This window comes from Chitinophaga pinensis, from assembly GCF_007896845.1.
Classification (GTDB): domain Bacteria; phylum Bacteroidota; class Bacteroidia; order Chitinophagales; family Chitinophagaceae; genus Chitinophaga; species Chitinophaga pinensis_C.
Genome location: NZ_VOHS01000007.1, coordinates 115,344 through 173,014, shown reverse-complemented (window position 1 = coordinate 173,014; position 57,671 = coordinate 115,344). Strand labels below are relative to the sequence as shown.

General features: G+C 45.8%; 45 protein-coding genes (1 of these 45 only partly in view). 11 read left to right on the top strand and 34 right to left on the bottom strand.

Annotated elements, in window-relative coordinates; translation table 11 throughout:
- Positions 1-3,111: the 3' portion of an efflux RND transporter permease subunit gene (locus FEF09_RS09730; RefSeq protein ID WP_146304928.1), read on the top strand. Its footprint begins 45 nt before the window's first position; 3,111 of the gene's 3,156 nt are visible here — the last part of the coding sequence; its start codon lies off the left edge, out of view; its stop codon occupies positions 3,109-3,111.
- 82 nt (positions 3,112-3,193) lie between these two features.
- On the opposite strand, the gene FEF09_RS09725 is transcribed toward FEF09_RS09730, so the two are convergent.
- From FEF09_RS09725 to FEF09_RS09700, 6 genes are all read right to left on the bottom strand, one after another.
- Positions 3,194-4,009 (bottom strand): hypothetical protein, encoded by an 816-nt coding sequence (locus FEF09_RS09725; RefSeq protein WP_146304927.1) that lies wholly within the window; start codon positions 4,007-4,009, stop codon positions 3,194-3,196.
- A gap of 76 nt (positions 4,010-4,085) precedes the next feature.
- Positions 4,086-8,585 carry a CheR family methyltransferase gene (locus FEF09_RS09720; protein ID WP_146304926.1) on the bottom strand — a complete coding sequence of 1,500 codons (4,500 nt, stop codon included), beginning with the start codon at positions 8,583-8,585 and terminating at the stop codon, positions 4,086-4,088.
- A 52-nt stretch (positions 8,586-8,637) separates the two neighbouring features.
- On the bottom strand, positions 8,638-10,161 hold the full coding sequence (locus tag FEF09_RS09715) for a GAF domain-containing protein (protein WP_146304925.1): 1,524 nt from the start codon (positions 10,159-10,161) through the stop codon (positions 8,638-8,640).
- Positions 10,162-10,193: 32 nt separating this feature from the next.
- Positions 10,194-10,769, bottom strand: coding sequence for a biliverdin-producing heme oxygenase (locus tag FEF09_RS09710; protein ID WP_146304924.1), 576 nt, complete (start codon positions 10,767-10,769; stop codon positions 10,194-10,196).
- Between the two features lie 78 nt (positions 10,770-10,847).
- The gene (locus FEF09_RS09705; RefSeq protein WP_089811941.1) at positions 10,848-11,297 is read right to left on the bottom strand and encodes a response regulator; all 450 of its coding nucleotides are present in this window, start codon (positions 11,295-11,297) and stop codon (positions 10,848-10,850) included.
- A gap of 271 nt (positions 11,298-11,568) precedes the next feature.
- Complete coding sequence (locus FEF09_RS09700; RefSeq protein WP_146304923.1) at positions 11,569-13,056, bottom strand: S41 family peptidase; 1,488 nt, start codon at positions 13,054-13,056, stop codon at positions 11,569-11,571.
- A 345-nt stretch (positions 13,057-13,401) separates the two neighbouring features.
- Here FEF09_RS09700 and FEF09_RS09695 point away from each other — a divergent pair, with 345 nt between their 5' ends.
- Positions 13,402-14,406: a glutamine synthetase beta-grasp domain-containing protein gene (locus tag FEF09_RS09695; protein ID WP_146304922.1), complete on the top strand. Its 1,005-nt coding sequence runs from the start codon at positions 13,402-13,404 to the stop codon at positions 14,404-14,406.
- 103 nt (positions 14,407-14,509) lie between these two features.
- Here the strand turns inward: FEF09_RS09695 and FEF09_RS09690 are convergent, their stop codons facing one another.
- The 14 genes from FEF09_RS09690 to FEF09_RS09625 form a co-directional block, all read right to left on the bottom strand.
- Positions 14,510-15,268, bottom strand: coding sequence for a hypothetical protein (locus tag FEF09_RS09690; RefSeq protein ID WP_146304921.1), 759 nt, complete (start codon positions 15,266-15,268; stop codon positions 14,510-14,512).
- A gap of 118 nt (positions 15,269-15,386) precedes the next feature.
- Positions 15,387-16,349, bottom strand: coding sequence for a hypothetical protein (locus FEF09_RS09685; RefSeq protein WP_146304920.1), 963 nt, complete (start codon positions 16,347-16,349; stop codon positions 15,387-15,389).
- A gap of 34 nt (positions 16,350-16,383) precedes the next feature.
- Positions 16,384-17,103 carry a hypothetical protein gene (locus tag FEF09_RS09680; protein ID WP_146304919.1) on the bottom strand — a complete coding sequence of 240 codons (720 nt, stop codon included), beginning with the start codon at positions 17,101-17,103 and terminating at the stop codon, positions 16,384-16,386.
- Between the two features lie 22 nt (positions 17,104-17,125).
- Positions 17,126-17,914, bottom strand: coding sequence for an HmuY family protein (locus FEF09_RS09675; RefSeq protein ID WP_146304918.1), 789 nt, complete (start codon positions 17,912-17,914; stop codon positions 17,126-17,128).
- A gap of 32 nt (positions 17,915-17,946) precedes the next feature.
- A complete protein-coding gene (locus FEF09_RS09670) occupies positions 17,947-18,642 on the bottom strand; it encodes an HmuY family protein (protein ID WP_146304917.1) in 696 nt (231 codons plus the stop codon).
- A gap of 8 nt (positions 18,643-18,650) precedes the next feature.
- On the bottom strand, positions 18,651-19,403 hold the full coding sequence (locus FEF09_RS09665) for a TonB-dependent receptor domain-containing protein (RefSeq protein ID WP_146304916.1): 753 nt from the start codon (positions 19,401-19,403) through the stop codon (positions 18,651-18,653).
- 26 nt (positions 19,404-19,429) lie between these two features.
- On the bottom strand, positions 19,430-20,728 hold the full coding sequence (locus tag FEF09_RS09660) for a TonB-dependent receptor plug domain-containing protein (protein ID WP_186774262.1): 1,299 nt from the start codon (positions 20,726-20,728) through the stop codon (positions 19,430-19,432).
- A 290-nt stretch (positions 20,729-21,018) separates the two neighbouring features.
- The gene (locus FEF09_RS09655) at positions 21,019-22,038 is read right to left on the bottom strand and encodes an HmuY family protein (RefSeq protein ID WP_186774261.1); all 1,020 of its coding nucleotides are present in this window, start codon (positions 22,036-22,038) and stop codon (positions 21,019-21,021) included.
- 37 nt (positions 22,039-22,075) lie between these two features.
- On the bottom strand, positions 22,076-24,157 hold the full coding sequence (locus tag FEF09_RS09650) for a TonB-dependent receptor plug domain-containing protein (protein ID WP_261387399.1): 2,082 nt from the start codon (positions 24,155-24,157) through the stop codon (positions 22,076-22,078).
- Between the two features lie 260 nt (positions 24,158-24,417).
- A complete protein-coding gene (locus FEF09_RS09645) occupies positions 24,418-24,735 on the bottom strand; it encodes a DUF6686 family protein (protein ID WP_012794783.1) in 318 nt (105 codons plus the stop codon).
- A 315-nt stretch (positions 24,736-25,050) separates the two neighbouring features.
- On the bottom strand, positions 25,051-26,085 hold the full coding sequence (locus FEF09_RS09640) for a hemin-degrading factor (RefSeq protein WP_146304912.1): 1,035 nt from the start codon (positions 26,083-26,085) through the stop codon (positions 25,051-25,053).
- 4 nt (positions 26,086-26,089) lie between these two features.
- Positions 26,090-26,938, bottom strand: a complete 849-nt coding sequence (locus tag FEF09_RS09635) for a heme ABC transporter ATP-binding protein (protein ID WP_146304911.1) — start codon at positions 26,936-26,938, stop codon at positions 26,090-26,092.
- A complete protein-coding gene (locus FEF09_RS09630; protein ID WP_146304910.1) occupies positions 26,935-27,990 on the bottom strand; it encodes a FecCD family ABC transporter permease in 1,056 nt (351 codons plus the stop codon). The genes FEF09_RS09635 and FEF09_RS09630 overlap by 4 nt, the downstream gene beginning before the upstream one ends.
- A 5-nt stretch (positions 27,991-27,995) precedes the next feature.
- The gene (locus FEF09_RS09625) at positions 27,996-28,829 is read right to left on the bottom strand and encodes a hemin ABC transporter substrate-binding protein (protein ID WP_261387398.1); all 834 of its coding nucleotides are present in this window, start codon (positions 28,827-28,829) and stop codon (positions 27,996-27,998) included.
- Positions 28,830-29,328: 499 nt separating this feature from the next.
- Between FEF09_RS09625 and FEF09_RS09620 the strand changes: the two genes are divergently transcribed.
- Entirely contained in the window at positions 29,329-29,580 is a 252-nt protein-coding gene (locus FEF09_RS09620; RefSeq protein WP_012794788.1) for a hypothetical protein, read from the top strand.
- A gap of 5 nt (positions 29,581-29,585) precedes the next feature.
- On the opposite strand, the gene FEF09_RS09615 is transcribed toward FEF09_RS09620, so the two are convergent.
- The 4 genes from FEF09_RS09615 to FEF09_RS09600 all read right to left on the bottom strand — a co-directional run bounded on the left by FEF09_RS09615 (position 29,586) and on the right by FEF09_RS09600 (position 34,744).
- Positions 29,586-30,464, bottom strand: coding sequence for a DUF4249 domain-containing protein (locus FEF09_RS09615; RefSeq protein ID WP_146304909.1), 879 nt, complete (start codon positions 30,462-30,464; stop codon positions 29,586-29,588).
- Positions 30,465-33,095: a TonB-dependent receptor gene (locus FEF09_RS09610; RefSeq protein WP_146304908.1), complete on the bottom strand. Its 2,631-nt coding sequence runs from the start codon at positions 33,093-33,095 to the stop codon at positions 30,465-30,467. It abuts the gene before it with no gap.
- Positions 33,096-33,115: 20 nt separating this feature from the next.
- The gene (locus FEF09_RS09605; RefSeq protein WP_146304907.1) at positions 33,116-34,066 is read right to left on the bottom strand and encodes a FecR domain-containing protein; all 951 of its coding nucleotides are present in this window, start codon (positions 34,064-34,066) and stop codon (positions 33,116-33,118) included.
- Positions 34,067-34,228: 162 nt separating this feature from the next.
- The gene (locus tag FEF09_RS09600; protein WP_146304906.1) at positions 34,229-34,744 is read right to left on the bottom strand and encodes an RNA polymerase sigma-70 factor; all 516 of its coding nucleotides are present in this window, start codon (positions 34,742-34,744) and stop codon (positions 34,229-34,231) included.
- Between the two features lie 150 nt (positions 34,745-34,894).
- Between FEF09_RS09600 and FEF09_RS09595 the strand changes: the two genes are divergently transcribed.
- The gene (locus FEF09_RS09595) at positions 34,895-35,917 is read left to right on the top strand and encodes a quinone-dependent dihydroorotate dehydrogenase (RefSeq protein ID WP_146304905.1); all 1,023 of its coding nucleotides are present in this window, start codon (positions 34,895-34,897) and stop codon (positions 35,915-35,917) included.
- A gap of 165 nt (positions 35,918-36,082) precedes the next feature.
- Positions 36,083-36,532: an ester cyclase gene (locus tag FEF09_RS09590; RefSeq protein ID WP_146304904.1), complete on the top strand. Its 450-nt coding sequence runs from the start codon at positions 36,083-36,085 to the stop codon at positions 36,530-36,532.
- A 67-nt stretch (positions 36,533-36,599) separates the two neighbouring features.
- Here the strand turns inward: FEF09_RS09590 and FEF09_RS34700 are convergent, their stop codons facing one another.
- The 10 genes from FEF09_RS34700 to dnaB form a co-directional block, all read right to left on the bottom strand.
- Positions 36,600-36,992, bottom strand: coding sequence for a hypothetical protein (locus FEF09_RS34700; protein WP_409994850.1), 393 nt, complete (start codon positions 36,990-36,992; stop codon positions 36,600-36,602).
- The gene (locus tag FEF09_RS09585; RefSeq protein WP_409994849.1) at positions 36,971-38,599 is read right to left on the bottom strand and encodes a glycoside hydrolase family 127 protein; all 1,629 of its coding nucleotides are present in this window, start codon (positions 38,597-38,599) and stop codon (positions 36,971-36,973) included. The genes FEF09_RS34700 and FEF09_RS09585 overlap by 22 nt, the downstream gene beginning before the upstream one ends.
- Positions 38,600-38,610: 11 nt before the next feature.
- On the bottom strand, positions 38,611-40,227 hold the full coding sequence (locus tag FEF09_RS09580) for a RagB/SusD family nutrient uptake outer membrane protein (RefSeq protein ID WP_146304903.1): 1,617 nt from the start codon (positions 40,225-40,227) through the stop codon (positions 38,611-38,613).
- Between the two features lie 18 nt (positions 40,228-40,245).
- Entirely contained in the window at positions 40,246-43,605 is a 3,360-nt protein-coding gene (locus tag FEF09_RS09575; RefSeq protein WP_146304902.1) for a SusC/RagA family TonB-linked outer membrane protein, read from the bottom strand.
- A gap of 189 nt (positions 43,606-43,794) precedes the next feature.
- Positions 43,795-44,631, bottom strand: coding sequence for a FecR family protein (locus FEF09_RS09570; RefSeq protein ID WP_146304901.1), 837 nt, complete (start codon positions 44,629-44,631; stop codon positions 43,795-43,797).
- Between the two features lie 85 nt (positions 44,632-44,716).
- Complete coding sequence (locus FEF09_RS09565) at positions 44,717-45,244, bottom strand: sigma-70 family RNA polymerase sigma factor (protein WP_186774259.1); 528 nt, start codon at positions 45,242-45,244, stop codon at positions 44,717-44,719.
- Between the two features lie 215 nt (positions 45,245-45,459).
- Positions 45,460-46,023, bottom strand: a complete 564-nt coding sequence (locus FEF09_RS09560) for a hypothetical protein (RefSeq protein WP_146304899.1) — start codon at positions 46,021-46,023, stop codon at positions 45,460-45,462.
- Between the two features lie 52 nt (positions 46,024-46,075).
- Entirely contained in the window at positions 46,076-46,780 is a 705-nt protein-coding gene (locus FEF09_RS09555; RefSeq protein ID WP_146304898.1) for an RsmE family RNA methyltransferase, read from the bottom strand.
- 116 nt (positions 46,781-46,896) lie between these two features.
- Complete coding sequence (locus FEF09_RS09550) at positions 46,897-48,249, bottom strand: MATE family efflux transporter (protein WP_146304897.1); 1,353 nt, start codon at positions 48,247-48,249, stop codon at positions 46,897-46,899.
- 78 nt (positions 48,250-48,327) lie between these two features.
- Complete coding sequence (gene dnaB, locus FEF09_RS09545; protein WP_146304896.1) at positions 48,328-49,902, bottom strand: replicative DNA helicase; 1,575 nt, start codon at positions 49,900-49,902, stop codon at positions 48,328-48,330.
- Positions 49,903-50,683: 781 nt separating this feature from the next.
- Here dnaB and pheT point away from each other — a divergent pair.
- The 6 genes from pheT to FEF09_RS09515 all read left to right on the top strand — a co-directional run bounded on the left by pheT (position 50,684) and on the right by FEF09_RS09515 (position 57,517).
- Positions 50,684-53,116: a phenylalanine--tRNA ligase subunit beta gene (gene pheT, locus FEF09_RS09540; protein WP_146304895.1), complete on the top strand. Its 2,433-nt coding sequence runs from the start codon at positions 50,684-50,686 to the stop codon at positions 53,114-53,116.
- Between the two features lie 170 nt (positions 53,117-53,286).
- Positions 53,287-53,550, top strand: coding sequence for a hypothetical protein (locus FEF09_RS09535; RefSeq protein ID WP_146304894.1), 264 nt, complete (start codon positions 53,287-53,289; stop codon positions 53,548-53,550).
- 17 nt (positions 53,551-53,567) lie between these two features.
- Positions 53,568-53,861 carry a cell division protein ZapA gene (locus FEF09_RS09530; RefSeq protein WP_012794805.1) on the top strand — a complete coding sequence of 98 codons (294 nt, stop codon included), beginning with the start codon at positions 53,568-53,570 and terminating at the stop codon, positions 53,859-53,861.
- A 356-nt stretch (positions 53,862-54,217) separates the two neighbouring features.
- Complete coding sequence (gene rny, locus FEF09_RS09525) at positions 54,218-55,783, top strand: ribonuclease Y (protein WP_146304893.1); 1,566 nt, start codon at positions 54,218-54,220, stop codon at positions 55,781-55,783.
- A gap of 170 nt (positions 55,784-55,953) precedes the next feature.
- Positions 55,954-56,550, top strand: a complete 597-nt coding sequence (locus tag FEF09_RS09520; RefSeq protein WP_146304892.1) for a DUF1080 domain-containing protein — start codon at positions 55,954-55,956, stop codon at positions 56,548-56,550.
- A 154-nt stretch (positions 56,551-56,704) separates the two neighbouring features.
- A complete protein-coding gene (locus tag FEF09_RS09515) occupies positions 56,705-57,517 on the top strand; it encodes a purine-nucleoside phosphorylase (RefSeq protein ID WP_146304891.1) in 813 nt (270 codons plus the stop codon).
- The last annotated feature ends 154 nt before the right edge of the window (positions 57,518-57,671 follow it).

The following is a 57,671-nucleotide window of genomic DNA, read 5'->3' as shown; positions in this document are numbered from 1 at the left end:
ATCATCCTGATGGGACTGGGCCTGATGGGCATCGGTTACTGGTGTTTTACCCAACTGAAAATAGAAGCCTATCCAGACATTGCTGATACCAATGTTATCATCGTGGCACAATATCCGGGTCGTGCAGCAGAAGAAGTGGAACAGCAGGTGACCATCCCGATAGAAAGGGCATTACAAAATACGCCCAATGTCATGGATCGCAGAAGCCGTACTATCTTCGGTCTGAGCGTGGTACAGCTGACCTTTACAGACGGAACAGACGATTACTTCGCACGACAGCAGGTAAACGAACGATTGGCTACTGCCGGACTACCAGATGGAGTAGCACCAGAACTGGCACCTTTGACAACAGCAGTAGGTGAGATCTTACGCTATGTAGTGGAAGCTCCACCCCAATATACACCGACAGAAATACGCGACCTGCAGGACTGGGTCATCAAACCTAATCTATTGCAGGTACCGGGTATTGCGGATATCACCACTTTCGGCGGACCACTAAAGCAATTTCATATTCTCACAGCACCCGATAAACTGCGCAAGTTTGATCTGACCATGCAGGACGTTATAGATGCGGTGCAGAAAAACAACCAGAACACGGGTGGTAACATTATCAATCGTGGTGAACAAGGGTTTGCTGTACGTGGTTTAGGTGCTGTAAAAACAGAACAGGACATTCAGAATATCGTACTGAAAGCGGCGAACGGTATGCCTGTTTATCTGCGTGACGTAGCGACGGTAGAAGTTGCACCACCCCCACCCAGTGGGGTGATGGGTTATACCATCAACGCCACCAAAACCAATGTGAGCAATGGCGTGGAAGGCATTATTCTGCTGCGCAGATATGAGAATCCCAGCGAGGTATTAAAAGCACTGAAAGCACGCATGCAGGATCTGGAGCAAAATGAACTACCCAAAGGTGTACACCTGCGTACATTGTATGATCGTAGTTTCCTGATCGATCACTCGCTGGAAACCGTAGGACATACTTTGCTGGAAGGGGTATCTATTGTGGTGATTATCCTGATATTCTTTTTGGGTAGTCTGCGCAGTGCGCTGGTTGTGGCGCTGACCATCCCATTCTCCTTACTGTTTGCCTTTATACTGATGCGGCTTACCGGTATTCCGGCCAATCTGCTATCGCTCGGCGCCATAGACTTCGGGATCATTGTAGACGGTGCCTGTGTCATGGCAGAACACCTGATACGCACCTACCGCACCGCCTCACCAGAAGAAAAGAAGAAAGGCATTATTGCGCTTACCCTGCGTTCTTCACAGGAAGTGGGTCGTGAGATATTCTTCTCTGTCACAATCATCATACTGGCTTATATGCCGATCCTGCTGATGACAAGAGTAGAAGGTAAACTCTTCTCTCCGATGGCACTGACACTGGCATTCGCAGTAATCGGCTCCATGCTGGCGGCACTGACGCTGATACCTGTACTGATCTCTTTCGCCTTTAAAAAAGCATTCAGCAATACAGAAAAGCCGATGAAGGCACATAGGAACGTGGTACTTGACTTTCTATCCGATAAATACGCCCGTGTACTGGCACGCGTCATGAAATGGCCTAAAGCGACCGTTATAGGCGGCTTTACGGTCGTGATACTGCTGGTCATGCTGGGTGGTAGTCTGGGCTCGGAATTCCTGCCGGAATTGGACGAAGGATCCATCTTCCTGCGCGGCAACTTCCCGGCAGGTATCACCATTCAGGAAAATGCAAAGTATTCTCCTAAGATCAGGGAAGTGATTGCGAAGTATCCACAGATCTCTTTTGTGATCACACAGGCAGGGCGTAATGATGATGGTACGGATCCATTCCCATCCAATCGTAACGAGATACTGGTAGGGCTGAAGGACTATAAACTATGGAGTGATACGATTTCCAAAAAGACACTGGTGACTAACATCCGGCATGATCTGGAAAAAGCCATGCCTTCAGTGAAATTCTCTTCCGGTCAACCGATCATTGATCAGGTAATGGAGATTGTAACAGGTAGTGCGGCTGATCTGGCTATATCAATAGTAGGTGATGACCTTACCATGATGCGGGCAAAAGCAGATACGATTGCCAATCTGGTGAAGAACATGAAAGGATCGGAATCAGTGAATATTGAACAGGAAGGACCTTCAGAGCAGATTGCCATTAATATCAACAGGGAAAATGCGGCACGTTTTGGTATCAATGTCGCGGATATACAAAGTATGATCGAAGCCGCTATTGGCGGTAAGGCCATCTCTACCCTCTACGATGGCACCAAACGCTATGATGTGGTGATCCGTTATTTACCCGGAGAACGCAATACGATAGAATCTGTCAAGACATTACAGGTGCCTTCTGCTACAGGCGCATTGATCCCGATGAATGAGCTGGCGGATATTTCTTATGTACAGGGACAGACCAATATCTACCGGTACAATAACAAACGTATGGTAACAGTGCGTACCAATATCCGCGGTCGTGATCAGGGTGGCTTTGTGAAAGAGATCGGAGACAAGATCAATCAGCAATTGTTTATTCCTAAAGGCTATTCTATCGTTTACGGCGGACAATACGAGAATCTGGAACGTGCCGGTAAACAGTTGTCACTCACTATCCCGATGACCATCATCATGGTCTTCCTCGTACTGTTTATCCTCTTCAGAAATATGCCGCAGACCTTCGTAACAGTCAGCTGTATACTCTTTGCGCTGGCAGGAGGTATCGTGGCACTGTTCATCAGGGGATATCACTTCAACGTATCGGCGGGTGTAGGTTTTGTAAGCATATTTGGCATTTCTGTGATGGCGGGCGTACTGCTTGTATCTGCCTTTAACCGGCTGCGGATAAAGCCGGAACAGACATTACAGCAAAGTGTTTTACTGGGTGCCAGAGAGCAGCTGAGTGCACTGCTGTCGATCCTGATCGTAGCGATTGCAGGTCTTATACCGGCGGCAACATCTTCAGGTATCGGGTCAGATGTACAGCGGCCACTGGCCACGGTGATCATAGGCGGATTGACAAGTACATTGCTTTTTGCCCCTTTATTGATACCTCCGTTGTATTGGTGGGTTGAGCGGAACAGGGCGGTAAAACAGGTGGTAAAAGAAGATATCGGAGATTTATCAGAATAGGGAACAACGATAAGCAACGGTCAACAAAAAAGGGCTGCAGATCTATGATCTCGCAGCCCTTTGTATTTTTATACGAATCTGATTATTCGTTTACAATTTCACATTTGATCTTTGCACCCGCTTCTACTTTCTTTGCAATATCAGCACCACCCTCTTTTACCAGACAAACAGAGAAGTTTTCATCTTCCACTTTTGCTACGGCAATTTTACCAAGGGTTTTCTTTCTGTGCATTTTTTTACCATCTACGGTGAGGTCGGTGATTTCGTATACACGGAATTCATCGTGTTCTTTCAGACCAGCGAGGCTACCTGCTACGATCAATACACGGATAGCTTCACCAATGCTGTTTTTTTCCTCTATCTGTGCAATAGAAACTGCATTCTTCAGGTTTTCACGAATGAATTTATCGATACCGGGCGTCAGTTCTTTCATGGCATCCTCAAAGGCGCGTTTGCCTTTGGTAGCGGCTGTAAATCTGGTGGAAGCCACTTCCTCACCACTATTGACGTCTACAACAGCGACATCAAATAACAGTTCAGCGGTAGTTGTATTGGTAATTCCCAGCGGGAGATCGGATGGCTTTGTTTCTACGTTGGCTTTCAATATGTTACCGGTTACAATGTATTGAGCACCCAGTGATTTCGCCTGTGCAATGGCGCCTGCATCCTGATCTGCCTGTCCTACTCCTGTCTTAATTTGCTCCAGCTTGTCTTTTCCCATCAAAGAAAAACCTCTCACTTTCAACGTAGCATCGTATACAGCATCCTGTATAGCCGTTACGTATTCAGTCCTTCCACTACTTTTGAAAGATGCTACACCTACAAGGTTCTTGTTTTGAGCGAAAGCAGATGAGAAAGCAACAATGCCGCATAATACGGATAATACTCTTTTTGTCATGGCTAGGTATTAGTTTGAAATAGCCGCCCAATTTACGACTATTCCTTTTATATATATTTTTTTATGATAAATGTCCCTAACCGGCTCGCTGGTCTTGTTTCACAGGCAGGATAATGCTAAACGTAGCGCCTTCTTTTTCACGGCTATGTGCGGTGATCAGGCCATTATGCTTATCAATGATCTTGCGGGTGACGGCCAGTCCGATACCGGTCCCTTCATATTTGTCTTTCGTATGCAAACGCTGAAAGAGCACAAATATTTTGTCAAGGTATTTTTCATCAAACCCTATCCCATTGTCTGTGATAGAGATACATACAAAAGGTCCGTCTGTTTCCTGCGGACTATCAAACTTTTTCTCTTTAATACGGGTCGCCGTGATGTTGATAACCGGCTGAATATCTTTGCGGGAGAATTTAAAGGCATTGCTCAACAGGTTCTGGAACACCTGACGTAACTGGCCGGGTACTGCTTCTATCACCGGCATAGCCGATACCGTTACGCGGGCATTCTTTTCCTGTATAAGTATCTCAAGATCAGATAGTATCTCGTTAATGATGACTTTCAGATCGGCCTGTTCGAAGAAGCTGGCCTGTGACAAACGGGAGAAGCGCAGCAGGTCATCTATCAGGCTGGCCATACGTGCGGAAGAGCCGATAATGCGGCTCAGATAGTCGCGTGCTTTATCTTCCATACTTGCCTGATACCTGTCTTTCAACATGTTACCAAACATATGGATCTTCCGGAGTGGTTCTTTCAGGTCATGAGAGGCGACAAAAGCATACTGTTGTAGTTCAGCGTTGCTGGATTCCAGATCTTCGTTAGCGCGTTTTAAGGCGAGCGTGCGTTCTTCAATACGCTGTTCCATGATCTCCGCTGCCATTTTCTGCTCATGAATATCCGTACTGGTGCCTACAAGGGCAGTCGATCTGCCGTCGGCATCCTTTTGCACACGGGTACGATGCAGGAACCAGTGGAAATTCCCTTCCTGATTGCTGAGACGTATTTCCATGGAAAAGTCTTCTTTCATTTTAACTGCACGCTCCAGCGCATTCTTCCATGCTTTTATTTCGTCTTTATGAATCACACTCTCCCATCCCTGCTGCTGTAGTTCCTGCAGAGACTTACCGGTATAAGTGCTAAACTGTTCATTGACAAAATTTACAACACCATCTGGTTCCGCTGTCCAGAGTATTAATGGAATAGATTCCGCGATGAAGAGTTTTTCCTGCTTGTTAGCCAGTGCCTGTCGCTCAGCCTGTCGCAGGTTGGTCACATCCATCAATGAGCCCAGCATACGGTAAGGCGTGGCATATTCGTCTACTAACAGGTAACCGCGGTCCAGTACAAAGGCATAGGTACCGTTTTCACGGCGCATTCTGTAACCTTCCGTCCACTGACTCTGTTTCGTATTGATAGCCCGGGAAATACTGTTTTTTACGCGTTCACGGTCTTCAGGATGAATGTTCTCCTGCCAGAATGTACGATTGTTAGTCCCTTCTTTCTGATAACCATATGCGGAATAAAAGTTATCGCTCCACCATACGGTATTGTTGGTCAGATTCCAATCCCATACCGTATCATTGGTCGCTTTTGATACCAACCGGAAACGCTCTTCACTCATTGTGAGTTCACGTGTTCTTTCCAGTACTTTATATTCCAGCTCGGAGTTCAGGTTACGCAGACTTTCTCTGGCCTGTACCAGTTCATTATAGTTTCTGCGTAAGCGGTCTTCCGCGTCTTTCTTTTCAGTCACATCGGAACAGGTGATCACCATGTTGCCATCCTGTGTTTTTACACCTGACATCTCATACCAATAGTCCTGTTGTTTGCGTTCCAGATGGAATTCAGCGTGCAGGACGGCTCCGTGGTCTACAACCTGTATATACTTTTCAAACAATCCGTGGTCCAGCAATAATGACATGGTCTGCTTCATGGATGGATGTTTCTGTGAAGTCACATCTTTACCAAGGAAACGTAACCCTTCACTGTTTGCTGCCACCAACCGGAAGTCTGTAACGACACCCACATCATTCCTTACCGGTTTAAATGCGAGAATGACGTTTGTACTGGCATTGAATACGCCTTTCAGCAGCATATCCAATTCCTTGATCATTGTAATATCCACAAAAGTGATCACTACACCATCCGTCTGTTTATCCTGACGGATATAGGGTAATATCTTCATCAGGTGCATATTGCCATTGCTCAGCACCATCTCTTTCTCTACAATGCGCTTGGTCCGGATCACCAGATGAATATCATCTATCATACTATCCTGCTGGATATTGGTAGAGATATGATTGATCGGACGTCCTACATCAGAAGGAATCAGGTTGATCATTTTTATGGCCGCCTGATTGAATTTACGGATACGCATATTCCCATCTACGAACACCTGTCCGATGTCCGTACTACGGAAGTAGTTATCCATGTCGTCATTCAGTTCTACCAGTTCCTTGATCTTAAGCTGATGTTCGGTATTGAGGGTATGCAGTTCTTCGTTGAGTGATTGCAGCTCCTCATTACTGGATTGCAATTCCTCATTGGCAGAGAGCAGTTCTTCGTTACTGGATTGTAATTCCTCATTAGAGGTCTCCAATCCTTCTATTGCCATCTGGAGGTTGGTGCGGGTTTCGCCCAGTTCCGCCTCCAAAGACATAATATGTTCTTTTATATCTGCTGGCTGTGCATGCGTATCAGGTGTTTCTCCGGTAATATTGGCTCTTTCCACATCTTCATTGAACACCACCATGGTGTACTGCATGTTACCTGTACCGGGCTTGATCATGATGTTCACCACCCGCACGCCTTCCGGCGTAGTGACTTTTACCCCTTTCACCATCGACTTCTTCTCGGTGGTCCATGCCTGTCTCAAAGCGATATTCAGCGCCATAGAAAGGTCGCCGGGCACCATCTTCAGCAGGTTCAGATTCAGTCGTTTTTCCGGCAGGGAGAGAAACTTTTTATAATTCCCCAGAGCCTCATGGATCTCGTATGCCTTATCGATATACACGGCGGCATAGCCGAAATCTTCTGCCATCACTTCGCGGAAATCTTCCAGCAGATTGGTGCTTTTCTTATCCGCTGTGACGCGACTATTTCCAATTGCGCGTACTTCGCGGGTCTGCCGGATGTATTCCAGCGGACTATAAAGATTCTCCGGTAAAGGAGAGCGGGAGCTGTCTGTTTTGCGGTAAATTTTCCATTTCTGGCTTAGTTCTTCCAGTCCGCCGCGGATCAGGGAAGCTGATTCACTCGGTCCCAGAAAGAGAATGCCCCCTGTATTCAGGGCGAAATGTAAAGAGGACAGTACCTGTCTTTGTAACACATTTTCCATGTAAATGAGCATGTTGCGACAGGTAACGAGGTCATTCTTTATAAAAGGAGGATCCTTTAAAATATTATGACGTGCAAACACGATCTGCTTACGCAGGCGTGGTGCGATCTGGTATTTCTTATCTTCTTTTATGAAGTATTTTTTGAGCAGCAATGGCTCTACTTCTTTTACCACTGAAGAAGGATATACTCCTTTGGCAGCAAATTCGACAGCATTACTGTCAATATCTGTGGCGAAGATTTTTACGTCCAGCCATTTATTCTTTTCCTGCAGGCATTGGTCCAGCAACATAGCCAGCGAATACGCTTCTTCTCCGGTACTACAGGCGGTCACCCATATTTTCAGAATAGCCCCTTCTTCTTTCTCGTCTATCAGTTTGCTGATCACCTGTTCTTTCAATATATCGAAAGCGGATTTATCTCTGAAAAAGCGGGTAACACCAATCAGGAAATCTTTAGCGAGTGCCTTACTTTCCTCTTCGCTGGAGCGTAGTAACTGCAGATACTCTTCAAGTGATTTTATATTGAACTGCGCCATTCGCTTTGCGATACGGCGCGTAATAGTAGGCGGTTTGTAATGATGAAAATCCTGTCCGCTATGTTCTCTTACCAGCTGAAATACCTCTGTCAGCAGTTCCTCATCGATCTTACCATTGAAGACCTGTACCGGCATGTCCTGAATATAATTATAGATCTCTCCCGGCATAAATTCAGGGGCCAGAATATAATCCATGTTTTCAGAACCGATCACACTACGGGGCATTCCGTCAAACTTGGCGGTTTCCGGATCCTGTACCATGACCATACCACCGGCCTTTTTTACAGCGGCGGCACCTTTGGTACCATCTGTGCCTGTGCCGGAGAGGATGATGCAGATAGCCTGACGGCCTTTATCTTTTGCAAGGGAAAAAAGAAAGGTATCAATAGCAGTATTGGGGGCTTTCTCAGTTGGCTTTTGTACCAATCTGAGACGTCCCTGCTCAACGATGATCTCTTTGTTGTTGGGAATGACGTATACGCAGTCACTCTCCACGCCCATATCTTCTTCCACCTCTCTCACTTTCATGTTAGTGTGCTTGGAAACCAGTTCCACCAGCAGACTTTTATAATCAGGAGACAGGTGCTGAATAATAACAAATGACAGATTGCCGTATTCCGGCATGTTATCAAAGAATTCATGGATGGCTTCCAGTCCACCTGCAGAGGCTCCTATAGCTACTATGTAGTTCGCTTTCTTCATTCAATATTTACGAAATAACCATTTTCATACCAATTCATGCGTCGGGGTACACTTAATCCAGGCTTCTTACAATAAATTCAAGGATAAAGTTCCGGAGCAGTCCTGCCATCTGCATCTCGGTTTGTTTCCACGAGAGGGCGGTATTGCGGACTGTCTGCTGCCAGATACTAAACGAGTTCCGGGGATGGTATTGTATATTATCTCTTTCGAAGCGTACTGCTTCATTGGGGTTTCCACCCCAGTTCACTTCCTGAATCACCTCCGGGCGGAAAGCCACAAGGTATTCTCCTTTATTGGGTTGAACGGGAATCACCAGTATACCGCTGGCAATTTCTGCATATTGTATAGCAGGTTCGTAGGTCCCCGGCAGATTCAGTTCCTGAAACACCTGACCGGAGGAAGTACTTTGCAGCCAGAGAAACAGGTCTTTCAGTTCATTTTTGCCGGGCACTTTACCAATCGTTTCCAACCGTCTGTTATGCATCAGAGCTGCGCCGGAAGCGTTGAGCAGTTGCAGGACATTCGTTTCCCGGCCCAGCAGACCCTGTGTCAGATCGCTGCCGGTAAACACCTGTTCTACGAGACGGGTATGTACTTCATGTAGTTTCGTATATTCGTCACTTTGCTCTTTATAATACAGTGACTGTATACGTGCGGCGATAATATCTGACAACAGTTCAAACAGTGCTCTGCCTTCATAAGGTAACTGATAGGCAGTACGGTGGTGACAGGAGAACAGTCCCCATAACTGTCCGTCTTTAAGGATACGGCAGGACATGGAGGTCATAATTTCCATGTTCTTCATGTATTCCAGGTGTACGGCGGGTACGCTGCGCAGGTTACATCCGGAGAGATCTGTAAAAGCGTTGGTCAGAGGGTTGATAACCGGATAAAGGCTGACGGGCACATATTCCCTGTTAGGGATCATGCGGTAAGGATTATCCAGATACATCGCTCTTGCCTGACGAGGAATGTCAGATGCGGGGAAGGTGAGGCCCAGATAAGATTCCATACCGGGTTCCTGTTCTTCAGCAATGACAGTACCGTTCCAGTCTTTGTCAAACTGGTATACCATTACCTTGTCGTATCCGGACAAGGCTTTCAGCTGTCTGGCAGCTGTTTCACAGGCAGCCTGAACAGACGGCGCCGCATTGATGGCGGCCATCGCATATTTCAGCTGCTGATAAATATTGATGAAAGAATTTTCCTCGCCTGTTGGGCTGAGTTCTTCTATTTCGAGTATCAAAGCTTCCCCTGAGAGGTGGGTGATGGCCAGATAGTCTTTAGGGCCATCTGTACCTGTAAAGGTCAGGGTAAAAGGTAATTTGTTCACCAGCCCTTCATCCAGTTTGCGCTGCAACTCTTTCATCTGGCTGGCGGGAATATAATCTGACAACAGTGTATCCACTATTTCCGGCGCCTGCCGGCCAACGGCTACGGTGATATTTTCACTGACCTGCACGATCTTATAGTCTGCCTGCCGGATTACCAGCAGCATACCATAGGGTTGTATCAGGTTAATCTGATGAAGGGGTACACTTCCACAAAAAGTAGAATCAAAATTCCTTTTTTGCATATCTCGGGTCTGAGTGGGTTAATGATTGATTGTTACTGTCCTTGTTGTTGAAGCGCCCACAATTTAAACTGCTCAAAGGTGGCTGCTGCTGCCTCCAGCATTCTTTGCTGCTGTGCTTCATCACCGTGGTATCCCTGCAAATAGTGTACGAAGGTATCCCAGTAGGATTGGGTGTCAGGGCCGTAACCATTAAAGAAAGAGAGAGCTTTAGGCAATTCCGGAGCGGCCAGATTCCGCATGAGTATCTGACAGATGACCTGTCCTCCCAGAGTAGACCCTTCAAGTACATACATGGCGCCGAGCGCCTGTGCATTGTCTTTTATTTCCGGTATATCTGTGCAACAGGGTGGTGTAGTGGCAGGAGCTCCGCTGATAGCGGCTATATCATCCAGTAAAAGGGACGCCTTTCTCCGCCGTTCAAAACCGCCTGGAAAGGAGAGATCCATGTGTGCAGCAATATGCTGTTCCAGCGGATAATAGTAACCATAAAAAAGTTGTAGCAGCTTGATATACGCCTCAGGCGTATTAACAGCTTTTATGCTGGGAATCAGTACACGCTCAAGTTCCTGATGTTGTTTCCCCGTACGTTCCCTTAACAGTTCGATCATTATTATACTCAGTTATTAAGTTTGTCGCGAGTAGTTAAAAGTACGGTGAATATATGTGTAGTCTGTGTGGAAAGATTTCTACGGTAGCTGGACAACTGTAAACCAATAGGTATGCAGCATGCGGGTAAATGCTACCAGATCAGAAAAATTGGCTGGTTTGATGGTATAACTATTCACCCCCAGTTCGTAACACTTAGAGATATCCTTTGCCTCTGTGGAGGTGGTCAGAATAATGATGGGTAACCATTTCAGGCTGGCGTGTTCCTTTATTTCGCGCAATGCTTCCCGACCGTCTTTGCGTGGCATGTTCAGGTCAAGCAGAATAATGCTGGGGAATGGGTATTTTTCCTCATCAGCATATTTACCTTGCCTGTTCAGATAAAACATCAATTCTTCACCATTCTCGACAAAACGTAATTCAGTGTCTGCCCCGCTCTCTTCAAAGGCCACTTTTATCAGTTCTCTGTCGTCTGCGTCATCATCTGCAACAAGTATACATTTCCTGCTACGTAGCACCTTTTTGATCATCCAGTTTTCATTTAACGGCTAAAATTACTTAAATAAACTTGCAAAACACGCAGTGAAGTTGTGGAATTGTGCCTTGGGTCTCGTCTCCAGTTTTCAGGAGACGAGACCATTAAGGACTTATTAATGTTAAAGAAACTTATGTTCTGCTAAAGAAGTCTGCTTTTTGGAGTAAACAAACAGCACTTTTAATTAGGAAGCTGTTGCAAAGGTAGCCGCAGCAATTCTAATACGTTGATCAAATCGGGAAAAAACATTACGATATAAGGAAATATCAATGCAGCTTCAACCGTGTTTCGATCATGCCGTTGAAGGAAGCCGGCCCCATGTGTACGACCGGTTTAATAGCTCCTATACGGCCTGCAGGATGACCTTCTATGTAATTGAGTGCTGACATCAGACACATTTCATCAGGATCTCCGAAATCGTGCGTTACGTCATCGGAAGAGGGGATATCCACGTCCATTCCATGGAAGTAGTCACCGAATCCGTCTGCATTCTTCATAGAAAAATTAGATAAGTATACGGTGTATTTATCGATGCGCAGGCCAAAGAAACCAACAGGTTTTCCGTAAGTGGTCTGCCCCACCAGTTTCACCGGTAAATAAGGTTTCAGGCTGTTGATGACCAGTTCACTCGCCGAAGCAGTACTACCACTCACAATAAAAACGACCTGTTTTACGGAATTCAGTGCTCCGATATCTTCAAACTTGAAAGTATTACCTGTAACGGAGTAATCCAGATCGGCATAAGTGGCCAGATGACCATTCCACATCACCGTTTCTCCGGCAGCGTTACGATACAGCTGTTGTTTCAGAATAGGCGCCTGTCCGTTTTGCAGCAGGGTATTGAAGTATTCTGTATACATCACCTTTCCATTCAGGGAAGCTGGTGCAATATGATTGACCATATACTCGGCAGTCTGTGTGTACCCACCTCCGTTATAACGCAGGTCTACCACAAGTGCGGTAACACCGGCGCTGACGAACTGGCTGAATGCCTGATCCAGTGCTGCTTTTGTTACGTTATAATTTGAAAACCGGCTGTAAGCGATGTATCCCACCTTCTGCGCACCCGCATCCAGAATGGCTGTTTTTAATACTGCAGTAGTGGTGTAGTTTTTACGTGTGAGGTTTACTGTGCTGGTGGTACCATTTTCCCTTTGAATAGTGATGGACACTGTCGCCTGTGCCAGTGCGGATTCAATGAAAGAACCTGAATTCACAGTAACAGGTGTGCCATTAAGGGCGGTGACTTTCATACCGCGGGTCAGTCCGGCATCAGCTGCTGCAGAAGAAGGGTGTACGATACGGATACGTACGTCGGTATTCCCATTAGCGGAAAGACCTATGCCGAGATCATCTCCTTTATCATTCAGGTCAACTGTACCTTGTCTGCCTCCGTCGAGGCTTTCTTCAGTGATAAAAGAATATTTGGGATGACCGGGTGTTCCGGAATACTCAAAAGCCTCTCCCGTCGTAGCATTGATCTTTAACTGAGTAAGGGCATATAGCTCCCGCTGGTAGTTCTCCAGCAGATTACCGCCGGTTGCATATTGCCTGGGATTAAAAACATCGTATGCCGGCAGCGCATCGTACCACAGGTAGACCTGCTGGGCATAAAGATAAATGGAGTCCAGTGTCAGCTGCTCTCTTGAGCCTTCGGCAGGCGTAGGAGGCGGCTCAGATTGTTTGTCTTTTTTGCAGGCAAACAATAAACTGGATAAAAACAGTAGCTGGATCAGGGAGTTTCTCTTTTTCACCAAAGTGGTTTTAAGTTGACCTATAGAATAGTACAGTCCGATGAAATTACGAAAAAAATGCAGAGTCACAATAGCACAGCCCTAAAGACATTACAATAAAAACTATATGATATAATACTAACTACTATATCATTTTTTTAACCATTTTTGCAAAGAATTACCTGATTTCAAAGTAAGAGGAAGGTAAAAATCGGATTACCGGTTGACAAAAACAGCTTTAATAACTTTCTTTGCATAGCGAATCGACCAAACTGTACAAAAGGAAGTGTATAGGGGGAAAAGACACCACAATGCCAAAACGATCGCTTGCAGGAGTGCACAAATAATTAAATATCAATTAGTCCAATGGTAAAATTTGAGTACATCTGGCTGGATGGTTATCAACCAACCCAAAGCCTGAGAAGTAAAACCAAAATCGAAAAAGAATTCAGTGGTAAACTGGAAGATCTTCCAATGTGGAGCTTTGACGGTTCTTCTACTAAACAGGCGCCAGGTGGTTCTTCAGACTGTCTGCTGAAACCAGTTTTCTTTGTAAAAGATCCTCAGAGAAAGAATGCGTATCTGGTAATGTGCGAAGTGCTGGAAGCAAATGGTAAACCACACGCTACGAACGGTCGTGCTACTATTGAAGATGATGATAATGATTTCTGGTTTGGTTTCGAACAGGAATACTTCCTGTGGAACCCAAGTAACAATAAGCCTTTAGGTTTCCCTGATAATGGATATCCAAACCCACAGGGTCAGTACTACTGCTCTGTAGGTACTAATAACGCCTTCGGTCGTGATATCGTTGAAGAACATCTGGACGTTTGTATCGAAGCTGGTCTGAACGTTGAAGGTATCAACGCGGAAGTAGCTGCGGGTCAGTGGGAATTCCAGATCTTCGCAAAAGGTGCGAAAGAAGCTGGTGACCAGATCTGGATCGCCCGTTACTTACTGGAAAGAATCGGTGAGAAATACGGTGTTTCTATCAACTGGCATTGTAAACCATTAGGTACTCTGGACTGGAATGGTTCCGGTATGCACGCTAACTTCTCCAACACTCTGCTGAGAACTGCTGGTGACAAGGCTGTGTATGACAAAGTATGTGAAGCTTTCCGTCCTGTGGTAAGTGAGCACATCGATGTATACGGTGCTGACAACCACCTGCGTCTGACAGGTCTGCACGAAACTGCGTCTATCCACGATTTCAGCTACGGTGTATCTGACCGTGGTGCTTCCATCCGTATCCCTGTTGCCACTGTAGAAAGAGGCTGGAAAGGTTATCTGGAAGACAGACGTCCAAACTCCGCAGCAGATCCTTACAAAGTTGCAGCGAGAATCATCAAAACTGTAAAAACTGCATTATAAGCCTCGCTTAACTGCATGTAGATAATCAGAAAGGGCGCATCATGAGAATGATGCGCCCTTCTTTTTTGTCAGGGCGGCTGGCCTGATAAAAAGTAAAAAAAGATTAGTTAAGTCTCTTGTAACGGAATTTAAAGAACGGGAAGTTATTAGCCTGTACAGTCGCATTAGGCGTACCGTTTGAATACAGGTCCTGTAACTGTACTTTGTACTTTACATTTGTGCTGGTCGTTACGATCAGACTTACTTCCACACCCCATTCAGCGATAGGATATACAATGTGATTTACCACATCATAGTTATACCATCCCGGATGAGCTGTGTTCAGTGTGGTAGCACCTGTTGGCGGCGCCATCAGGATACGGTTGTAACCGAAAGTGCTCACGGAAGTACCTGTGGTAGAAGATGTGATGCTCGCAAAAGCAGTTGTGGTGTATTGTAAAGTATAACCTGCAGGAACGCTGATATCTGCATTGGCAGTACCACTGAAGATCAGGTCATAACCATCGCAACCACCATCATTGTCGGCAAGGCTGTAGTAGTAAATAGAATGTGCAATGTGCGGAGGATTACCGGTAGTACCCTGTATTCCCTGGAAAAAGTTTGCCACGTTATACACGCCGCTGGCATCCAGCGTTACGGTACCATAAGTGCTATCGCAGTTAAAAGATACTGTCTGACCAGTAGACGGATTAGTAGCCGCTGTGGTCACATCAGCACCAGACAATGCAGGAGCTGTCTGGTCACCCTCTTTCTGACAGGAAGAGAATATTGCCATAGCACCCAGCGCTACCGCGTAGAATGAGCGAGCAATATTTTTTGTAGTTTTGGCTGCTGATTTGGGGGCAGTGTCTAAGATTTTCATTTTTAGAGTTTTAAAATGTTAAGGATAAGATATTTGTTCTCCGGATCTTCGGGGAGCCGGGACAGTACCAGTGTCCGGCTCTCTTCTTTTCCGGTATGGCAGCCGCCATTGACAATGTTTATTCTGTAATGATCAGAACCGGATTAATTGTTCCTGCACGCATATATACCGTCACTCCCTGATAATTCCGGAAGGCCGCATGCAACAGGTTATAATTCCCCAATGGGAAATCGGCAGGTATACGATACGTCACACTTGTCAGGTCAAACTCCGCCAGCTCCAGATCGTAATAGGTCTGTCCGCCGGTCAGCCGGGCTCTTCCTGCCAGCATACCTCTCATATTAGTGCCGTTTAAAGTAAATGTGCCTCCTCTCTTAACTGTGATCGCCGTTGTCGGTGCGACTACAGATGGCAAAGGATAGATGACTTTTACAAAAGCCCTTTCGCTTGTTACTGTCTTAGTGGCACTCACCACTTTCAGTTTATAGCTACCTGTATCCACATCAGGTGTAGCCATTTCCAGTGCATAGTCATTAGCGCCCAGCTCTGTGAAACCATTGATCGTACATTTGGTTTCCACGCCTGTTGCTGATACCAGATAAGCACTTGATATATTCACATCTGGTATCAAATAGGTAATTCCCCCGATACTCATATTAGCCCCCAGCTGTCCGGCCATATCAATCCCATCATTGATCTGCAGGTCCGGCTGATTCACAATCACCCGTAGTTTATAAGAAGCAGTAGCACCCGTTTGTGCAGTCACCACATAAGATACACTGTCCTTTATGGCAATAGCTGTACCTGAAGCAGGTGACACAGTTGCCTTGTCAGACACTGATATCAACGGCGTGATGGTTGCCGGTACCGGTTCGTCAAATGGCCAGTATAGTATGATACTTCCATCTGCAACAGCAGCCTGAATGGTATCACCGGTAGTGGCAACGATTTTAAATGTCTTCAGTTCATGATAAGGATAAGGCGCTTCCACCTTCTCTTTGCTACAGGCGCCGGCTATCATCCAGTATACCAGCAATACGGTGGCTACTACCTGAGAATATGTTTTATTAAAAAATGTCATGGTCATTCAATTGATGTAGATGATTACAGAACGTTTAGAGCGTCTCAACTTTTACAGGATTCTTCATCGTTGCCGAACGTGTATAAGAAGTTACCCGGATACGGTATAAACCTGCAGGCAATTGTGCTGCAGATGGGACAGCCGTACCAATGCTGTTGGTAAAGTTGTCTCCGTTGACAGCAGTATATACCACCGTACCCTGTTCATTCAGGTAACTGATAGTGGAAAAGATCCCCAGTGATTCCTGTTGTGGTATGAAATTCTTTCCGGTGATGCTGAAGAAATTGAACTGAAAAGTAGACGGATCACTATGGTACAAGACCAGAGGATTCGCAGGATCCGGCGATAGCTCGTCCACCGCAATATCCGGTTGCTGGGTAGTCAGGACCAGGTTGTAGGTGGCCTTGCTGCCATCTTTACCTGTTACTACATATGCGACGCTTGTTCCTTCTGTCAGTTTTTTTGTAATATCATCGATCAGTATACCATTGCCGGGTGTTACTGTCGCCCCTTCAGAAACCTTGATTTCAGGCTGAATAGCCGTCAGAAAATAGTAGTATGGCAGTATCAGTGTAATTGTCCCTTTATCGTCGTCAATCGCCCCGTATACGGCCGCATCGGGTACGTTGGTCACCTTGTAGGAGAGTATCCTGTTATTCGCCTGAGCAGGCGGTTCAATTGTTTCCGTTTTCTTACAGGCAGTCGCCAGCAGCATGACTGACAATGCCGGCAGCAGCAGATTTTTGATCTTCATTGCAGGTATATATTGAGATTGATTATTTCAGGTCGAGATTTCTGGTGCCGTCTTTCTGGATAGCATATTTAAACGTCACAAATCCGGGTTTATAAGAACGGGTCGGCAATTCAGGTGCGCCTTTGTAAATACTATAGATCACCATTTTCACATAATGCCCTTTAGCGGTTTTGATAATCAATGCGCGTGGCATACTGTAGCATACGTGGGCTACACTATCAGCCGGTGATGAAGGAAACTGTAAACCGTAGAAATCATAGAATGCCCATCCGTCAGTACTCGGACCAAAATAGTCCAGTCCCACACCGTCATTCGTCAGCAACTGCTCATCATTGACCGGCATTGTTTTTATATGTGCAAAAGCACTATCAAATAACCTGCGCGCCGGGATTGTTTTCATCGCTTTCTGCGCACCGCCATAATATTCCGCATCAATAGCGGCATCTTTTACCAGATAGATCCCTCCTATACCCGGACCACCATATCCCGGAGAGAATTTCGCCTTACCATTGTTGATCAGGATCGTACTGTTGTATGTGCCACTGAAGGCGATATCCCAGTTAGATGTCTGCACCTGTGACGCAGGAATGGTACGCTGGGTTTCCAGACTATAATAGAACGTCTTTGCAGCAGCACCGGATGTGGCATTGGTATCCGCAGCCAGATTGACCAGCGTATATACACCTGTTTTCACATCGACAACCGTAGTGGTATCCTCCGGTGTTGGTACCTCCGGGGTATTTTTGTCGCCTTTTGAGCAGGCAATAATGAACATGGCAAGGGCCATGCATAAAAGAGTGATCTTTTGCATAAAATGAGTGTACTTAGTAAAGTAATTGCTTATCAGGGCGTTCTCAGGTTCCTGCTCCCGTCTTCCTGTACATAATAACGGAAGGTGAAATAAGGCGCAGGCCAGTAGAGGTCAGTTACCGCCGGTGGATTACCCTGATATACATTGATCAGTTCCAGCTTTGCATATTTACCTTCAGCTGTCATGAGGACAAACGTGCGATTCTTTATGGGAATAGCCAGATGGGTTGTTAATGAATAAAAGTACCAGCCCGTATTGTAAACCTGTGGGTATCCATCCCAACCGGCAAACTTCAGATTATTCTCTTTCATTGCTTCCGGAGAAGGCGCCGTTGTGACTTTTGCATAAGGAGAATCAATCGCCATGATCAGTCCTTTTCCCGGTCCGCCGTAACCCGGACCATTTGCATTGCTGCCATCATTCACATATACCAATGCATTATACACATCAGTAAAAGCCAGATCCCAGCTATTACTACGACGGTTCGCCGCTGTACTATCCCACGACTGCAGCTTTGTCTTTAATTTGAAATAGAAGCTTTTGAATGGTCTTCGTTCTTTTCCCTCTACACCATCAGCCACAGAAGCTTCCGTATCACCGGCCAGATCATAGATAACGGTGCTCACGCCATCTTCATAACTGGCTTTTGTATCCTTATTTTCATCCTTTTTACAGGAGGCTGCTAACAAGGTAGCGGCTAACATACAGATCAGGGTTGCGTATCGCATGGTTTCATTTATTTAAAAAAGCGCCATTTTAAACCGGCCATTAAGATGCGCCCGGGCTGACCGGGCATAAGCATGTCTGTATAATTGGTCAGATTATCCGCCGTTATCTGTACGGATAAATGGTTCTTACATAATTTCTTTTCGAGAGAAGCATACAACATCGCATAGCCTGCAATGAAGGTATCATACCTGTCCAGAAAACGGTTGTTATTAGCATCGTCATATCCGGCCTTACTCCTGTATGTTACACGACAGGTAGCACTGATGCCCCAGGGTGCATATTCATAGAATAACCGCAGATTAGCCATATGTCGGGACCTGTTTTCCAATCCGATATAATCACTCACTCTTGAGGTATTTGTTTCCCCCGTATTGCTGTTCCGCACTTTATTGTACGGATACTTACCATTACGGATAGAATCCATCACCCCTCTGTCTTTTGCGTATAGTAACTGGTATCCTGCGGAGATATCCAGTCCTTTCAGCGGACTTACCACTACGCCGGCTTCTGCACCGGCAGTATAGGAACGATCAAGATTGATGTAGGAATAAACAGGCTGATAATTTGTTCTGGTAGCGACCTGCACCGTGTTAATGAAATTGTGCAGACTATTATAGAATACATTTAAATCCAGTTTAACGGCAGTATGTGCCTGTATACTCACCCCCGCATTGTAAGACACAGAAGTTTCTGGTTTTAACGCGGCGCTGATGTTACGGGCAAGCGGTCTGATCTCACTGATCAATCCTGCCGCCTGCATCTCCGCCAGCGTTCCTGCTACTTCTTCTACCCCAGCACGGTATATCCTGCCTGCGGATTAGTAAACACCTGATAACGCTTCTTGAAATCGGGTGTCTTATAGCCAGTACCGACAGCAGCTCTCAGCAATACTTTTTCACTTACATTGTAACTGATGCCCGCAACCGGATTTAACCGGCCACCATAAAACCCATTGTGGTCATATCTGAGTCCTATACGCGCCATTAGTTTAGTCAGCACCTTCCAGTCACCCTGCGCATAAGCATAACCGCTCCACATATCATTGCCTCCATGAAACTCTGTATCATTCATTCTTTCCAGATTGACGCCTGCGCCACCGGTAAAGGATAGTTTGTCTGAAGGTGTATATAGAAACTGTTCTTCCAGCCGGTGAAAATATTGGGTAAAATCATTTGCTTTCAAGGCGACCTGCTTACCTGTGCTCACATCCTGACTGGAGCTATAGCGCGTCAGATAATACTGACTATTCAGGCGGAATCGTTTACTGACTGAAGACTGTATTACAGCAGAGGCATTTACATCACTTTCACTTAATACATCCTTTGTACTGTTTTCAGTCTGACCACTACTATATACAGATTCATTCTGTGAATTACGCAAGGCCCATCTACCTGAAAGCAATAACTGATGTACATTGCTTAAACGATAGCGTAAGCGGGACTGCAGACTATAACTATCATATGGCGGCGCTGTTGCTCCTCTGCTGAGATAACTGTTCACATTGTAGCCATCTGTATGGTAATAATTACCTGACAGCGACACCGAACCTTTTTCTTTTGCAAAAGGCATTTCTCCTTCCAGCGTTGCATCCTGTGTATTTTGTGAACCATACCGCAGGATTGCCTGTCCTTGTGTAGCGTTTACTTTCTGGCGGGTGATAATATTCACCACACCACCAAGTGCTTCACTACCAAACAGGCTGGATGATGCACCTTTCACTATTTCAATCCGCTCAATATCGGAAACGGTAATACGCGACAGATCAAAATTTCCTGCATTCCGGCCTATCATTGGCTGTCCGTCTATCAGTATCAGGATATAATCCGAACTAAAGCCCTGCATCTGCATACCGATTGCACGTGATCCGGCGGCTATATCATTCACGATGTTCACACCGGTCTGTTCACGCATCACCTCATCCAGTCTGCGGCTACCCATCATCTCCAGCGTTTTTCTGTTGATGATTGTTACCGGCATGGCGGATTTGCTGGTCAGCGTTTCCAGACGCACGGCTTTTACTTCCACTCCCTGCAGGTCCTTAGCCCTGGAAGTGTCAGTCTGGGCCATCGCCCACTGGTGTCCCACACACAGCAAGATGATTGAAGTGTAAAAATCCTTTCTGATATACATTGGTTAAGATGCCGGTACGAATATCCCTGTGCCTGTAGGGAACGGGTCGATAGTACGGGTTACGGAAATAATAAAATGATTGTCGGGCGGAGTAGTATTGTAAAATTAGTACGGACTACTGACAAGTTAATGACGAAACGGGAAAATGACTTACGCAATCGGGAAAACAATCCTCAAAAAGAAACGCCCTCACAATAGTGAAGGCGTTTTTGCTATTATACGCTATCTGGAAATCATTCACATGACTACTTTGCTGATTGTACCAGCTTGTATTCTATCACAGGATAACCTCTTACACCGCCGTCTGCAAGACCCATGCTTACAAACTTCAGTTTGTAGTAGTTGCCGTTGGCATCTTTCACCACATAGTAGAAGTTTTTATAGATGCCTGCGCCGGTAGTGGCTCTCCAGCTGCTACCAATTGCATCACGTTTGTCAGAGAATGTAAGGGTTGCGATATTAGATGCTGAGAAATTATTGTAGCTGATCACAGTGCTGTCTACTTTAGCTGCAGTTACGCCTGCATACTGGTTGGTCACCACGAAATCAGAGAAGAAATAAGGAATGGTTGCTGTATAGTAAGCAGCATAAGACCATGCAATATCCCAATCCGCTTTCTTAGGCTCTACATTTACAGTGTTACCATTTTCCAGAGAGAAGAAAGTAAAGTTGAAGCTATTATCTTTAGTGATCGTAGCTGTTTTGATAGTAGTTTCTTTCAGTTTTGCATACTGTAAAGTATAACCATTGCCACTTCTTGTAACGCGGATCTTGTACCAGGTAGCAGGATCAGTTGCGGAAGAAGTTTCTGGTTTTACGAGGTATACTTTATTGTTTGCTTCAGTAGCTGATACTTCAGCGATAGCAGTTTTGGTCAGATCGCCATATACGTCGTCGATCATTGCCAGTGTACCCTGTCCCTGTCCGATAGCGAGGCTGATACCTGCGGTATCTTCGATATTAACAGTATTGATATCTGTTTTATTTAAAGCTTTTGCGCTGATAGAAGTAAAGCCGTTAAGGATAACACGATATTCAGCGCCACTGTAGAAACCGAGTGACCAGCTGGTACGGCCTCTTGTTGCAGTTGAGTCAGAGCTGAAATCTACATATACAGTATTAGGGGAGCCTGTGCCTCCACCGCCATTCAGCGTAAGCTGAGAACCATCAGAAGGTGGTATTACAACGGTAGGATCCTCGTCTTTACTACATGCACTGAATACGGTTCCGACAGCAAGTACGAGGAGAAGTCTGCTTAATTTCATAGCCATTTTTGTTTGATTGTATTTATTTGATCAATAATTATTTGTTCCTGTTCCAGTTGAAGCTTAATCCCAGAAAATAAGACCGTCCATACCACATCGGCAATACGCCGCCTGCAGTATGAGCCTGTCCGCTGGTCAATGTTGAATTGTTGATATTGGTATTATTAAACAGGTTTCTGACACCTGCATTTACCGTTACGTATTGTGTAATAGTTTTCGTTGCGGTGAAGTCGGCCTGATGAAAAGACTGTGTCCTTATCTCGTGAATAAAAGAAGGAACTGCAGTTGTCACTTCTTCATAAGCAGGGCGCTCCCCATTGAATTTATATGAGAGGTTTAAGGCGCCCCCGATCTTTCTGAAATTGTAGGTGATATTCGCATTCACTTCCGGCGTCCATGTAAATTCCGGTGTAGGATAGTCTTTGTTGTAGGTTTCATTATCGGCAAACTGATTATACCGTGCGATATAAGAGAAGCCTGCATTCACCTGCAGATCTTTCCAGTTCAATACACCGCTTAAAGTACCACCTGTTGTTTTAAACTTACTGATGTTAACATATGTAGAGGTATCTGAACCATTGATGGTGGCAATATCTATTCTGTTATTGAAGTCATTGTAAAATCCGGTAGCAGTTACACCTACGCGTACTGGTCCTTTTTCAACCGCCTGCCAGCTGACAGAACCCGTAAAACTGTTGGAGTATTCAGCTTTCAGATCACTGTTACCTTTGATTGAGTGACTGGCATCGAAGAAATAGAAATACAGTTCCCGTAAGGCCGGTGCTCTGAAGCCACGTGCATAAGAGAGACGCAGATCAAGGTTATCCCGCAGGGCAAATTTTGTATTGACAGAAGGGATCACCGGTGGTGCATCGTATACAGAGTTTTCACTCAACCTTACACCCGGACGTATATTCAGCCAATGTACCGGTTTGATCTCTGCAGATAGAAATACGGAATAGTCATTGATATAAGGCGTGCCCAGTATACGCTGTCCGGAAGAACCATCACGACGGTATTCTATACCCGGCTGGAAAGACCATACCGGAGAAAATGTATACTGCGCTGTTCCTCTGAAGAAAATCGTATTAAACTCAGACACATCCTGTGCACCAGCATCAGTAGCCAGTGCCTCTGTATTATTAGTAAAGTCTCTTATTGTTGTACGCGTGATGCGCTTGTAATTCTGATAAGAAGCGGTTGCGTTAATACCAAGGTCCTTATTCACCTGCCATACGGCCTGCGCCTGATGTGTAAAGCGATCTGTCAGATAATGCTGATCAGTCGCCTTTCCGTTATCATAATTAATATCACCGCGGCTGATGATATCTTCATCGAGATAATCAAGGCGGTACCATACTTTGAGATTTTCATTGCTATAACCGAAGGAACCATTGGCAATGATCTGATCTTTGGGCTTCCACGCTTTCCGGCGACCGGTAAGTGAATCACTCCATCCACCAAAATCATTTCTGGTAAGACCTGCGCCGGCAAAGAAGCCTTTATGTCCCCATTGTACACCGATATTCTCATTATGTACGCCTTCTCCTTTGAAAGCAGCATACTCTTTACCAACGGTTTCTTCCTGTACACGGGCAGTTACAGACAACTGTTCTCTGCCATGATATTTTTTAGTGATGATATTGATGACACCTGCCAGTGCGTCTGTACCATAGACCACAGACATAGGGCCTTCAACAATCTCTATTCTTTCGATGGTATTGATATCTATCTGAGAAAGACTCTGACGCGTGCTACCTCTGTCTACCAATGGCACACCATCCAGTAAGATCTTTACATTCGTACCTGACATTCCCATGATTTCCACATCTGTTTCACCTAATGTGGCATCATTGGAAAAGCGTACACCTAACTGATTATCCAGTACACCGAGTACATTTGTAGCACCCCGCAGTTTAATATATTCACTGGAAATAGTTCTCACCTGATACACAGATTGCTTCAGGGATTGTGGGGTATACTGACCTGTTACCACTACATCACGTAAACGTACGGAATCAGTGATAACACTGTCAGGTGCTTTCTGTTTTGCAGACTGCGCCCATGCGCTATTGCATAAGGCAATAGACAGACATAACACAATAAATTGTGACCTCATAAAGTATAGTAGCATTGACCCCTTTAAAAAAATTGCATAAAAATCCCTTGTCGTTATATGTTATAAACAACACAACGACGCATACTGGTACTTACGGTTAAATGAATAATGCTTTTGTATTACACAAACTGCGGGCGGAGATTGCAGCCATAGTGTAATACCGGATATCTGGCGGAGTAAATAATGCATGCAAGATAAGCATGCGTTGAACGAACGCGTTTATCTATTCAGGAAAAAGATTTACGCAAAAAGGAAAAACACTAGCGGATCAGATCATATACCTGTTGCAGCAGAATTGCTTCACCCATTGCCTCTTTCATATCCAGCCATTCCTGCAATGTAAATGTAAAACTGATATCTCTGCACGGAGAATGTACAATGACTCTTTCTTCTCCATCCGGGAACATCATACTGCAATCGTAGAAGTCCTGATGTTCGAGTGTTTCATGAAACAATTGAAAATCTTTAGGAGTGAAATTCAGGATAAGGTTATTATGCCATATATATACGGTCTGGCAATTTGCACAATGGCTGATCTGCGCCTTATTCTTATTCCACAATGGTCTGATATCGCACATATATTTTTGTTTAAGGGTTTGTGTAGTCATCTGGATCGCCAGGCAGCGTGCACACTGCCGGCAATTGCAGATAAACTTCACTGATAAAGGGTTCCCGAGGATAGTATAGTTTCTTTTTGGAGCTGACAAACAATGGATGTTTGCAGCAATAAATCTTAATATCAATTACTCTTTCGCACAGATCAAAAGTACTACGTTGTGTGAAGGTTAGATGCTCGAATGAGGAAAACGATTTGTCTATTAGGGAAAAACAAAAGCGCCTCCATGTAAATGAAGGCGCTTCAACTATTGCAGGTTTATAGAAAACAACAGTTATTACAGACTTGCAGCCAATGCTCTCCATGGCTCCAGTTCCGGATTGCCCGGCTTACGTTTGCCAAAGAATTGTGCAATCATTTCACCGGCGGCATCAAACACTTCCAAAGAAGTGACGATACCATCTACGGATGGCTTTTCTACTACCCAGCATTGTGCGATGGTGTCTGTTTTCAGGTGAAGGTTGAAGTCTTCATCCATTACATTGATCCAGTTTGGAATCTCAAGGATCTTCTGTACCGGACCAGTATGAATTTCGATATTACCCGGGTTACCTACGAACACCATTATTTCCAGCCCACTTGCTGAGGCCTGATTAAGCAATGTTTTTACACACTCGCTGCTTACGCGACGGGAGAATTTACCTTCTGCCAGTTCAAGTGCACCTGTTCTGGATAATTTATGCTTCATCAGTAATGGGAAGAAATCATGCGTATCCTGCAGGTTCGCCCATCCTTCAAGGAAGGAAGCAGCATCTGCATTTGCATCATTATATACTGGTGCAGCAGGCGCTGGTGCGACAGTGATAGCAGCCACCTGATCAACAGCAGTGAAGTCAGCAACCACTTTATCCCACGCGCTGAGATCAGTCTGGTCTACTGCATATATTTTCATGATGGCACCACCCTGTGCATCAAAGATCTGAATAGATTTTTTGAAGCCGATACTTTCGTCGTTTTCTACGGCGAAACCATATTTCCAGCGGGAGAAGAACATACGCAGGTCGATATCTTTACCTAATACGGTACCGACATGCTTGTTTTCAGTATTTACTATTTCAAAAACGCCTTTACGTTCTATTACACAATTTTCATTGCGGGTCAGCACCATCACCTTACCCAGTGCCGGCATCGCCTGCATCAGGGCAGGGAATTCATTCTTCAGGTGCTTAACGGTTGATCCGGTGCATGCGGCAACGATTTCGCCTTCGCTCACCTGCAGCTGACTGGCAGCATCACGGATTCTTGTTTTCGGTTGTTGTTCACGGAAATTCAGCCATTGTTCTTTTAAGGAAGAAGTCGCAGTTGCATTCATTGGATTACAATACATTTATTGCCTTTTCGGCAGGTGATTTAAAAAGGCCGTCGGCAGCGGCGGTTACCACCAGCGGATAGTGACATTGAGGATGTTCCAGTACGGCTACTTCCACACCGAAACAGTTTTTAATATGTGCAGGTGTCAGGATCTCCTCCACAGTTCCCTGTGCATATACACCTCCGTCTTTCAGCAGCACCATTTTATGTGCATAAGCAGCGGCGAGTTGAAAGTCGTGCAGCACGGCTACAACCAGCACACCGCTTGCGGCGAGAGACGTAGCCATTTGCAGGGATAACTGCTGATGCAGGATATCCATACCTGTTACCGGCTCATCAAGCAGCAGCATCTTTTTACCGGTATAGTCCGTGGCCTGCAGATCGGGCGCCTCCAGTAGCTGCGCCAGTACCCGGGCCATCTGTACACGTTGTTTTTGCCCTCCTGATAAAGTCGGATATGTTCTTTCACGCAGATTATAAACCTGCATGGTCTTCAGTGCATAAGTTACGATCTCTTTGTCCAGTGCAGCAAGATGGGTATTATATACGTAACGGCCCATGTTCACTACTTCTGTAACAGAGAAGGGCTGATTCAGGGTGATCTGTTGTGACAGTACAGCTCTCATGCGGGCCTGTGCATCCACCGGCAATGATTTCAGCTCATTTCCGGCTATGGTCACACTACCCTGATATTGCATATACTCTCCTGCGATCACTTTCAGCAACGTTGATTTACCGGCACCATTCGCTCCCATGATCACACACAGTTGGCCGGCATTCGCTTCCATGCTTATGCCACGTAGTATCTGTGCTTTCCCCAGAGAGAGTGATATATCTTTTACACACAACATCATGCCAGTATGGTCCTTTTTTCTTTAATAATCAGCCATAGGAAGAAAGGCGCTCCTATAACCGCTGTAATAATACCTACGGGTAATTCAGCCGGGGCAACGATCGTACGGCACAGCAGATCGGCGACGGTCAGTAATACAGCGCCTGATAAAGCGGAGCCGGGTATCAGTATTCTGTAATCCGGACCGGTGAACTGCCGGACGATATGTGGTACGATCAGTCCGATAAACCCGATGATACCAGCAACCGCCACACCTGCGGCAACGGCCATTGTGGCCAATATTACCAATAATGCTTTCAGCTTCGGCACGCGTACACCGCTGTGCATAGCCTCTCTTTCTCCGAGTGCCAGCAGGTTCAGCGCCGGCGCCAGTCGTGGCAGCAGGATCAGCGGGATAATGATGAAGGGAGCTATACCGGCAACAGTTTTCCAGTTGGCACCACCCAGACTTCCCAATGACCAGAACGTAATACTACGCAGTTGTTCATTGTTGGCGAGGTAAGTCATCAGCCCCGTTACTGATTCACACAATGCCCTGACGGCAATACCCGCAAGCAGCAATGTTGAAATGACGGCCTGTCCGCCACTACGTGCAATGCGAAAGATGAATAATGTTGTGATGATTGCTCCGGCAAAGGCAGCCAGATTCAAGGCATAAAAATTCAGCGCAGGCGCACTTTGAAATATGGGCAATGCATTTTGTACGATGATCATCACCACGGCGCCCATAGACGCACCTGAACTTATGCCTATCAATCCCGGATCTGCCAGCGGATTGCGCAACAAACCCTGTAAAGAAGCCCCTGCCAGTCCTAATCCGGCTCCGATCAGTACACTCAGTACCACTCTCGGCAGACGGATCATCCAAAGCACACCCGGCATATTCTCTTCGTATGCAACAGGAAGGTGTATGCCTGTTTTCTCCAACAGCATGGCAAGCACCTGCATAGGAGACATGTGCATCGCACCTGTACCTGTCGCCAGCAGTATCACTGCGATCAGTAACACACTTAAAATAGTGATACTGCTGACGCTTTTTATGTTAATACTCATCTTTATTAGTTCAGCTTCGAAGAAAGCTCCTGTACGGCCTGAATCACACGTGGTCCGAATCCTGTCAGCAGCTGGCCATCCATGGTAATTACTTTCTTTTGTTTGCCTGCATTGGTCTGGGCAACACCCTGTACTTTCAACAGACCATCTACGCCACCCATGCTCTTTAATCCATCGTCAAACATCAGGATCACATCCGGATTAGCAGTTACAAGTGCTTCCGGTGTAAGTGGTTTGAAATCATTGAATCCGTTGGCCGCATTCTGTGCACCAGCCAGAGCGATGATCTTATCCAACGGTGTTTCTTTGCCCGCTACCATCATGGTACCGGCGCCACGCGCATAAATGAACAACACTTTCTTTTGGTGTGCCTGTACGTGTAAAGTCTTTTGTTCTTTATCCAGTTGTTTGATCAGCGCAGCGCCTTTTTCAGGTACACTCAATGCAGCAGCCACGTCTGTAATCAGCTTTTTAGTGCCGGATACAGAAAATTCCTGCTTCATCTGTACGGTTTTTACGCCTACACTTTTGAACTGGTCAATCACAGCAGGCTGGATAAAATTATCGGTAGCAAGAATCAGGTCCGGCTGTAAAGCCAGCACCGGCTCAGCGGAAATATTACGGTTATGGCCTACTTTGGTAACCTCCTTCATACTGGCAGGATAGGTACTGGTGACATCCACCCCTACCAGTGATTTTTCAAATCCCAGTGCACACACGATCTCGGTAACCGCACCGTTCAGTGATACAATACGTTTCTGCGCATTCACATTCATCGTCGCCAACAGGCATACAGCAAAGGATACGATCATTGCACGTACCCGCATATGATTCATCATAAGTTTGAATAAATAAGATTGATTAATACGCTGGAAAGAAAAATTAATGGTTGACCCTACCCGGGGTTTGGGCCAACCATCGCTTACCGTAAGCATTTTTACTCCGCCATGCTCCGGCAAGATCTTAGAAATAAGTTATCGGGCACCAGACACCGGGAAGTACAGTATTGACACAGCAGTGCCCTCTACGGAACTTCGCAGTTTTCCGGTACAGTTTACCAGTATGAAAAAATATTAAGAGTTATCTGACAGCCGAAAATGATATAAGGATATATCAGAAATGGTCTGGCAGTTGCGGCGGAGTAATTGAGTAGTGCAAATCTATGTCATAGAAATGTAACGAACTAATCAAATCGGGAAAATTTTATGACAATCTTTACGCAAATGGGAAATATTTATAAAATTCAATATTTCTTCAGGAAGTTCCCGAAGGGGTTAAACTAAATACTTTCTGCTGTTGTTGTTTATATATTACCTATCACCGGAAAAATTAATACCCATGGATTGGGATGAAATACTAAATCCATTATCGCCTTACTATCAGAGTGCGATGCAGGAACAACAACAACTTGTTAATCTGCAGGACGGTCTGATATCTGCCGCCAAAGAGCTGATGTCATCCGTATATCCGCAGATCTATCATCTGGAATCAGCGGGCTATACAGAACTCGAAAACACCATTATTTCAGAATGCGTAAAACTGTCGTGTAAGCTGAATGATATTATTCTCAAATACCAGATAGAGAAATAGAGCTGCTATTCTACTGCGAATGAAAGCCTGCCGGCGTTCACCCCCGCAACGATGCCATATCCGTTCTCCACATTGGAATAGATATCCTCCGGATTCAGCGTAAAATCAATGCCGTCTTCCAGTCGCTGATCAGATGTGGCATCCAGATACCTAAAGGCACCCGTGGTCAGATTGCTGACTTCCACTATCATATAGGAAGCAGTGACCTGCTTGCTGGTCTGTAATACGAACAGCACATCTTTGCCGCTTATACGCTCATCGCTCAGCAACACTTCGCTGTTGTAACTATTGCCAATAATATCGGCAAAGTTGTTATTAAACGAAGGGTCTAGTCTGAACTTTACTGTATCGCGCTTAAAAGGGGTGATAATACCGTTTACAGTGTCTGCATTATACACGCGTATTCTGTAGTAGTTTTTCTCGTTAACATTGTCTTTCAGGGTAAAACGTACCCTGTTGCCCAATTTTTGTGCTACGCCATCTCTGATATCAGGGCGCTGTGGTGTACTATCTGTGGCCGCTACACTGGTCAGTCCGCTGTAATTAACAGTGATCTTATATTGACTTCCCGCGCGGGCTGGTGCATGGGATACATAATATCCTTTCCCATTGATCACTTTCCACCCGGGTGCCGGCATTGTTTTGCCATCTTCGTACATCGAAACAACCGCATTTTTCAATTCCGGGAATTTCAGATTCTGATATTCTCTTACCGGTTTGCTGGCAGTCACTCTGATATACACAAGGCTATCCGGCTGGATCAGTGTGTTCAGCACGATCTTATCACCATCATAAGGTATCGCAATCCTGGATTCCTTACTGCAGGCAGAGAATATAAAAGTGCATAATATTGCAATAACAATAAACGGACGCATACGTTTCATTTAAAATTTAATTGCGTAAGTCACGCTTGGCAGAATAGGCAAAATGCTGACCTCAGCCAGATATCGCTCCTGTTTCTCCCTGTCGGTAACAATCGTGTAAAAGAATGGATTCTGCTGATTATACGCGTTGTACAGACTGAATGTCCAGCTCTTTGTCCAGAGTCGTTTTTTCTTACTGTAAGTCGCGCTAAGATCCAGACGGTGCATCGGTGTAGTACGATACTTATTCCTGTCTCCCATATGATCAAGTATAGGATCATTCTGTGGCGGATCATAAGGGGAAGGATCATCAATCCCTTCATAACTGGCATTGGGTAACGACAGTGGTGTACCCGAAGCATATTCCCAACTGGCGGATAATTCCCAGCGTTTACCCAGTTTTTGCGTGATCACTACTTCCAGATCATGCCGGCGATCGTATTTGTAAGGGAAAGTCTTCCCATGATTTACACCCGGAAAAGTTCTTTCTGACCATGCCAGTGTATACCCTATCCAACCGCGGGTTGTCCCTTTCTTTTTCTCCAGCAATAACTCAGTGCCATAACTACGTCCCTTTCCGATATCCACTACTTCGTCCCAGTCTTTACCAGCGCCATTGAACGGAGATGCAGATCCTTTATACTCTATCACATGATCCATGGTCTTATAATAGGCTTCAAGAGACATGGCATACATGCCTCTTCTGCTGGTTTTGGATACACCGAAAGAACCCTGTCGTGAGAACATCGGTTTGACCCTCCCGGATGATGGAACCCACAGATCAGTGGGCAGACTCGCCGCATTATTGGCCAGCAGATGCAGATACTGCGTCATATGTGTATAAGATCCTCTCAGCACCCATCTGTGTGGTAACTGATAACGGATGCCCAGCCGGGGTTGTATAGAATTATAGAAACGACCGTCTACCAGAAAACCGGAAGCATGTACCCCCAGATTCAGCCAGAGATTATGCAGTGCATTCCACTCATCTTCTCCGTATACATACAGCTCCTGTCCGACCGAAGTAACATCTCCGTAAGTAGTATCTACTGCCGGCTGATCGTTACCATTGTCCTGAAATACAGATACACCTGGTGTAAAAATGTGTGTGATCCCACCTGCACCAAATTTAATTGTGTGTTTGGGTTGTGGTCTGTATTCGAAATCCATTTTCGCTACTGCATTCTGGATCCGGGAATAGTATTTACCGGATAATATACCTGTATCCAGTGTATTCAGCGGCTTATAGTAGTATTTATAGTCGGTGGAGAAATAATACTGGGAATAATTCGCTGTCACATTTGCAAACATCTTCGGACCAAACACATGGTTCCATCGCAGGGTACTGGTATAATTTCCCCACAGGAAATTAGAACGGCTATCGCCGTAATAGGTACTGATACCGCCATCCGAAGCACCTTCTTCCCATCTTACACTCAGCTTATCCTGTCCTACATAAGCACTCAGATAGATACGGTCACGGGGAGAAAAAATATGGTTGATCTTCACATTTGCATCATAGAAATACACATATGCTTTGCTCTTCGGCCCCGTCTGGGTGTTATTGTTCACCGCGAGATCATTCATGAGCATATCAGTATGTGAGCGACGGGCTGACACAAGGAAAGAAGTTTTGTTCTTTTTCAGTGGTCCTTCTACCATCGCCTTCGCAGCAATCAATCCGATAGATGCCTCGCCATGATATTGCTGCATATCTCCGTCTTTCAGAGAGATATCCACAATGGAAGACAAACGCCCGCCGTAACGGGCGGGAAATGCCCCCTTATAGAAATCTGCGTTCTTGACAATATCAGGATTGAAAACAGAGAAGATACCAAAGAGGTGTGAGACGTTGAAAATAGGCGTACCATCCAGCAGTACAAGGTTCTGATCCGGGCTGCCTCCCCTCACATTCAGTGATCCTCCGCCATCCAGTCCGCCGGAAACTCCCGGCAAAGCCACTATCGTGCGCATCATGTCTGCTTCTCCCAATAAACGGGGCATGGATTTAACAGCTGCGGGAGATACATTCAGGCGGCTGACGGTACTCTGCTCCGTCGGGCGGACTGTATCCACTATCACTTCCGGTAAACTACTCCGGGGGTGCAATGATACTATTACAGGTGTATATTCATCTTTCCGGGCAGGCAGACGGGCGGGTTCATATCCTACATAAGAAACGGTCAGACTACTTGTATCCCGGGGAATGGTGATACTGAAAAAGCCAAATTGGTTTGTCATAGTCCCCACATGTAAAATGGGGGAATAGACGGTAGCTCCGATCAGCTTCTCGCCGGTCTGGTGATCCTGTACATATCCGCTGATAGTAGAAGTAGGATGTTTTCTTACTGTCAGTACTATCTGATCGCCGATACGGGCAAAAGAAATATTGTAGGGGCTAAAAATTTCATCCAAAGCTTTTTTCAGAGGTCTGTTCTGTACGTTGATAGTGACCAGTGGTGAGAGGTCCACAATATTACGGCTATAAGAAAAATGGATACCGTACTGTTGTTCCAGTATAGTACATACTGTTTCCAGCGGCTGGTCTTTTACGGCCACGCTGATTTTCATTCTCCAGTCCCACTCTGACGCCTGTACAGAAATACTGATCAATAGCATCCCCAGCAGGAATCTACCAAACAGTGACATCATTCGTTTTAAGGTTGTAACTATTATTCATCATGCTTCTTTAATGTGACACCTGACGCTCCTTTTTCTATGGTCGCATTGGTCATAAATGCGAGTGAGGCCAGTATGTTGTCGGCTGTTTCGCCGGTAAAAGTGGCTGTCACCGGCAGCTCCAGCAATGTACTGTCTGCGGTAACGGTTATGTTATACACTAATCCGATAGTCTCTAATACCTCCGACAAGGGTGTATCTGTAAATGACAATTGTTTGCCAACGGCATCCGCCACATGTGCAGCTACCCGGAAACGTCCCTTTTCCTGTTGTTCCAGCAGCATACCGGCAGACAACACTATGCTATCACTGCTACGGCTATCGCTGACCATCACTTCTCCCGTATCTACATGCACACGGAAAGGCCCTGTTTTACCGGCTGTTTCCACCGTAAACCGGGTACCCAGCACTTTAATAGTGCGTTCTCCCAGCCTTACTATAAACGGACGGGTAGCGTCTGACGTTACAGTAAAGAGTGCTTTTCCTTCCAATGTCACTTCCCTTTGTATCTTACCGAAGCCGGATGAGACTTCGAGCAGGGCATTATCTTCCAGCCGGATCGTGGACCCGTCTTTCAGATAAGCGACCGCTGGCCCTGTATATCGCTGTACCCGGTTGCTTCTGGCTGTCAGCCACCACCATCCTGTTCCTGCTGCAATCAGCAAAACAGCTGCTGCGGCCCACCAGCTACGTCGCTTATGACTAACGGTCATCCCACCCATATGGACACTGAGAGACTGCCAGGCACGTTCCGTATCCTCCGGGGTCACCTGTATGGCTGGTTGCCCCTGAAGCAACTTTTCCAGTGAAGCCAGTAAGGCCGGATGTTCCGGATCGCTTTTCAGCCATTCGTCCACCCATTGGCGCTCAATTACATCGGCTTCACCGAGCACGTATTTACATAGCAAGGCATATAGTGCCTCGTCAGCATTCAGTTTAGTCATCGAACAGTTTGTAGTGTTTTAAACAGGTGAAAGCCGTGCCGGAGCACGTACTGACTTTCCCCGGTAACAGGACGCAGGTTATAATATCTTTCCCCTATAGGGATACGTAAATATTTTGGTGCACATAACTGCCAGGATCCCCCGGTGGGCATATATCTGCCCTTAAAATAGTAAAAGTAACAGGCTAAGGTAGTCCTTCAGTTCCCTGTGCATAATTTTTAATGCTTTTCCCATCTGATTTTCTACCGTCTTCACAGAAATGTTCATCACTTCGGCAATCTCATGGTACTTCAATTGCTGCTGACGGCTGAGTATAAACACTTCACGACACCGTTCGGGGAGTACTTCCAGAGCTTGCTGATACCTTTTTTCCAGTTCCCATACCGGTGATTGTACGGGTAGATCGGCTGCCTGAAGATGACCGGCGGTCTGCTCTTTTTCCTGCCTCACCGTCTCCTTCCGCCAGTTGCTGATCGCCGTATTCCGGATCGCTGCCAGCAGGTAAGACCGGGGTGCGCCTGTAATATCAATAGCCGCTCTTTTCTCCCACAGTCGCAGGAATACTTGCTGCACTACCTCCTCCGCCTCGTGGACATTACCAGTGTAATGCACGGCAAAAGCGAGACAGGCGGCATGATGTTCTCTAAAGATATCTTCAAATGTTTGGCGGTCCAGCATTGGTTAAAAGCGGTGTAAAGATATAATATATACCCGGTTTTGCTGTGTTATCACCTGACAATCATTCTGTACAGACATACAAAATGTGTATTATGCGTCTGCTGTAACGGACTATCGGTTATTGTCTAACTTATTTATCTTTGTGCCCGCATGTACAATTTTATTAAGAATATACTCTTCCGCTTTCCTCCGGAAAGCATCCATTACCAGGTAATGAAGGGCCTGCAGGTTATGCATGGCCTTCCTCTGGGAAAAAATATGCTCCACTCCTTTTGTCAGCCGAAACGTAAAGGACTGGAAAGGCAACTCTGGGGACTGACCTTTAAAAACCCTGTCGGACTGGCTGCAGGTTTTGACAAGGACGCCCGTTTTACCGACGAACTGGCCAGTCTGGGCTTTGGCTTCGTAGAAATCGGTACTGTTACGCCGGTGTCTCAACCGGGTAATGATCAGCCACGTCTGTTCCGCCTGCCGGCAGACAAGGCGCTCATTAACCGTATGGGTTTCAATAACGGAGGCGCTGTTGCAGCTGCCAAACGCCTGCAAAAAAGGAAATCCGATATCATCATCGGGGGTAACATTGGTAAGAACAAGATCACGCCTAATGAGGAGGCGATCAGTGATTACGAAAAATGTTTCCATGCTCTTTTTGATGTGGTAGACTATTTCGTGGTGAATGTGAGTTCCCCGAATACGCCTAACCTGCGTGCATTACAGGAAAAAGAGCCACTGAAACAGTTGCTGCATCACCTGCAGACATTGAACAACCAGAAGAGCAAACCCAAACCAATACTCCTGAAAATAGCACCCGACCTGACTACCAGTCAGCTGGATGATATCATCGAAATCGTACAGGAAACCCAACTGGCGGGTATCGTAGCGACCAATACAACTATTGACCGCTCCAATCTGGAAACGCCTGTTGCAGAAGTAGAAGCAATCGGCGCGGGTGGACTGAGCGGTCTGCCGGTAAGAGAAAAAGCGACTGAAGTTATCCGGTATATTCACAAAAACACCAATGGCGCTGTGCCCATCATCGCCGTAGGTGGTATCTTCACCGCTGCTGATGCACAGGAAAAACTGGACGCAGGCGCATCACTGGTACAGGTCTATACAGGCTTTGTATACGAAGGACCAACCATCGTGAAGAAGATCTGCGAAGGATTACGTTAATCATCCTTCTGGCCGATAATATTACAAAGGGTGTTCGCTATGTAGTGAACACCCTTTGCTTTTATTCCACTATCCAAAAACTGAAAACACTACTAATAACCCTGAAATCATCACCATTATACTACCCGCTCCCTGACTGACCTTTGCCCTGTAAATATCAATAACATGAAGACACCGGATATACAGGCAGCACCATTGAGTGCAGAAGAAATACAAGCCATAAAAGTATTTTACAGCGCATGGAAAGAGCAGCAGCCAGACCTGCTGGATACCGTCTGTGCATCTGACTGGCAGGATATTCCAATGGCGCCCGGACAAGCAGATGGTCCACAGGGTTTAAAAGATATTATCCGCAGCTTTGTCAGCAGCTTCCCGGATATAGAGATCGTCATTCATGAGATCATGGGTGTTCATGAACGGGCTGCGGTAAGAGCTGCAATCACGTTCACACACAATAAAGCTGTATTGGGTATTCCGCCAACCAATCAAAAAGTGAGCGTGCCATTACATGAGTTTCATTATCTGAAAGACGGGAAACTCACACATACCTGGCACATGGAAGACTGGTTCGGATTACTCGTACAGAGTGGTGCATGGACTGCAGAAGGACTGTAAAATAGTTGTTTACAAAAATGGCTGTCCGCAGTAACCGGACAGCCATTGCTTTATCTCCTATTATTCCTTATTGTGCCAGTATATCCACATCTGCGATCTTCGCAGGAAACCAGACATTCATCTCTCCCTCACCCCTGTTTGCCCATGCATAATAAGGGATCAGTGTAATTTGTCTCGGTGTAGTATTCACCTGTTGTTGCTGCACATCTACATTGACACTTTTGCCTTCTCCTTTCAGTACTACCACCCCATTCAACAGATCTTTTCTTTCTTCCGGCCGGAATGTCGCGGGAAGCAAAAGGTTACTGGTACGACCCTCATTATCCTTCCATTCTGCACAATACATCAATGGTCCACGCTGAATGGCAACTTTACCGATATCATCTTTGATTTTATTATCCGCGAGTACTTCATGTGTATCCATCGGCAGTTGCATTTCTACAACATCTTTTTGCTCCATTTTCTTTTGATTACTGCATAGCCCTGTTCCAGCTGATAGTCAACCGGCTGACCATTTACTTTGATCACTACTTTGTGTTGATCCTGCTCTTTGAAATGATACAGTCCGCCGGGAATCGCCTCCTGTCTTGCCCATCCCGGTACACGCAATTTTAACGCAAAATCCGTTGCCTTCTCCGGTTCAATATTAAAACGCAGGTCTCCATTCCATGGATAATTGTTCGTCTGTACAATCTTCACTTTCTGTTTTTCTACCTGTATATTGGCTGTACTGCTGATGAACAGATTGACATATACATCCCGGGCTTTCTGTGCGTAGATATAACCGGGTAATGAAGGCAGAAAACGCGCCATATTAGTAGGGCAGCAGGAACACTCAAACCATCCGGAACGGCCCGGCTCCATGCTATGATGATGTACACCATTTCTGATCTGCATGGCATTGGTATAGAAGAAGGATTTACCATCCAGTCCGACACCAGCTATCAATCCGTTGTACAACACTTTTTCCAGCATATCCACATATTTCGCGTCGCCATGCAACTGAAACATACGTATGTTCCAGAAGGCATTGCCGATGGCTGCACATGTTTCATTATATGCGGTAGCATTAGGCAATTCATAATTCTCACCAAAGCGTTCTCCATCGGGAATAGCACCGATACCACCCTGCACATAGATCTTCTTTGTAGCCATATTGTCCCAGATCCTGTCAATGGCATGCAGGTAAGCCGTATCTCCATCCAGTGCAGCCACATCGGCCATCGCTGCATATAGATACATCGCTCTTACGGCGTGTCCTACGGCTTCTGACTGATTTACAACCGGCTCCTGATCCTGCCAGTACTTACCATTCTCCCACTGATTTCTGCTCTTTGGATTATACTGACGTTTCCCTCTTTCGTCAATAAAGAACCTTGCCAGTTGCAGGTATTCCTTTTTACCCGTGATGCGATATAAGCGTACCAGTCCCATTTCTACCACTTCATGCCCCGGTGCCACACCACGTTTTCCCGGTCCGAATGTCAACACCAGCAAGTCCGCATTCTTCAAAGCGATATCCAGAAAGTTACGTTTACCGGTAGCAAGATAATGTGCGCTGGCAGCTTCAAACATATGGCCGGAGTTATACAGCTCGTGACTCAGTTCATGTTCTCTTACCCAACGTTCCGGACCTGCCCAGTCGTGCGGATGCGCCGGATCTATTGTACGGGCTGTATACAGATAGCCATCCGGCTCCTGTGCTTTTGCGACAATCGCGATCAGTGAATCCACATAGGCATCCATCTTCTTATCTGGTGTGACTGCCATTGAATAAGCGGCGCCTTCAATCGTCTTATAGATATCCGTATCATCGAAAGGATATTTTGTACAGAACTTCCCTTCCTTTGCTGCTGCCATTTCAAAGTTCTTCACACGGCCTGTACTTTCACACCTTGCAAAGGAAGCCGGAATGGTGACTGTATGATTCACACGGATCCGTGGCAGCCAGAAGCTGTCGGTCAGTTTTACAGCGGTGATATCCACCCCTCTTACAGGATAGTCTGCCTGCTGTGCACATAAAGGCAGGGCATACAGCAGGGCCAATGTTAACAATTGTTTCTTCATAACCTTTATTATTAATAACCAGTATTCTGCTTCAGATTGCCGTTCTTATTGATTTCAATACGGGGAATAGGAAAGAGTGTACGATAGTCTCCATTCGGAGAATGTGAGAACCACGCTTTCTTTGTAAACACCTTAAAACGGATCATATCCTGTCTGCGGCGATCTTCCTGATTAAACTCCCATCCCAGTTCATCGAGAAAGCGGCCATACTGTACATTGTCGCCGCCTTCAATTGTCTGATTCAGGTGATTACGCAGACCATAGTTATACACACTTCCCTTCACAAGATCGGCGGCTGTTACGATTGCCTTCTCCGGATGATCTGTGAAGTTACGGCGTCTTACCTCCGTCACCAGATCCGCAGCCGCTGCTGCTTTTCCATCTCTCAGCAGACTCTCTGCTTTCATCATCAGAATATCTGCATATCTGAATAAGGGCCAGTCATTGCTGAGCTGTACATTCGCATTCTGTTTGATTTCAAATTTACCCAGACGGAAACCATGGATCTCTTCTGAAAGATCGATACCCGGTACTTCATTGACAAATGCCAGAGGTTTTCCGGTATAAGCACCCATCGTACAATTAAGCGGTTCGCCGGCAGCGCTGTATTGCTGTCCTTTGATCCAGTTATCCCGGTAACGGGCATCATCCGGATCAAAGGTGTTAATAAACTGTGGAATAGCACAGATACCGCCCCATGGCGTAGACTTCAGGTTATAAGTCGCCTGACTTGCCGGTTGCAGTGTCTGCATGTGTATATCAAATGCGTTCCAGTCAGTCACATATGTCTCATCGAAAGGCAGTGCGAAGATGATTTCTTTTGAATTCTCATTCTCTGTAACAAATAAATTACGCTGTATCGGTTCCAGTATAAACCCTTTGCCGGAATTGATAATTGCATCACACGCAGTGATACAATCACTCCATGCAGCTGTACCTGTGTAGACTTCGGCATTCAGATACATCTTAGCCAGCAAGGCATAAGCCGCCCATTTATTGAATTTACCATAGGTGGATTTATCATTCTTATCACTCAATAAACTGATATTGTCTTTGATCTCTTTGATGATGAAATCGTATACCTCTTTTCTGGTACGTTGTTCGGGCAGGAAGCCATCAGGCACGTTAAAGTCCGTCACGACCGGCACATTTCCATATACATCACACAATACATAGTAATAAGAAGCCCGCAGTACTTTCAGTTCTGCCAGTGTCTCTTCCTTGCCGCTGGTAACGGGTATCGCACCTGATTCCAGCTGATAGATCACCCTGTTGCAATTGGTAATACCAGCATAGGTACGTCCCCAGGTGTTGATTGTCACATCGTCATCAGAAGTCCATTTATGTTCATGTAAACGACGGTAGATACCTCCATCTACCCAACCGTTGGGTCTCGCGGGCACTACGGCTTCATCTGAAGTGGCTTCCTGAATACGTGCATATCCATTCCAACCATTCAATACAATACGCCAGTTTACATAAGCTGCACCTACCAGCGATGCAAGGTCCTGTGCAGTAGGTTCAAATTGTCCGGCTATGATCTGATTATAACTATCATCTTTTAGTTTGGTACAGCTACACAGGATGATGAATGTAGCAAGCAATATTTTTTTTGCAGTATGTTTCATAACAGTAGCATTAACGGATCAGAAACTCATGTTTACACCAACAGTAAATGTTCTCACAGACGGATATTTATCTCTGTCATCAGCACCCGGTGCAAGGCCCAGTCTGTTTACTTCGGGATCTATCCCTTTATAACCTGTAATGACAAAAGTGTTGAGCGTGGATACATAGACTCTTGCGGCGTGCAGGTATTTCGATTTCAGGTTAGGGATGTTATATCCCAGTGTGATGTTATCTACCTTCCAGAAATCGCCATTTTCCACATAGTAGCTATTGAACTCCAGAGGCATATCCTTACTCAGTATGGCCTTACCGAACACCTTATCATAGGCTGATTTCAGGCGGTTATACTGTTGCAGACCGGTATTCTCATAATACATCCTTTGAAAATTCAGTATCTGATAATCAAATGCACCACGCATGGTAATATTCAGGTCAAATCGTTTGTAACGGAAGCTGTTGTTCCATCCGCCGTAATATTTCGGCAAACCATTTCCGAGTACACGTTTATCTTCAAAAGCGTGCTGGTAATCATCATAATTGACGGGTTTACCATCACGACCTTCATACACCCATTTACCATCCTGAGAAATATCCACTACTTTGAAACCATAAAAGTCACCGATCTTGTCTCCGATGTTCACAATGTGTGTGAATGTCTGGATAGGTTCACCGGTGCCGCCGGTAGTAAAGTAGTTATTGGTAGCCTTGTATATATTATTGGAAAGGCTGAGCAGTTTATTCGTATTGGTTGAGAAGTTCACACTGCTGCTCCATTCGAAGTCTTTTGTTTTGACAGGGATAAAGTTGACGATCACTTCAAGTCCTTTGTTCTCCATCTTACCTACGTTCGCGCGGGTAGAAGAAAAGAGGTTTGGCGGACTAGGCACCTGATAGTCATACAACAGCCCATTGATACGACGGATGTAATAATCCACACTACCGCTGATTCTACCCTGAAACATTGAGAAGTCAACACCTGCATTGGTTTCATGTTTTTCTTCCCAGCGAAGGTCCGCGTTAGGATTCTGTGAAGGTCCGAGTGTCTGTATCCACACGCCATTAGAATATACATAAGCGCCATAGCTCAGAATAGCTACGCCAAGGAACAGGTCAGTCGGTTGTGTACCGGTAACACCATAACCTACACGCAGTTTCAGGTCATCGAACAGACTTTGTCTTTTCATGAATGCCTCATTACTGATACGCCATCCTGCGGATATTGCCGGGAAGTTACCCCATGGCTGTTTCGTACCATACAATTGGCTCGCCGCTTCATGTCTTAAACTGGCCAGTAACAGATAACGATCATCGAAACTATAGGTTGCCCTGCCAAAGAAACCGATCAGGTTTGTTTCTCTCTTTTCGCTGTATTCAGGTGCCAGTCCTTCTTTCAGGGCTTGTCCGATACCAATGTTATTATAGGTAAAACGGTCTGTCGGGAAATCCCAGTTCTGTGCCCAATGGGTATTAAATTCATTTTCCTGATAACTATAACCACCCAGTAAGGTAAATTTATGTCGTCCTACATTCTTATTGTATTGTGCGGTCAATTCCATGAGCCTGTCAATAGATTGTGTACTTCCTACAGAAGCATATCCATTCCGGCCATCTCTCAGGGTGGAGATATGACGTTTGGTCTCAGCATACCCTCTATCCTCATTATAACGCGTATAAGAGAACAATGCAGACAGTTTCAGTCCTTCGACAGGCAAGAGGGTCAGTGAGCCATTTAAACGCGAATTCTGGGAGGTATTACGTCCATCGCTTTCATATAGTCTTGACAAGGGATTTTCATAGTTAAAGAGCCCTGTCTGCTCATACCAGTTTCCCAGAGAATCACGTACCGGTGAAGTAGGATTACGGATCATGGCCTGTCTGTAGGTATATCCATTGAAACTGAATCCATCACCTGTAGTGGTATATTTATTATTCGCGTTCAGCATGCCAAGATTGATACGTAGTTTATCATCCAGCATACTATGGTTGATATCGATACGACCGGTAAATGTGCGGTTGTCTGATTTCTTCATGACACCTTCCAGAGAACGGTAGTTCACGTTAGCGAGGTAGTTTGTTTTACTATTGCCGCCCCGGAAAGTCAGGTTATGTACATGTGTGAGTGGTGTCTGCGATATTTCTTTCAGCCAGTCGGTATTAGCGCCCTGATTCCAGGAAGCGTCTCTCAGCCCTTCTGCGATCTGTTTACGATAATCATCCGCAGTCAGCATTTCCGGTTTGCGGGCAATCTTCTGTGTACTGACATACCCGCTGTAATCAACGGAATTACTGAATGTACCACTGGCTCTACGGGTGGTGATGATGATCACACCATTTGTACCACGCGTACCATAGATCGCAGCAGCAGAACCATCTTTCAGGACGTCTACTGACTCGATATCTTCCGGTGCTACGGTCTTAAGATCGCCGGGGATACCATCGATCAGTACCAGTGGATTCGCATTTGCGCCCAACAGGGTTGTATTACCACGCAGCAGGATTTGTGAACCACTGGTAGGGTCTCCGCTTGGTGTACCGATAGACAAACCGGCTACTTTGCCTTGTAACAGCTGACCGGCATCCAGTACATTCCCTTTGACAAAACTTTCTGACTTCACGGTAGCAACAGCGCTGGTCAGATCGCCTTTCCGCAGGCTGCCATAACCAATTACGACAACATCGGCAAGGGAGTTTTCGCTTAATGCCAGCTGGATGTTCAGCTGACTACGGCCTCTTACAGCCACTTCCTGTGTACGATAACCGATATAACTGATCAGCAGAGTATCTGCATCTCCTCTTGCTTCGAGTGAAAAGACGCCTTTATCGTTTGTCATAGTGCCCGCACGGGAAGCTTTTACGACGATACTTACACCCGGTAGCGGCATTCCTTTTTCATCGGTCACTATACCTGTGATGACTTTCGCCATTCCTGCGGGAGGTGTGATACCTTCGGCGACAGCCTGCATAGCGGCTGACATCGGTCTTCTTTTGATAATGATATAATTGCCATCCTGTACATAGAACAGTTCATCGGGCAGCAGTATATCCAGCACTTCTTTCAGGGAGCGTTTTGTTCCTTCAAGGGCGGGAGTGGGAATGCTGCCGGCGAGTGTGCCATCCACAATAAAAAAGAAGGGGGCCTGCGTTTCGATACGCTTCAGGACTTTGTCCAGTTTTCCTTCTTTGGTGTTGAGCTGCAACATGACGGTACTGAGGTCTTGTCCACTGGAGGGACGGGCCATCAGCAGAAATGTTGTCGTGCACAGCACCATCATTATCATGATCACAGTACGCATCAGCTTAAATAAGAGATCAGGTAAATAATATATCAGCCGGGATGAGCGCATAGGCATCCCTGACAAAATACCGGAGTATTTCATATCTTTAAATGCATTTTGTATGATGTAATAGAATACAAAGCCGTAGCGCCTGTTTGCATGTATGGTTTGCAGACTTTGATGCAGACAGCGCTATGTTTATCCTTTCCTTTCAGGAAAGGATTTTTTATGTGGTGTTGCCTGGGAAATTGTTTGTTTGTTTCATAACGGGATTACTTATTGTGCGTGAAATTATAAACTGCAACCTTGTCCGCTGATATACACATCCTGCTGATCTTCGCTAAGGCGGAACGTGGAATTGTTGATCTTACATAATAGTCCGAGTATTCTCTCCAACGTGGCATGTTCATCAAAGCTGGCGATGAATGTACAGGTACGCAGGGCATCATTTTCAAAGTAAAAAGTGACCCCATATTTTCTGCTCAGGTTATTCGCCACTGTTTCAAATGTTTCATTGTCTATCTCAAACCTGCCGTGGATCCAGGCGTGGGCAACCGTAGCGTTCACTGTTCGTTCGACTGTCATCTTTTCCAGCGTGATCTGTTTGTTGGCTGTTAATATGCTGATATGTTTTTTTTCATCCTGTACCTGAATCTTTCCGGAAGCGACGGTAATAGCGACGGCTTCATTATTATATGCTTTGATATTAAAAGATGTACCCAGTACTGTCGTAATACATTTGCCTGCTTTTACGATGAATGGTTTAGTCCTTTTACTGACGTCAAAAAAACCTTCTCCGGTGAGGGTTACTTCCCGTGAAAGCGTATCTTCCCGGTATTGCAGTTTGCTGTCTGCATTCAGCCATACGATGGAACTATCCGGCAGTACGATCCTGTTTTGTTGTTCGCGAGGTACATACACTGCCATTTTCCGCCCTTCCGGTTTTTGCATGATCCACCAGATACCTGCTGCCAGTAACAATGTAGCGGCTATGCCTATCCACCGGACGGGAATACGGTGCTTTTCCTCCTCTTTCCCATACCATTGCATCAGGGCTGCGGTTTCTTCTTCGGTTGCATTACCGGCCAGCCACTTACGTGCAAGAGAACGAATATAGTCGTCAGACATCGGCTTCAGTATTGTATATTATATATAGAGTGTTAAACTGACAATTTACCCTTGCTGTAAATAAAATATTTTTTTGAGGGAGGGTTCAGAGGAGCGCACCGTACAATGCGCTTAGTTTTACACGCAGGGTTTTCAGGGCTTTTGTAAGGTGGCCTTCTGCTGTTTTAGGAGATATATCAAAAGTTTTCGCTGCCTGTAACAAGGAGTGGTCCAGCAGTTTATTATACCGGAACACTTGTCTGCTTTTCTCCGGTAATTCATTGGAGATGGTTTCTATAAGCTGTAATAATAAGCGATCGCTGACAAGACTTTCCAGATCGGCATGCCCACCCGCCAGTTGCGGTGTATGCGACAGGGCTTTCATACGGGAGGCAATCGTCTGTTGCTTAGCGATGTAATGAAATACGGCGTAACGGGTGATGGCAAAAAGGTAATGTTTCAGGACGGAGATTTCAATATCGTGTCTTTTTTCCCAGAGAATGATGAATGTGTCCTGTACGATCTCTTCGGCGACTTCCTTTACCTGCAGGCGTTTCAGGGTAACATGATACAGCATATCCCAGTAACGGTTGTACACTTCGTTAAAAGCGTCTACCGAGTCAGTCCTGATCATGTCCCACAGGTATTGATCCGTGTGTGTGGAATCCGGATGGATGCGAGCGTTTTTCACCGTGAAAAAGTATAAAGACGTTACATTGTTCTACATACCCTTATAAGTGTGTAATCTACAATTAAATCTTAACTTTTCCAACAGGGCAGGGCGGTTTATTACCCTTACATCATCTGTAAATTGGTTATTAAAGACGGATATCAATCCGGTAAGCCGGGTTATTCTAATTCCAGGTTTACCTGTTTAGGGTGATTGAATTCGTACTCTATAGCATAGATATCTCCTTTTTTAACCGTTTTTCCCTTCGGGAGGGCTTTTGTGCAATACAGTGTATCACTTAAAAATTCATAAGAAAATGTAATCGTGCTATCAGTAACGGTTTCTATTGTTGCCCCGGTCCTGATACTATCTCTATTGGTCATTAGTGGTTTATCAAAATTCACCCAACTGTTCTGAGGTTTTTTACTGTCGTACAACACCTCGTAAATGAAGGCATCACGGTCAATGGAAAAATCGGGTGAGATTATCTGTTCTTTATTATACTGTCTTCCACCCACAAAATATTCTACTCCTGCTCTTCTTTCCCCGGGATCCGCTGACTGATACAGCGCTCTACACTTTGTCCGTGTATTACTATTTCTGATCTGTTGCATTATTTCCGCTTCTCTCGCTTTTTCCAGAAACGAGCTGATTTTTATTGCAGTTAAGACCATCAAAGGAGTAATGCAAACGACACATATCGCGATAATGATATTCTTTCTGCTAAAGGTATAGGTATTCATAAACTGTTAATGCTTTTGCGTATCGACTAAGAAGGGATAAACATGTGTATTGTTAACCGCCGGCATTCACCGCATTCATCATGGTACATCCGACTACGCCGGCCGTCTCTGTACGCAGGCGGTTATCACCCAGAGAAACCGGTTGAAATCCTTTATCCAAAGCCAGCTGGATTTCTTCGGGGGTAAAGTCGCCTTCGGGTCCTATCAGCAGCAGGCTGTCTTTTCCCGGTTGCATGGCTTGCCAGAGATGTGTTTTTTGTTCCGGCAGACAGTGTGCAATCAACAGCTGCTGTGAGGGCGGTTGTTGGACTAATGCATCGAAGGAGGCGGGGGCGGTTAATTCAGGCAGATAATACTGTTGTGATTGTAACATTGCAGATACGAGGATATTCTCAAAACGGTCTGCGCGGAACTTTTCCTTTTCAGTACGCTGGCTCACCAGCGGGATGATCATCTGCATGCCTATTTCGGTAGCTTTTTCAAGGAACCATTCTATACGGGAGGAGTTCTTTGTAAAGGAGATCGCAATACGGACCGGTGATGATACAGGTGGCATCAGTTCATATTGTTTTACGGTGACTATACATTTCTTCCGGTTATCGTCAGTGATGGTGGTTGTATAACGGCCACCGCGTCCGTCGGTTAACAGTACTTCATCGCCTTTCTCATGTCGGAGTACCATGATACAGTATTTTGAAGTAGGCTCGTCCATGGTATAATGTCCTGACTGCGGAGTAATGTCTTTTGCGTAAAACATGATTGCCTGTTTAATTTTTGCAAATATCGGGATGATATGATTCAGTACAATGCTGACAGATAAAAAGAGCCTGTATCAAAAGTATGATACAGGCTCTTTTTATCTGTCAGGCAGCTTTATTTTGCATATGCGCCTGCCAATACTGCTTTTGTCTTATGTTGGAATCTGAAGAATAAGAGGATGGAGGCGGTCAGCAATCCGATCAGCAATCCCCACCAGATACCCTGTATACCGAAGTTCAGGTAGATACCGAAGAGATAACCAATCGGCAATCCAAGGCCCCAGTAAGCGAGCAAAGTGATCACAGTCGGTACGCGTACATCTCCCAGACCACGTAAGATACCCAATCCTACTACCTGTGTACCATCAAACAGCTGGAAGAAAGCGGCGATGATCAGCAGGTGAGCTGCGATATCTATCACCTGCGGATCACTGATATACATCAATGGCAGCAGGCGGCATCCCAACATGAAGATCAGGGCGGTCGTACCCATCATGACGAGTACCATATGATAACTGGCAATGGCGGATGAGCGCAGGTCTTTCCATTGTTCGGCGCCAAAGTGGTTACCGCTTTTTATGCCGGCGGCGGCAGAGATGCCACTTGCCATCATATAGGTGATAGATGCAAGGTTGATGGCTATCTGGTGAGCTGCCTGTTCACGGGCGCCGATCCAGCCGGCCATTACGATGGCGCCACTGAATGCGCTTATTTCGAAGACATATTGTAAAGCCACGGGTGTACCGATACCTAATAGTTGTTTCAATGCTGCGCCGGACAGATACCGTTGTCTGAATTCCAGCAGATAGGGCTTAAAACGGGGAGAGCGCAGTACATACCATGCCATAGCCACCCCCATTAAAGTACGGTCAGTCAGGGTGGCGATACCGACACCTACTACGCCCATTTTAGGCGCACCAAACAGGCCATATACCAGCACGATACCAAGTACGATATTCAGTACGTTGCCGATGATACTGATATTCATTGCCTGCCGGGTAAATCCCAATCCTTCTGCAAACTGTTTGAATGTCAGGAAGATCATCAATGGGAAAAATGAAAAGCCCAGCAGTTGCAGGAAGGGTTTTGCCAGTACGCGTACCCTTTCTTCCTGTCCGAGGAGATCGAGGTGATTACTACCGATGATAATAAAGGCGGATAATAAAACGCCCAGCAGGATATTGATTGCAAGACTGTGACGCAATAGATAACCACAACGGGAGAGATTCTTTCTTCCGTTTTCCTGTGCGATCAATGGTGTGAGTCCGTAGGACATGCCGATGCCCACTACCATGAAAATAGAAAAGAGGCTGCTGCCCAATGCTACGGCAGCCAGTGGCACATCACCGGTGTGACCGATAACGATGGTATCGGAGAAAGCGACCATGGTGTGTCCCAGCTGGGAGATCACGACCGGATAGGCCAGTTGAAAATTGTCTTTATAGTACTGACGATATTTAGTCCACATAATAATTGCTTCAATAGGGGGTAATAAAAAAGGCGTCCGGTGTCGGACGCCTTTCAGTATTGCTACTAATCTCTTTTGCTAAAAAGGAGCGTCTTCAAAACCTTCGTCGAAGTTCATGTCGTTCATGCGGGAACCCTTCTGGATATACAGCTTCGCTTCATCGTTGCCGCCACCACCTGCGTCGTGGTTACGCATACCTGCGAATGCGTTGCTGCTGCCTCCACCTGGGTTTTCCAGACTACCATCATCTTCAAAACGCTGGAATTCGAGGATTGCGCGCAGTTTGATGGTATCGAGCTGACCGTTACGGTGTTTCGCGATACGAACGTGGGTTTCACCTTTATTGGACTCACCCATTTCATTCGTATTGATCTCGTAGTATTCGGGACGGTACAGGAACATTACCATGTCGGCATCCTGCTCAATCGCACCAGATTCACGGAGGTCACTCAGCTGTGGCATCTTGTTACCATCTTTACGTTTTTCCACATCACGGCTCAACTGGGACAGTGCGAGGATCGGCACCTGTAACTCTTTCGCCAGCCCTTTCAGGTCACGCGAGATCTTACTGATCTCCTGCTCACGATTGGAACCTTTACCGTCTGCGCTACCACTCATCAGCTGCAGGTAGTCGATGATGATGACTCCTACGCCGTGGTTGTGTACCAGTCTTCTTGCTTTTGCGCGGAGCTCGAAGATGTTGAGGGCCGGGGTATCATCGATGAAGATGGGTGCTTTTGCCAGGCGTTCGATACCATGAGTCATCAGCTTCTTCATTTCATACTCTTCCAGTTTACCTCTGGTGATCTTTTCGAGTTTTATTTCCGACTCGGCGGACAGGATACGTTGTACGATCTGTCCGGAGGACATCTCAAGCGAGAATACCGCTGCTCCTTTCGGGAAGCGGGGGTGCAATGCTGCATTTCTGGCGAGGTTCAGTGCGAAGGCGGTTTTACCTACCGCGGGACGTGCCGCGATAATGATAAGATCCGTTGACTGCCATCCATACGTCACTTTATCGAGTGAAGGGAAACCGGAAGGCACCCCTGTGATATCATCCCCTCTGTTACGGAGGTCTTCGATACGTTTCATGGTATTCACCAATACGCGGTCGATACTGTCGTAGTTCTTGCGCAGGTGATTATTGGTTACCTCAAACAGTTTACTTTCAGCAGAGTCGAGGAGATCAAACACGTCGGCCGTATCCTCGTAAGATTCGCTCAGAATCTCACCGGAGATACGGATCAGTTCACGCTGGATGAACTTCTGCAGGATGATACGGGCGTGCGCCTCTATATTGGCGGACGATACCACCATGTTGGTTAACCGGGTAATATAATAAGGACCTCCCACTACTTCCAGCTCACCCATGGAGCGTAGTTCTTCCACTACAGTCAGGATATCCACCGGCATGGATTTACCAGCCAGGCGGGTCATCGCTGTAAATATTTTCTGATGTGCTTCTACGTAAAAACATTCACCTTTCAATATCTCTACTACCGTGTCAAAAGCGCCTTTTTCCAACATAATGGCTCCCAATACGGCCTCTTCCATCTCCTTTGCCTGAGGAGGAATCTTGCCGTACATCATGGTAGATACGTCAACGGACGGTTTGCGCCGTACGTTGCGGTCCTTCTTAAGATTGAGATCCATTTATATATTTTGTGATTAGTCTGTTAATCAAAAAGTTATATGTCGTGGCTTCCTTAGTTATAATTACAATTTTATTGTACCAGCTGAGCTATTGACATTTTATGAAATTGTAAACTTTTTTGGGCCGTAAAAACTAAGGTAACCGCATTTTTTCATTTTCTACAATTTGCCCGGGTATATAATTTATAAGGTGACATCCACATGTTATGCACCCGCAAAATGGCAGTTATACACTGACTGGCATTTCATTATCCACTTATTATACACACACTTCACATGCAAAGGTGGGATATTCACATAATATGTGCAAAAAAGTTTATTCACCTTGACTTGTTGTTTTGCACATTGGCTCGCTGTAATTATAGCAGCGTTCGCTATCCGGTTGATAACCATCTGGAAAATATCATTTGGCCGTCGCAGATTCGTCGCTAGTTCGTCGCTTGTTCGTCCCTTCTTCGAACGAGACACTTTTGCCAGTATAAATGACTGGCAAAACGGATCTGCACGCGTATATTTCACTTGTTTTGTATGACGGTCCGCAGTACATTCATTCTCTTCAGGTTCAATCGTTTATATTTCGTATATTGATAAAGTGTCCCGCTTTATGGGTTGATTCCTGCTTATACTATACTCTGATTATACTAATGCTACGTTAATGCTACGTTCATCACGTAGCATTAACGTAGCATTAGTATAATGTAACCCTTGTATATGAATCGGCTGACTGCCTATGGACTATGCATGAATTACACTAACTTTACGCACTTATATAATTTTACAAATGACTATTTCGTACAATTGGCTGTGTGACTATTTGCCGGTTAAACCCACACCGGAGGAACTATCTGTTATTTTAACGCGCATAGGTCTTGAGGTGGAAAGCCTGGAGCAATTCGAGTCCGTTAAAGGCAGCCTCGAAGGACTGGTGATCGGCGAAGTCCTGACGGTAGCCCCGCATCCCAATGCCGATAAACTCCGACTGACAACTGTAAATACCGGTCAGGGTGAGCCCCTGCATATCGTATGTGGTGCTCCCAATGTAGCTGTCGGACAAAAAGTAGTGATCGCTCCGATAGGTGCGACTATTTACCCTGTCAGCGGTGAACCATTGACCATGAAGAAGGCGAAGATCCGTGGAGAGGAAAGTCATGGTATGATCTGCGCTGAAGACGAGATTGGTCTGGGTGGCAGTCATGCCGGCATTATGGTACTGGATGCTTCCCTGCAAGCTGGTACACCGGCCCGTGAAGTATTTAAACCTGTACAGGACTGGGTATATGAGATTGGTCTGACGCCTAACAGAATGGACGCTATGAGCCATCTGGGGGTTGCCAAAGACGTCTGTGCGTACCTGAACAATACCGAAAACACGCTGAATCACAAAGCTTTAGTACCTGCCTTAACGGCTCTGCCGAAAGCAGCTACCCCGCTTGCTATCAGTGTGGAAATCGAGAACCAGACTGCTTGTCCGCGTTACAGCGGCATCTCCATCACCGGTGTGAAGATTGCTCCTTCTCCTGACTGGCTGAAGAACAAGCTGCTGGCGATAGGTGTAAGACCTATTAATAATATTGTGGACATCACCAACTTCATCCTGCATGAAACCGGTCAGCCGCTGCATGCATTTGATGCGGATGCGATTACCGGTAACAAGGTGATTGTTAAGAATCTGCCACAGAACACTTTATTTGTAACGCTGGATGAAAAAGAGCGTAAGCTGGATGCTGCTGATCTGATGATCTGTAATGGCAACAGCGAGCCAATGTGTATTGCCGGTGTATTTGGTGGTTTACGTTCCGGTGTGACAGATGCGACACAGAACATATTTTTGGAGAGCGCGTGGTTTAGTCCGGCGAGCATCCGTCCTACCTCTTTCCGTCATGGTCTCCGTACAGATGCGGCTGCCCGTTTTGAAAAAGGTGTGGATATCTCCGGCACTGTGTATGTATTACAGCGTGCGGCTGCATTGATCTGCGAACTGGCAGGTGGTCAGGCGGCATCTGAAGTAATTGATGTATATCCTCAGCCTAAGCAGCAGACGGAGGTGACCAGCACCTGGTCTTATATCCGTAAACTGAGCGGCAAGGCTTATCCGGAGGATAAAATTGTAAACATCCTCAGCAGCCTTGGTTTTGGTATACTGGAACGCGATGGTGAAAAGCTGCGTGTGAGTGTGCCTTACAGCAAACCTGATATCAGCATCCCGGCTGATATAGTGGAGGAAGTAATGCGTATTGACGGTCTGGACAATATTGAGATTCCATCTCAGGTATTGATCACACCGGCTGCGAATCCGAAACCTGACAAGGAGAAGGTACGTGAGAAAGCGGCTAACTATCTGGCAGCGAATGGATTCAACGAAATATTCACCAACTCTATTACCAACAGCAAATACTTTACACCGGAAGTACTGGAGCGCACGGTAAAGATGATCAACAGTCTTAGTGCTGATCTGGATGTCATGCGTCCTTCTATGCTGGAGACCGGTCTGGAGAGTGTATCGCACAACCTGAACCGTCGTAATGACAACCTGTTGTTCTTCGAATTCGGTAATACTTACGCCGTACAGGAACAGGGTAAATATGAAGAAACTGCTCACCTGAGCCTTTACCTGACTGGTCAGAAGAGAACAGAAAGCTGGATGCATAAGGCAGAACCGGTTGATTTCTTCTTCCTGAAAGGGTATGTACAGAATCTGTTCCGTCAGCTGGGCATCAATGGCCTGCAGTGGGCAGAAGAGGAGACTGACGGCATACAGCACGGCTGGCAGATCCGTGTCAAAAACAAGCCGGTTGTAAATCTTGGCGCGGTTAGTGCACAGAAGCTGAAACAATTTGATATTAAGCAGCCGGTATGGTTTGCCGACATCAACTGGAATATTGTATTGGGATTACTGCAAAAAAGCGATAACTTTTACAAGGAAATACCGAAGTTCCCTGCAGTACGTCGTGACCTTGCGCTTATCCTTGACAAACAGGTTAAGTTTGCGGCGGTTGAGGCAGCTGCGAAGACGGTTAAGTCTGCACTCTTACAGGATCTGAACCTGTTTGACGTGTTTGAAAGTGAAAAGCTGGGCGCCAACAAGAAATCTTACGCGGTGAGCTTCACCTTTCAGGATGCGCAGAAAACCCTTACTGACAAAGAGATCGATGCAGTAATGGATAAGCTGGTAAAAGCATTTGAAGGGCAGTTACAGGCGGAGATCAGAAAATAGTTCAACAGTTGCAGTTGACGAATTATGGATGAAGAAAAATCATGCGTAATTCGTTGACTGTTTTAAACAAAAAGCCGTTTCATTCGTAATTTGTAATTCCTAATCAGTAATTCACAACAGACTTGGCTTTAGAGCAGTACATACAAAGGATCGATGATAAACTTCACCTGTTGTTAAAAAAGCTCCAACAGGTGCAGGCTGAGAATGTATTGCTGAAAGAGCAGTTACAGACGCAGGAAGGTACGCTGACGACCCAGCACGAAACGATCGCTGCACTTGAAAACAAGCTCCATCTGGCAAAGATGGCGGGTGCAACCAGTCAGGGGACACCAGCCAGCCGTGAAGATGATGAAGAATTCAGGAAGGAAATGCGCAATAAGATCAATGACTATATCAAGGAGATTGATCGTTGTATTGCACTGTTAAACAGTTAGTTAAAAAACAAATCCACATGGATCCGCTGATTCCCATTAATATTGTGGTGGCCGACAGGTCATACCGCATTAAGATCAAGCCTGAAGAGGAAGAGGAAGTACGCCGTACCATGAAGGAGGTGAACGAAAAGATAGTAGAATTTAAGACAGCATATGCTGGTAAGGACCTGCAGGATTATATTGCGATGGTACTTATCATGTATGCGACCCATCCGGTCACGAGTGGGGGTAAGATCCAGATAGGCCTTGCGCCATTTCTGGAAGAGAAGTTACAGCATCTTGAAGAGCTGCTGGACAACTCGCTGAAATAAGCAGAAATTAGCGTTTAGAAATTAAGATCCGGGGCGTGCCCGGGCAGCTGTTCTGAAATTAATTACTGACCAACCCGGCGCTGTGTTGCACTAAAATATTTTGAAAAAGTAGATTAGCAGATAGTAACGTATTCAAATAAAAAGACAGCATACTACTAACATAATCAACGCTTTATCCATTTATCAACTATAGGACATTCCTGTAAGTGACCACACAACTGCGTATCAGCTTCTGATCCCGTCGTTTCGCACATTCTTTTTTGTATTTTCGCGAATCAAGTTCTAAACCCTCTACTTTTCCACGGAAATGGGACGCGGCAAGGAATGCAACATAAATCAAGTATTAAAAAATTTGTATGGAAGTTACTTTAATATCGACAATAGCTGCAGTAGTGGCATTGATCATAGGTATTTTGTTAGGTAAGGTGATATTTGCCAAAAACACACAGCATAAAATCCAGGAGGCTGAATTACAGGCACAGAAAATAGTAGCCGAAGGACAACTTACTGCAGAGAATCTGAAGAAAGACAGGTTGCTGGAAGCGAAAGAAAAATTCCTACAGCTGAAAAGTGAGCATGAGAAAGAGGTATTACAACGTAACCAGAAAATAGCTGACTCAGAAAACCGTATCAAGCAGAAAGAACAGTCCCTGAATCAGAAAACTGAAAATATCCAGAAGCAGACACAGGAAAATGAGGCGATCAAGGAAAACCTGACCCGCCAGATGGAACTGGTTGCTGTAAAACGCACTGAACTGGAAAAACATCAGGAAGAACATATCCGCCGTCTGGAAAAAGTAGCTGCACTGACTGCTGAAGAAGCCCGTCACCAGCTCATTGAAAGTCTGAAAGAAGAAGCTCGCTCACAGGCGCTCGCACACATTCAGGAAATCATCGAGGATGCTAAACTGAAAGCGAACAAAGAAGCTAAAAAGATCATCATACAGTCTATCCAGCGTACTGCTGCTGAACAGACCATCGAAAACGCCATCACTGTATTCAACCTTGAAAGTGATGAGATCAAAGGTCAGATTATCGGTCGTGAAGGTCGTAACATCCGTGCTATCGAAGCTGCAACCGGTGTTGACCTGATCGTAGACGATACCCCTGAAGCAATTGTACTGTCGTCTTTCGACCCATTACGTCGTGAGATTGCCCGTCTGTCCCTGCAGCGTCTGGTACAAGATGGTCGTATCCACCCTGCACGTATTGAAGAAGTAGTTGAAAAAACCAAGAAACAACTGGAAGAACAGGTAATGGATATCGGTGAAAGAACCGTTATCGAACTGGGTATCCATGGTCTGCATAAAGAGCTGATCCGTCTGGTGGGTAAAATGCGTTTCCGTTCCTCTTATGGTCAGAACCTGTTGATGCACTCCAAAGAAACGGCTAACCTTTGTGCTGTAATGGCCGCTGAACTGGGTCTGAACCCTAAGCTGGCAAAACGTGCTGGTCTGCTGCATGACATTGGTAAAGTACCTGATGAAGAAACTGAACTGAGCCACGCCCTCCTCGGTGCGAAACTGGCTGAGAAATATGGCGAGCATGCTGCTGTAGTAAACGCTATCGGCGCTCACCACGATGAAATGGAAATGCAATACGTGATCTCTCCGATCATACAGGCTTGTGATGCTATCAGCGGTGCTCGTCCCGGTGCGCGTCGTGAGATCATGCAGAGCTATCTGCAGCGTATCAAAGATCTGGAGAACCTGGCAGTTGCTCATGACGGCGTAGAAAAAGCTTACGCTATTCAGGCTGGTCGTGAACTGCGTGTAATTGTTGAAAGTGATAAAGTAACGGACAATGATGCTGACCGTCTGTCTTTCGAGATCGCTAACAAGATCCAGACAGAAATGCAATATCCGGGTCAGATCAAAGTAACCGTAATCCGCGAAAAACGTTCTGTAAACGTCGCTCGTTAATACCGGCAACTGTAATAAAACCTATTCTAAAAGGCGTCCGCTGACAGCGGGACGCCTTTTATTTTTCTACCACTCCTCACTCCCCGCTGGCATAAACAGCTTTCATTTCTTACATTTAAGGTATACACGTCACCCGCTACCTCCTGTAGCTTAAAAAACCGTTCTGAAAAATGAAGAAACTCCTTTTGCTGGCTGCCCTGCTCGTTGGCAGCAATTTCACGTTTGCACAGAAACAATCACTCTTTAATGGCAAAAACCTTGACGGCTGGAAAGTCTATGGTACCGAGAAATGGTATGTAGACAATGGTACGCTCGTCTGCGAAAGTGGCCCCGACAAAGAATATGGCTACCTCGCTACGGATCAGTCTTACAAAAACTTCGAACTGACCGTGCAGTTCAAACAGGAAGCAGATGGTAACAGCGGCGTATTTTTCCACTCTTCCATAGAAGGCACCAAGATCACCGGCTGGCAGGCAGAAGTAGCTCCTGCTGGTAAGCATACCGGCGGTATCTATGAATCTTATGGCCGTGGATGGCTGATACAGCCTGCTGCGGAGAAAGAGCAATACCTTAAACAGGGAGAATGGAATACGATGAAAGTCATCGTTAAAAACGATAAAGTCACTACCATCCTGAACGGGCATGAAATGATCACGCTCACGGATGATAAGATCGGTGCTGCCAATGGTCAGATCGCGTTGCAGATCCACTCTGGTGGCGGTATTAAAGTGAGATGGAAGAATATTTCCGTTGTTAATCTTGACTAAAGACAATCAGGAATTACGAATCAGGAATTCATTGCTTTGGTGGCAGTGCATGCAACTAAATGCCTGTCGCATTTATAGTATCTGACTATATTGCGAAATATTCAGGGACATCGCTGATGTTCAATTCCTAATTCGTAATTCCTAATTGATTTTTATGCTCCAACAGCAGATAAAAGAAACAGCCGCATTTCTGAAAGACCTCCAGCCTGCCCGTGTAGGGATTGTATTAGGCACAGGTCTGGGCCAACTGGTGAACCATATCAGGATTCAAAAGACGATTCCTTACCACGAAATTCCTCACTTTCCTGAGTCAACTGTAGAATCTCATAAAGGTCAGCTTATTTACGGGCATATTGGTGAGACGCCGGTTATTGCAATGCAGGGACGGTTTCATTATTATGAAGGGTATACTATGCAGCAGATCACGTTTCCTATTCGTGTGATGAAAGCATTGGGTGTGCAGTTCCTGTTGCTGAGCAATGCGGCGGGGGGTATCAATAAGGCGTATATGAAGGGAGATATGGTGTTGTTGGATGATCATATCAATCTGCAGACGGATAATCCGCTACGGGGGTTAAATTCACCGGATTTCGGTCCGCGGTTTCCGGATATGAGTCGTCCGTATGATCCTGTGTTAGGACAGGCGTTGTTAAATGCAGCGGCTGCGTTGGGACATAAGATGCATACAAATGGTGTGTATGCGGCGGTGACAGGGCCGAATCTGGAGACGCGGGCGGAGTATAGGTATCTGAGAACGATCGGAGCGGATATTGTGGGGATGAGTACTGTGCCGGAGGTGATTGTGGCGAATCAGTTGCAGTTGCCTTGTGCGACGGTGTCAGTGATTACGGATGAATGTGATCCGGATAATCTGCATCCCGTGTCGATAGAGGAGATTATTGCGGTGGCAGGGACGGCGGATAAGAAGCTGAGTGAGATCTTTGCGGCGGTGGTGAGTGGATTGTAGTTGTTGTCTTTAGAGACAGGGACTGCTGACTGTGTGTTTTGGACGGCTGTTGTCTTTAGTGAGAGGGACCGCTGACGGCAAAGGCAGTATGGGCTTGCAGGCTGTAGTGCTTTGAAGTTGCTTGCTATGGAGCTTTGTTTTGGAGATTTGAGCT

What these genes read in the sequence shown, in the direction of transcription:
- FEF09_RS09725 (WP_146304927.1), bottom strand. Translation starts at nt 4,009, where the DNA reads ATGACAAAAAGAGTATTATCCGTATTATGCGGCATTGTTGCTTTCTCA.
- FEF09_RS09720 (WP_146304926.1), bottom strand. Translation starts at nt 8,585, where the DNA reads ATGAAGAAAGCGAACTACATAGTAGCTATAGGAGCCTCTGCAGGTGGA.
- FEF09_RS09715 (WP_146304925.1), bottom strand. Translation starts at nt 10,161, where the DNA reads ATGCAAAAAAGGAATTTTGATTCTACTTTTTGTGGAAGTGTACCCCTT.
- FEF09_RS09710 (WP_146304924.1), bottom strand. Translation starts at nt 10,769, where the DNA reads ATGATCGAACTGTTAAGGGAACGTACGGGGAAACAACATCAGGAACTT.
- FEF09_RS09705 (WP_089811941.1), bottom strand. Translation starts at nt 11,297, where the DNA reads ATGATCAAAAAGGTGCTACGTAGCAGGAAATGTATACTTGTTGCAGAT.
- FEF09_RS09695 (WP_146304922.1), top strand. Translation starts at nt 13,402, where the DNA reads ATGGTAAAATTTGAGTACATCTGGCTGGATGGTTATCAACCAACCCAA.
- FEF09_RS09690 (WP_146304921.1), bottom strand. Translation starts at nt 15,268, where the DNA reads ATGAAAATCTTAGACACTGCCCCCAAATCAGCAGCCAAAACTACAAAA.
- FEF09_RS09685 (WP_146304920.1), bottom strand. Translation starts at nt 16,349, where the DNA reads ATGACATTTTTTAATAAAACATATTCTCAGGTAGTAGCCACCGTATTG.
- FEF09_RS09680 (WP_146304919.1), bottom strand. Translation starts at nt 17,103, where the DNA reads ATGAAGATCAAAAATCTGCTGCTGCCGGCATTGTCAGTCATGCTGCTG.
- FEF09_RS09675 (WP_146304918.1), bottom strand. Translation starts at nt 17,914, where the DNA reads ATGCAAAAGATCACTCTTTTATGCATGGCCCTTGCCATGTTCATTATT.
- FEF09_RS09670 (WP_146304917.1), bottom strand. Translation starts at nt 18,642, where the DNA reads ATGCGATACGCAACCCTGATCTGTATGTTAGCCGCTACCTTGTTAGCA.
- FEF09_RS09665 (WP_146304916.1), bottom strand. Translation starts at nt 19,403, where the DNA reads ATGCAGGCGGCAGGATTGATCAGTGAGATCAGACCGCTTGCCCGTAAC.
- FEF09_RS09655 (WP_186774261.1), bottom strand. Translation starts at nt 22,038, where the DNA reads ATGAAATTAAGCAGACTTCTCCTCGTACTTGCTGTCGGAACCGTATTC.
- FEF09_RS09650 (WP_261387399.1), bottom strand. Translation starts at nt 24,157, where the DNA reads ATGAGGTCACAATTTATTGTGTTATGTCTGTCTATTGCCTTATGCAAT.
- FEF09_RS09645 (WP_012794783.1), bottom strand. Translation starts at nt 24,735, where the DNA reads ATGTGCGATATCAGACCATTGTGGAATAAGAATAAGGCGCAGATCAGC.
- FEF09_RS09640 (WP_146304912.1), bottom strand. Translation starts at nt 26,085, where the DNA reads ATGAATGCAACTGCGACTTCTTCCTTAAAAGAACAATGGCTGAATTTC.
- FEF09_RS09635 (WP_146304911.1), bottom strand. Translation starts at nt 26,938, where the DNA reads ATGATGTTGTGTGTAAAAGATATATCACTCTCTCTGGGGAAAGCACAG.
- FEF09_RS09630 (WP_146304910.1), bottom strand. Translation starts at nt 27,990, where the DNA reads ATGAGTATTAACATAAAAAGCGTCAGCAGTATCACTATTTTAAGTGTG.
- FEF09_RS09625 (WP_261387398.1), bottom strand. Translation starts at nt 28,829, where the DNA reads ATGATGAATCATATGCGGGTACGTGCAATGATCGTATCCTTTGCTGTA.
- FEF09_RS09620 (WP_012794788.1), top strand. Translation starts at nt 29,329, where the DNA reads ATGGATTGGGATGAAATACTAAATCCATTATCGCCTTACTATCAGAGT.
- FEF09_RS09615 (WP_146304909.1), bottom strand. Translation starts at nt 30,464, where the DNA reads ATGAAACGTATGCGTCCGTTTATTGTTATTGCAATATTATGCACTTTT.
- FEF09_RS09610 (WP_146304908.1), bottom strand. Translation starts at nt 33,095, where the DNA reads ATGATGTCACTGTTTGGTAGATTCCTGCTGGGGATGCTATTGATCAGT.
- FEF09_RS09605 (WP_146304907.1), bottom strand. Translation starts at nt 34,066, where the DNA reads ATGACTAAACTGAATGCTGACGAGGCACTATATGCCTTGCTATGTAAA.
- FEF09_RS09600 (WP_146304906.1), bottom strand. Translation starts at nt 34,744, where the DNA reads ATGCTGGACCGCCAAACATTTGAAGATATCTTTAGAGAACATCATGCC.
- FEF09_RS09595 (WP_146304905.1), top strand. Translation starts at nt 34,895, where the DNA reads ATGTACAATTTTATTAAGAATATACTCTTCCGCTTTCCTCCGGAAAGC.
- FEF09_RS09590 (WP_146304904.1), top strand. Translation starts at nt 36,083, where the DNA reads ATGAAGACACCGGATATACAGGCAGCACCATTGAGTGCAGAAGAAATA.
- FEF09_RS34700 (WP_409994850.1), bottom strand. Translation starts at nt 36,992, where the DNA reads ATGGAGCAAAAAGATGTTGTAGAAATGCAACTGCCGATGGATACACAT.
- FEF09_RS09585 (WP_409994849.1), bottom strand. Translation starts at nt 38,599, where the DNA reads ATGAAGAAACAATTGTTAACATTGGCCCTGCTGTATGCCCTGCCTTTA.
- FEF09_RS09580 (WP_146304903.1), bottom strand. Translation starts at nt 40,227, where the DNA reads ATGAAACATACTGCAAAAAAAATATTGCTTGCTACATTCATCATCCTG.
- FEF09_RS09575 (WP_146304902.1), bottom strand. Translation starts at nt 43,605, where the DNA reads ATGAAATACTCCGGTATTTTGTCAGGGATGCCTATGCGCTCATCCCGG.
- FEF09_RS09570 (WP_146304901.1), bottom strand. Translation starts at nt 44,631, where the DNA reads ATGTCTGACGACTATATTCGTTCTCTTGCACGTAAGTGGCTGGCCGGT.
- FEF09_RS09565 (WP_186774259.1), bottom strand. Translation starts at nt 45,244, where the DNA reads ATGATCAGGACTGACTCGGTAGACGCTTTTAACGAAGTGTACAACCGT.
- FEF09_RS09560 (WP_146304899.1), bottom strand. Translation starts at nt 46,023, where the DNA reads ATGAATACCTATACCTTTAGCAGAAAGAATATCATTATCGCGATATGT.
- FEF09_RS09555 (WP_146304898.1), bottom strand. Translation starts at nt 46,780, where the DNA reads ATGTTTTACGCAAAAGACATTACTCCGCAGTCAGGACATTATACCATG.
- FEF09_RS09550 (WP_146304897.1), bottom strand. Translation starts at nt 48,249, where the DNA reads ATGTGGACTAAATATCGTCAGTACTATAAAGACAATTTTCAACTGGCC.
- dnaB (WP_146304896.1), bottom strand. Translation starts at nt 49,902, where the DNA reads ATGGATCTCAATCTTAAGAAGGACCGCAACGTACGGCGCAAACCGTCC.
- pheT (WP_146304895.1), top strand. Translation starts at nt 50,684, where the DNA reads ATGACTATTTCGTACAATTGGCTGTGTGACTATTTGCCGGTTAAACCC.
- FEF09_RS09530 (WP_012794805.1), top strand. Translation starts at nt 53,568, where the DNA reads ATGGATCCGCTGATTCCCATTAATATTGTGGTGGCCGACAGGTCATAC.
- rny (WP_146304893.1), top strand. Translation starts at nt 54,218, where the DNA reads ATGGAAGTTACTTTAATATCGACAATAGCTGCAGTAGTGGCATTGATC.
- FEF09_RS09520 (WP_146304892.1), top strand. Translation starts at nt 55,954, where the DNA reads ATGAAGAAACTCCTTTTGCTGGCTGCCCTGCTCGTTGGCAGCAATTTC.
- FEF09_RS09515 (WP_146304891.1), top strand. Translation starts at nt 56,705, where the DNA reads ATGCTCCAACAGCAGATAAAAGAAACAGCCGCATTTCTGAAAGACCTC.